This is a genomic window from Bacillus paranthracis (genome assembly GCF_001883995.1).
Taxonomy (GTDB): Bacteria; Bacillota; Bacilli; order Bacillales; family Bacillaceae_G; genus Bacillus_A; species Bacillus_A paranthracis.
In genome coordinates, this window is record NZ_MACE01000022.1 from 57,672 (window position 1) to 104,315 (window position 46,644).

The 46,644-nt window shown below is 36.0% G+C and carries 42 protein-coding genes, 1 tRNA gene and 3 riboswitches (1 of these 46 cut by a window edge); of the genes, 12 read left to right on the top strand and 31 right to left on the bottom strand.

Annotated features, from left to right (window positions below):
- The 3 genes from BAQ46_RS11005 to BAQ46_RS11015 all read left to right on the top strand — a co-directional run.
- Positions 1–371, top strand: the 3' end of a protein-coding gene (locus tag BAQ46_RS11005; protein WP_000060176.1) for an aldo/keto reductase. Its footprint begins 463 nt before the window's first position; only the last 371 of its 834 coding nucleotides appear in the window; the start codon falls outside the window, past its left edge; it ends in the stop codon at positions 369–371.
- A gap of 151 nt (positions 372–522) precedes the next feature.
- Positions 523–629, top strand: a riboswitch (SAM riboswitch).
- A gap of 132 nt (positions 630–761) precedes the next feature.
- Positions 762–2,402, top strand: coding sequence for a peptide ABC transporter substrate-binding protein (locus tag BAQ46_RS11010; protein WP_000726476.1), 1,641 nt, complete (start codon positions 762–764; stop codon positions 2,400–2,402).
- A gap of 386 nt (positions 2,403–2,788) precedes the next feature.
- Positions 2,789–4,429 carry a peptide ABC transporter substrate-binding protein gene (locus BAQ46_RS11015; RefSeq protein ID WP_071741922.1) on the top strand — a complete coding sequence of 547 codons (1,641 nt, stop codon included), beginning with the start codon at positions 2,789–2,791 and terminating at the stop codon, positions 4,427–4,429.
- A gap of 44 nt (positions 4,430–4,473) precedes the next feature.
- Here the strand turns inward: BAQ46_RS11015 and BAQ46_RS11020 are convergent, their stop codons facing one another.
- The 4 genes from BAQ46_RS11020 to BAQ46_RS11035 form a co-directional block, all read right to left on the bottom strand.
- Positions 4,474–5,616, bottom strand: coding sequence for a YhgE/Pip domain-containing protein (locus BAQ46_RS11020; protein WP_071741923.1), 1,143 nt, complete (start codon positions 5,614–5,616; stop codon positions 4,474–4,476).
- Positions 5,617–5,674: 58 nt separating this feature from the next.
- Positions 5,675–6,256 (bottom strand): TetR/AcrR family transcriptional regulator, encoded by a 582-nt coding sequence (locus BAQ46_RS11025; RefSeq protein WP_000124370.1) that lies wholly within the window; start codon positions 6,254–6,256, stop codon positions 5,675–5,677.
- Between the two features lie 65 nt (positions 6,257–6,321).
- On the bottom strand, positions 6,322–6,513 hold the full coding sequence (locus BAQ46_RS11030; RefSeq protein ID WP_000922549.1) for a hypothetical protein: 192 nt from the start codon (positions 6,511–6,513) through the stop codon (positions 6,322–6,324).
- Positions 6,514–6,529: 16 nt separating this feature from the next.
- Positions 6,530–7,429 carry a helix-turn-helix transcriptional regulator gene (locus BAQ46_RS11035; protein WP_000544197.1) on the bottom strand — a complete coding sequence of 300 codons (900 nt, stop codon included), beginning with the start codon at positions 7,427–7,429 and terminating at the stop codon, positions 6,530–6,532.
- A 173-nt stretch (positions 7,430–7,602) separates the two neighbouring features.
- Here BAQ46_RS11035 and BAQ46_RS11040 point away from each other — a divergent pair, with 173 nt between their 5' ends.
- The gene (locus BAQ46_RS11040; protein ID WP_071741924.1) at positions 7,603–8,070 is read left to right on the top strand and encodes a YusW family protein; all 468 of its coding nucleotides are present in this window, start codon (positions 7,603–7,605) and stop codon (positions 8,068–8,070) included.
- Positions 8,071–8,094: 24 nt separating this feature from the next.
- Here the strand turns inward: BAQ46_RS11040 and BAQ46_RS11045 are convergent, their stop codons facing one another.
- From BAQ46_RS11045 to BAQ46_RS11065, 5 genes are read right to left on the bottom strand one after another with little or no spacing between them, the layout of a single operon-like run.
- Positions 8,095–9,705 (bottom strand): peptide ABC transporter substrate-binding protein, encoded by a 1,611-nt coding sequence (locus BAQ46_RS11045; protein ID WP_071741925.1) that lies wholly within the window; start codon positions 9,703–9,705, stop codon positions 8,095–8,097.
- Positions 9,706–9,718: 13 nt separating this feature from the next.
- Positions 9,719–10,492 carry an ABC transporter ATP-binding protein gene (locus BAQ46_RS11050; protein WP_000205663.1) on the bottom strand — a complete coding sequence of 258 codons (774 nt, stop codon included), beginning with the start codon at positions 10,490–10,492 and terminating at the stop codon, positions 9,719–9,721.
- A complete protein-coding gene (locus BAQ46_RS11055) occupies positions 10,489–11,499 on the bottom strand; it encodes an ABC transporter ATP-binding protein (protein ID WP_000531257.1) in 1,011 nt (336 codons plus the stop codon). The genes BAQ46_RS11050 and BAQ46_RS11055 overlap by 4 nt, the downstream gene beginning before the upstream one ends.
- Positions 11,456–12,460 (bottom strand): ABC transporter permease, encoded by a 1,005-nt coding sequence (locus BAQ46_RS11060; protein WP_000501526.1) that lies wholly within the window; start codon positions 12,458–12,460, stop codon positions 11,456–11,458. Before BAQ46_RS11060 ends, BAQ46_RS11055 begins: the two co-directional genes overlap by 44 nt.
- A gap of 16 nt (positions 12,461–12,476) precedes the next feature.
- On the bottom strand, positions 12,477–13,394 hold the full coding sequence (locus BAQ46_RS11065) for an ABC transporter permease (protein ID WP_000289310.1): 918 nt from the start codon (positions 13,392–13,394) through the stop codon (positions 12,477–12,479).
- Between the two features lie 136 nt (positions 13,395–13,530).
- Positions 13,531–13,636: riboswitch (SAM riboswitch) on the bottom strand.
- 172 nt (positions 13,637–13,808) lie between these two features.
- Between BAQ46_RS11065 and BAQ46_RS11070 the strand changes: the two genes are divergently transcribed.
- A complete protein-coding gene (locus BAQ46_RS11070) occupies positions 13,809–14,024 on the top strand; it encodes a DUF3951 domain-containing protein (protein WP_000371392.1) in 216 nt (71 codons plus the stop codon).
- 16 nt (positions 14,025–14,040) lie between these two features.
- Here BAQ46_RS11070 and BAQ46_RS11075 read toward each other — a convergent pair whose 3' ends face one another.
- The 6 genes from BAQ46_RS11075 to BAQ46_RS11100 all read right to left on the bottom strand — a co-directional run bounded on the left by BAQ46_RS11075 (position 14,041) and on the right by BAQ46_RS11100 (position 20,826).
- Entirely contained in the window at positions 14,041–14,544 is a 504-nt protein-coding gene (locus tag BAQ46_RS11075; protein WP_000756528.1) for a hypothetical protein, read from the bottom strand.
- Positions 14,545–14,806: 262 nt separating this feature from the next.
- Positions 14,807–16,018 carry a multidrug effflux MFS transporter gene (locus tag BAQ46_RS11080; protein WP_116777230.1) on the bottom strand — a complete coding sequence of 404 codons (1,212 nt, stop codon included), beginning with the start codon at positions 16,016–16,018 and terminating at the stop codon, positions 14,807–14,809.
- 165 nt (positions 16,019–16,183) lie between these two features.
- Entirely contained in the window at positions 16,184–17,905 is a 1,722-nt protein-coding gene (locus BAQ46_RS11085; RefSeq protein ID WP_071741926.1) for a DUF3981 domain-containing protein, read from the bottom strand.
- A 78-nt stretch (positions 17,906–17,983) separates the two neighbouring features.
- Positions 17,984–18,517, bottom strand: a complete 534-nt coding sequence (locus BAQ46_RS11090; RefSeq protein ID WP_000222369.1) for an MFS transporter — start codon at positions 18,515–18,517, stop codon at positions 17,984–17,986.
- Entirely contained in the window at positions 18,514–19,950 is a 1,437-nt protein-coding gene (locus BAQ46_RS11095; protein ID WP_071741927.1) for an FAD-binding oxidoreductase, read from the bottom strand. The genes BAQ46_RS11090 and BAQ46_RS11095 overlap by 4 nt, the downstream gene beginning before the upstream one ends.
- Before the next feature lie 111 nt (positions 19,951–20,061).
- Positions 20,062–20,826 carry a DUF6612 family protein gene (locus tag BAQ46_RS11100; protein WP_000720045.1) on the bottom strand — a complete coding sequence of 255 codons (765 nt, stop codon included), beginning with the start codon at positions 20,824–20,826 and terminating at the stop codon, positions 20,062–20,064.
- Positions 20,827–20,971: 145 nt separating this feature from the next.
- Here BAQ46_RS11100 and BAQ46_RS11105 point away from each other — a divergent pair, with 145 nt between their 5' ends.
- The 4 genes from BAQ46_RS11105 (at position 20,972) to BAQ46_RS11120 (ending at position 24,670) form a co-directional block, all read left to right on the top strand.
- Positions 20,972–21,880 (top strand): NAD(P)-dependent alcohol dehydrogenase, encoded by a 909-nt coding sequence (locus BAQ46_RS11105; RefSeq protein WP_000643888.1) that lies wholly within the window; start codon positions 20,972–20,974, stop codon positions 21,878–21,880.
- Positions 21,881–21,961: 81 nt separating this feature from the next.
- A riboswitch (SAM riboswitch) is annotated at positions 21,962–22,076 on the top strand.
- Between the two features lie 85 nt (positions 22,077–22,161).
- Entirely contained in the window at positions 22,162–22,974 is an 813-nt protein-coding gene (locus tag BAQ46_RS11110; protein WP_000757002.1) for a MetQ/NlpA family ABC transporter substrate-binding protein, read from the top strand.
- A gap of 12 nt (positions 22,975–22,986) precedes the next feature.
- Positions 22,987–24,027: a methionine ABC transporter ATP-binding protein gene (locus BAQ46_RS11115; RefSeq protein ID WP_000571351.1), complete on the top strand. Its 1,041-nt coding sequence runs from the start codon at positions 22,987–22,989 to the stop codon at positions 24,025–24,027.
- Entirely contained in the window at positions 24,002–24,670 is a 669-nt protein-coding gene (locus BAQ46_RS11120; protein WP_000428874.1) for a methionine ABC transporter permease, read from the top strand. Before BAQ46_RS11115 ends, BAQ46_RS11120 begins: the two co-directional genes overlap by 26 nt.
- A 37-nt stretch (positions 24,671–24,707) precedes the next feature.
- On the opposite strand, the gene BAQ46_RS11125 is transcribed toward BAQ46_RS11120, so the two are convergent.
- Positions 24,708–25,484, bottom strand: a complete 777-nt coding sequence (locus BAQ46_RS11125; protein WP_002170348.1) for an SDR family oxidoreductase — start codon at positions 25,482–25,484, stop codon at positions 24,708–24,710.
- A 391-nt stretch (positions 25,485–25,875) separates the two neighbouring features.
- Here BAQ46_RS11125 and BAQ46_RS11130 point away from each other — a divergent pair, with 391 nt between their 5' ends.
- The 3 genes from BAQ46_RS11130 (at position 25,876) to BAQ46_RS11140 (ending at position 28,028) form a co-directional block, all read left to right on the top strand.
- Positions 25,876–26,367, top strand: a complete 492-nt coding sequence (locus BAQ46_RS11130) for an RNA polymerase sigma factor (protein ID WP_071741928.1) — start codon at positions 25,876–25,878, stop codon at positions 26,365–26,367.
- The gene (locus tag BAQ46_RS11135; RefSeq protein WP_071741929.1) at positions 26,367–27,281 is read left to right on the top strand and encodes a sigma factor regulator N-terminal domain-containing protein; all 915 of its coding nucleotides are present in this window, start codon (positions 26,367–26,369) and stop codon (positions 27,279–27,281) included. The genes BAQ46_RS11130 and BAQ46_RS11135 overlap by 1 nt, the downstream gene beginning before the upstream one ends.
- Before the next feature lie 240 nt (positions 27,282–27,521).
- Positions 27,522–28,028 (top strand): DoxX family membrane protein, encoded by a 507-nt coding sequence (locus BAQ46_RS11140; protein ID WP_061130846.1) that lies wholly within the window; start codon positions 27,522–27,524, stop codon positions 28,026–28,028.
- Between the two features lie 71 nt (positions 28,029–28,099).
- On the opposite strand, the gene BAQ46_RS11145 is transcribed toward BAQ46_RS11140, so the two are convergent.
- The 15 genes from BAQ46_RS11145 to BAQ46_RS11215 form a co-directional block, all read right to left on the bottom strand.
- Positions 28,100–28,666 (bottom strand): DUF4256 domain-containing protein, encoded by a 567-nt coding sequence (locus BAQ46_RS11145; RefSeq protein WP_071741930.1) that lies wholly within the window; start codon positions 28,664–28,666, stop codon positions 28,100–28,102.
- Positions 28,667–28,784: 118 nt separating this feature from the next.
- Complete coding sequence (locus tag BAQ46_RS11150; protein WP_071741931.1) at positions 28,785–30,749, bottom strand: S9 family peptidase; 1,965 nt, start codon at positions 30,747–30,749, stop codon at positions 28,785–28,787.
- Positions 30,750–31,062: 313 nt separating this feature from the next.
- Complete coding sequence (gene gndA / locus BAQ46_RS11155; RefSeq protein WP_000413557.1) at positions 31,063–32,472, bottom strand: NADP-dependent phosphogluconate dehydrogenase; 1,410 nt, start codon at positions 32,470–32,472, stop codon at positions 31,063–31,065.
- A 264-nt stretch (positions 32,473–32,736) separates the two neighbouring features.
- On the bottom strand, positions 32,737–34,083 hold the full coding sequence (gntP, locus tag BAQ46_RS11160) for a gluconate permease GntP (protein ID WP_001131723.1): 1,347 nt from the start codon (positions 34,081–34,083) through the stop codon (positions 32,737–32,739).
- Positions 34,084–34,202: 119 nt separating this feature from the next.
- Positions 34,203–35,738, bottom strand: a complete 1,536-nt coding sequence (gene gntK, locus BAQ46_RS11165) for a gluconokinase (RefSeq protein ID WP_071741932.1) — start codon at positions 35,736–35,738, stop codon at positions 34,203–34,205.
- Positions 35,731–36,462: a gluconate operon transcriptional repressor GntR gene (gene gntR / locus BAQ46_RS11170; protein WP_000167471.1), complete on the bottom strand. Its 732-nt coding sequence runs from the start codon at positions 36,460–36,462 to the stop codon at positions 35,731–35,733. Before gntR ends, gntK begins: the two co-directional genes overlap by 8 nt.
- Before the next feature lie 407 nt (positions 36,463–36,869).
- Entirely contained in the window at positions 36,870–37,679 is an 810-nt protein-coding gene (locus tag BAQ46_RS11175) for an alpha/beta fold hydrolase (protein ID WP_061130842.1), read from the bottom strand.
- Positions 37,680–38,036: 357 nt separating this feature from the next.
- Positions 38,037–39,839: a glutamine--fructose-6-phosphate transaminase (isomerizing) gene (glmS, locus tag BAQ46_RS11180; RefSeq protein ID WP_000334168.1), complete on the bottom strand. Its 1,803-nt coding sequence runs from the start codon at positions 39,837–39,839 to the stop codon at positions 38,037–38,039.
- 12 nt (positions 39,840–39,851) lie between these two features.
- Positions 39,852–40,037 carry a hypothetical protein gene (locus BAQ46_RS11185; RefSeq protein ID WP_001208183.1) on the bottom strand — a complete coding sequence of 62 codons (186 nt, stop codon included), beginning with the start codon at positions 40,035–40,037 and terminating at the stop codon, positions 39,852–39,854.
- Between the two features lie 286 nt (positions 40,038–40,323).
- Positions 40,324–41,670 (bottom strand): phosphoglucosamine mutase, encoded by a 1,347-nt coding sequence (gene glmM / locus BAQ46_RS11190; RefSeq protein ID WP_000521474.1) that lies wholly within the window; start codon positions 41,668–41,670, stop codon positions 40,324–40,326.
- A complete protein-coding gene (locus BAQ46_RS11195; RefSeq protein ID WP_071741933.1) occupies positions 41,663–43,144 on the bottom strand; it encodes a CdaR family protein in 1,482 nt (493 codons plus the stop codon). Before BAQ46_RS11195 ends, glmM begins: the two co-directional genes overlap by 8 nt.
- Complete coding sequence (gene cdaA, locus BAQ46_RS11200) at positions 43,137–43,958, bottom strand: diadenylate cyclase CdaA (protein ID WP_001115701.1); 822 nt, start codon at positions 43,956–43,958, stop codon at positions 43,137–43,139. Before cdaA ends, BAQ46_RS11195 begins: the two co-directional genes overlap by 8 nt.
- 248 nt (positions 43,959–44,206) lie before the next feature.
- A complete protein-coding gene (gene rocF, locus BAQ46_RS11205) occupies positions 44,207–45,100 on the bottom strand; it encodes an arginase (RefSeq protein ID WP_071741934.1) in 894 nt (297 codons plus the stop codon).
- Between the two features lie 209 nt (positions 45,101–45,309).
- Positions 45,310–46,455, bottom strand: coding sequence for a glycerate kinase (locus BAQ46_RS11210; RefSeq protein WP_061130838.1), 1,146 nt, complete (start codon positions 46,453–46,455; stop codon positions 45,310–45,312).
- A gap of 117 nt (positions 46,456–46,572) precedes the next feature.
- Positions 46,573–46,644 (bottom strand) — tRNA-Ala (locus tag BAQ46_RS11215).

Here is a 46,644-nt window from a genome sequence, read left to right on the forward strand (position 1 = left end):
TTGCTGAAATTAAGCCAATGGTCAATCAAGTGGAATACCACCCACGTCTAGCACAAGAAGAGTTGCACGCTTTCTGTAAAGAACATAATATCCAGCTTGAAGCTTGGTCACCGTTAATGCAAGGACAACTACTAGATAATCCAACGTTGCAAGAAATTGCGACAAAATATAATAAATCAACTGCGCAAATTATTTTACGCTGGGATTTACAAAACGAAGTTGTAACAATTCCTAAATCAATTAAAGAACATCGTATTATTGAAAATGCAAACATCTTCGACTTTGAATTAAGTGCTGATGATATGAAAGCAATTCAAGCTTTAAATGAAGATCGTCGCGTTGGTCCAGATCCAGATAACTTTAACTTCTAGTAGAAAAACCACTGCCATATGCAGTGGTTTTTCGTTAAATAAAACTGAAAATTTAAACTATATTTCATTCAGTTGACACTTCATCATCCAAGGTGTAAGATTTTGAATTATCAAAGAAACACAAAAATTAATAAAGTTTATTCGTTTACTCATTGTATCAAGAGAGGTGGAGGGACTGGCCCTTTGAAACCTCGGCAGCAGGTTCATTTTTGAATACTGTGCCACTTCCTGCAAGCTTTATAGCTTGAAAGATAGAATGAGGGACTTCGTTTATATACGGGTGCATAACTTGTACGTAAAAATCCCTCTTTCTCAATACGAAAAGAGGGATTTTTTATTTTTCATTTCCCTCATCATCATCCAAACTTAATTATTTAGGAGGAAAATCAAATGAAAAAGAAGTTTGTACCCGGTATTGCATCAGTTGTAGGAGTAAGTATTTTATTAACTGGTTGCGGTAGTTATAAAAACGAAGCAAGCGGAGCAAATGCAAAAGACGAGGCACCTAGTAAACAGGTTTTAAACTTATCTTCACCTACTGAAATACGAACAATGGATACAGCTCGTGCTACAGATACTGATTCTGGTCAAGTAATGAGAAACGTATTTGAAGGTTTGTATAACCTTGGTGAAGGTAATAAACCTGTCCCTGGTGTTGCAAAATCTCATGAAGTAAGTGGCGATAAAACGAAATACACATTCCACCTGCGAGATTCAAAATGGTCAAACGGTACTCCTGTTACAGCGAAAGATTTTGTCTTCGCTTGGCAAAGAGCTGTCGATCCAGCAACAGCCTCTGAATATGCATTTCTATTCTTTGATATTAAAAATGCAACAAAAATTAACAACAAAGAACTTCCAGCCGACCAACTTGGTGTAAAAGCAGTTGATGACCATACGTTTGAGGTAGAATTAGAGCGTCCTGTTCCTTATTTTATTAGCTTAACAGCGTTCCCAACATTTCTACCAATTAACGAGGAATTCTTTAAAAAACAAGGTGATAAGTACGCTTTAGAAGACAACACAATCTTGTACAACGGCGCTTTTACACTAAGCGATTGGAAGCATGAACAAAGCTTTAAATTCAAGAAAAACCCTACCTATTGGGATAAAGATACTGTCAAACTAGAAGAAATCAATTTTAACGTTGTAAAAGAAAAATCAACAGAAGTAAACTTATTCGAATCAAAACAATTAGACCGTATAAAATTAACATCTGATTTCGTTGATAAATATAAAAAGGATGCAAACTTTAAAGAACGCCCGAACGTAGGCGTACAATTTTTACGTATGAATCAACAAAACAAAGTACTGCAAAACGTTTCTGCACGCCAAGCAATTGATCAAACAATTGATCGAAAATCCTTTGTAAATACGTTATTAAATGATGGCTCTACACCAACCTTTGGTCTCGTTCCAAAAAACTTTGCAAAAGGGCCTGATGGAAAGGACTTCCGTACTATAAATGGAGATTTAACTAAAGTTGATACAAAATCTGCACAAGAGTTATGGAAAAAGGCAAAACAAGAGCTTGGTTCTGAAAAGATTACATTAGAATTATTAACAAGTGATGCTGACCTTGATAAGAAAACAGGTGAGTTCTTAAAAGGACAACTAGAAAAGAATTTAGATGGATTAACAGTAAATGTGAAACCACAACCACGTAAACAACAAGTTTCACTTTTATTAAAAGGTGACTATGAAATCGGTATTGATGGCTGGAGCCCTGACTTTGCTGACCCAATTACATTCCTTGAATTGTTTACAACGAATAACCCTTACAACTTAGATCATTACTCTAATAAGGAATTCGATGAAACAATTGAAAAAGTTAAAACGACTTTAGCTGGTGATGAAAAAGCTCGCTGGGAAGCATTACTAGCATCTGAAAAAATATTATTTAAAGACTCTGTTATCGCTCCCCTTTACCAAAAAGGCGAATCTTATTTAGAACGTTCTTATGTGAAAGGAATTGTGCAAGTAGACTTTGCAGGTCAATTAAACTTCAAATGGGCACAAATTGAAAAATAAAAGGCAAGCTGAATCGATGTTTTTCTATCTACAGTAATTATTTTATTGAAAAAATGTATTAAAAGCGGATTCTCAATAAGAGGAAATCCGCTTTTTTAATATATTATTTTAAAAAATTAATGCTCAACTTTTTATTATTGACATATAGTTCTCTCCAGTGTTAATATTCTAAATAATCAAAGAAACGAAATATTTCACCATCATAATATAACGTCTACTACGTCGAAGCATATAATGATAAATTATAGTTCAACATGTATATACATATAGAACACCTGATTACCTACATGTACATATTTATAATAGGTTTTCTCTTCTTCTATAGATACACTTCAAAACATGGACATTATGACGTTACGAACAACACATTTAGGGAGGAACGAACAATGAAGAAAAAAGTTGTACCTGTTGTTGCATCTGTTTTAGGGGCAAGTCTATTACTAACTGCTTGCGGGGGAAATAAAGATAACGCAAGCGGAGCGAAGGCAAATGATAAAGCACCTGATAAACAGGCAATTAACTTATCATTTGCTTCAGAAATTCCAACAATGGATGTTGCAAAAGCAACGGATGGGGAATCCATGAACGTAATGCGTAATGTTTTTGAAGGGTTATATGCAATGGGAGAAGATAATAAACCGATTCCTGGTGTCGCTGAGTCGGTTGACGTTAGTCCCGATAAAACGAAATATACATTCCATCTGCGTGATTCAAAATGGTCAAACGGGACTCCTGTTACAGCAAAAGACTTTGTCTTCGCTTGGCAACGTGCCGTAAACCCTGATACAGCAGCTGAATATGCATTCTTATTCTTCGATATAAAGAATGCGAAACAAATAAACCAAAAACAATTGCCGATTGATCAACTAGGGGTCAAAGCTATTGATGACAAAACATTAGAAGTACAACTAGATCGTCCTGTTCCCTACTTCTTAAGTTTAACGACATTCTCAACATTCTTACCAATTAATGAAGAGTACTTAAAGTCTCAAGGCGATAAATACGGTTTAGAAACAAATCATTTAATTTACAACGGTGCCTTCACATTAGATAACTGGAAACACGAGCAAAGCTTCCAACTGAAGAAGAATCCTAACTATTGGGATGCTAAAACGGTGAAATTAGAAGAAATCAACTTCAATGTCGTTAAAGATAAGTCTACAGAAGTTAATTTATATGATTCAGGACAAATTGATCGCGTTGCTTTAACTGCGGAGTTTGTTGATAAATATAAGGGCGATCCAAACTTCAAAGAACGCGCTGAAGTTGGCATTCAATTTTTACGACTCAATCAAAAAAATGAAACATTAAAAAATCAACATGCACGCCTTGCTATTAACGGAGCAATGAATAAGAAAGCATACGTAGAAACAATTTTAAATAACGGCGCTGTTGCAGCTGAAGGAATGGTTCCTGCGAAATTCGCAAAAAGTCCTGATGGCAACGACTTCCGTAAAGAAAATGGAAATCTAGTGAAAGATAATGTCAAAACAGCGAAAGAAAACTGGAAAAAAGCGAAGCAAGAACTTGGTACTGACAAAGTAACAATTGAACTCCTAACAAGTGATAATGCTTTAGCTAAAAAGACTGGTGAATATTTAAAAGGTGAACTAGAAAAGAACTTAGATGGATTAACAGTGAATTTAAAACCACAACCACGTAAACAACAGTTAAAACTACTGTTAAGTGGTGACTATGAAATCGGTATTGATGGCTGGGGCCCTGACTTCGCTGATCCAATTACATTCTTAGATTTATTTACAACAGATAGTGCTTACAACTTCGATAAATACTCTAACAAAGAGTACGATGAGCTAATTCATAAAGTAAAAACAGATTTAGCTGGTGATGAAAAAGCTCGCTGGGAAGCAATGAAGCAAGCTGAAAAAATTCTATTACAAGACGGTGCTGTCGCTCCTTTATACCAACAAGGTCGTTCTTACTTACAACGCGGATTTATTAAAGGACTTGTAACAACTGACTTCGGTGGTGAGTTTAACTACAAGTGGACAGAAGTTGCAAAATAATAAGTGCTAATAAAAAGGTATCCCACCGAGGATACCTTTTTATTTTATGCTTCTTTAACTACAGAGCTTCTTCTTCCCTTTACCATTCCTTTTATAGCTAAAGTCATCACTGCTACTGATTGTGTAACCAATACAATAACTAATAATGAAATAATATTTCTCTCTAAACTAACTCCTCCAAATATTATTGTATAATAGCCATTCGCTGCATATGTTGCAGGAAATAATCCGCCGATTGTTTGATATGTTTTAGAAAGCATCTCATGTGGGACAATTACACCGGAACTTACAAGTTGTAACGATAGTGAGATAATATTAAAAATCATACCTGCGTTTCCAAACACAGTTAGAAACATTTGTGTTAATGAAAGAAATGCGAAGAAGACTATTGCTTGAAACACCCATATACTCCATACCGTTTCGTGCATCTCAATTTGGAAGCCTTTCATCAAACCAATTGTAATACATGCAAGTAAAATCGATACTGTACCGTTTATAATTTGTCTTGATAAGAAATTACTCCAACTGCCCTTTACTTCTTTTGCAACTTTTGATAATTCCATACTCATTATCATTGCTCCTACAAATGAAGCTAATACGATCATTAGCGGTACCATATTCACTGAAAATCCTTTTGCATCATTTACTTTATGAACTGTAAAACCAATTGAATCTTCAGTTAACCCTTTTATCACTTCTACATTCTCATGTCCTACAGCTTGTAGCTTTCCGACAATCACTTGTTTCTTATAACTTGCTACCTCTTTATTTACATTATCTCGAATTTGTTTTGCAGCTCCTTCCATCATTTGCTTTGCCATCATGGCATTCGCTTGATTAATGTGGAAGTTTAAATTTGATTTTCCTGTTTCATTTATATCTTTTGAAAAAGAAGCAGGAATTTCAATAATCATATCGTACACATGGTCATTCATTTCTTTGTTTGCTTTTTCCACAGAATGTTCTGCCTTCACTTGAAATGGTAAATTTCTCTGTAAGCCTTCTGCTATTTTATTCCCTATATTTGCATCCTCATTCACAATAGCAATACGCATTTGATCTGCTCGTTCATTCACTCCATCATATGCCGTTAACCACACGCAAAAGAAAATAAGTTGGAATGATAGCGCTACGATCATTCCTACATACGTACCTGGTCTTTTCAAAAACTGTTTTAATGTATCCATCTTCCCGCTCTCCCACTCAGCAAGCAAGTACATGCTTGCATTTTATTTTAAATAAATACTAGGGTCTTAATGCCCTAGCATATAAAACAATATTATTTTCAATAAATTTCTCATCATCAACTTCTGTCAGGCGATCGGCAAAACGTAATTTAGATAAGAAATATCCAAAATTAATCCAGATAAAGTTCATTACTTGCGCTTCAATATTTGTATCAATAATGTTTCCTTTTTCCTGCATTTTTGCAAAATAGATACTTAATTCTTCTTTTAGTCCTTGTGGTATTTTAGCAATTTCCCCGTCTAATTCAGGAAATTCTCCAGCCTCACGTATACCAATAGCAATAATATCTTTTACCCCATCTAAAAAATTATGATAATGCCTTGCTAAGTTCTTTAAATCCGTTTCTAATTCCCACACAATTTCTGTTTGTAAAAACTGCTTTAAATGCGGTACATATGAAAATTCAGCAACCGCAGCTTCAATAACACCCTTCTTACTTTTAAAATTGCGGAATATCGTTACTTCATTAACACCAGCACGCATTGCAATTTCTTTCGTTGTCGCTGCTGTATATCCTTTTTCTTTCACTAATTCAATCGCTGCTTGAATAATTCTTTCTGCTGTCTTTGAACGCGCCATAAAACCCTCTCTTCCTCATGCAAGTGATCACTTACATTTAGATTATATAACTTTTCTAATAATTGTCAATAATCCTTTCTCCCTTCTTTTTGCACGGAACCAAAACTCATCATAAATATAAACACAAACATCAAATATGTTCTCCACGTCAAAGAAGGTATATGCCCTGACCAAAGATAGCTAACTAAATAATTAATTCCCATAATACAAGACGATATTACTAAACTAATACTTATTAGTTTTACATATTTGAGCATATCTTTTCTCCTTTTTTTATTTTTCTAATTCTTCAAATTGTAGATTCACTGGTTCTTCTAAGAGTGTTTCATAAAAGTTCTCTGCCAAATCTGTTGTAGGAATTTTTTCATCTACTTCATCAAATCGAATACTATCTAGCCACACATAACCTTCTCCTGATAATAAAACACCAAATGCAATACCAAGCGCTCCTTCTTTTATATCTAATACAACCGAGTACGATTGCCAATTATTCGTATTTTTAATGGGACGATTTTGCATATTATCCATAGCAAGCGGTTCTGTCTCTTTTCCATCTACTCGCATCCACAATCCTGCCCAATCTCTTACATTTTCACTCTTAACAAATGCTGTAAAACGTAATCTCTTCCCTACATATTTATCTGCTCGGAACATTTGCATTAATGTTGAAAATCCTCCGTGCGTAACATTCTCTTTTGCTTTTATGTATGCAGATACTTTCCCTTGATGGACAACTTCATAATCTAAACCCATCTCATATTCAGCAGGATGACTTCCACTTAAGATCCATCCTTTCGGTATACCTTTTTGCATTGAAACACCCTCTCTTTCTATATAAAATGACTGGAAGTACTTTCGATATTTCTTTGGTGGCAATTGAAACATTCTTTTAAAAGCTCTCGTAAATGCCTCTTGTGAGGAAAAACCATATTGCATTGCAATATCAATAACTGCTCTTTCAGTCGATACTAAAGTCTGCGCAGCATGAGTTAACCTTCTCTTTCGAATATAATCCGTTACACTCATCCCAACATATCTTTGAAAGATACGATGAAAATGGTACATCGATACTGCACTGTGAGATGCCACTCTTTCTGTTGTAAGCTCCTCATGTAAGTGATTCTCTATATATTCAATTGATTTTTTTATTATCTCTTTATACTCTTCATGCATTTTAGTCCCTCCCTCACAACTTCAATTTACCATATACATACAAATCGTTTTTGATTTAAATTGCGGATTAGCCCTTATGACTACAGAATAATAATTTATTTTCAACACATACATAATTACATGTTTTTGGGAAAAACTTGTATAGAACGAATTTACATAAGGAGGAATTTATAATGAGAACTCTACTATCAGTTTTATTAGCTCTTATGCTAGTACCTGCATTAACAGGATGTAAAGCTCCTGCAAAAGAAGATACAACTTCTAATAAAAAGACGACTGAAGAAGCAAAAAACGAGGCTCCTGCAGATTTAAAACTAAACTTCAATGAATTCGATTTAAAGGCAGACTACCAAGATACAAAGAAAGACTACGAAGCAGACTATAAAAATGTAGCAGCTGATAAGAAAATGGAAGCAAAAATTGAAGATCATAAAGCAGATATAAAATTAACAGGAGACGAGGCTATCACAAAATTAAGCCCACTTCTACAAGAATTAAAATTTGATAAAGATACTGCTGACCAAGAAGTAATCGATCAAGTAGTGAACGTGTTCAAACTTGATAAAGACTATCAAAAATTTGATTTAGAAGTTGTCTTCTCTGATGGAACGAAAAAAGAATATAAAAGAGAAATAAAATAAAGAAGTAGGCAGTTGCCTACTTCTTTATTTTTTAATTTTTGCGTATCTTAATTCTGGACTAGAACCAATAATGAATTGGACACCGGATACTGATGGTTTTTGTAAATAGGAAGCACTTGGGAAAATAATTGGGATTAATGGTGAATCTGTAAACATAATATCTTCCGCTTTATGCAATAAGTCAAAACGCTTATCTTCATTTTGTTCAACTTCTGCTTCCTTCACTAAAGCGTCAAATTCTTTATTATGCCATTTTGCATAATTGTTTGGACCATCACCTGCATATAAATCTAGTTTAGTAATTGGATCTAATAAAGAGCCGCCCCATCCCATATAAGCTAATTGGAAATCACTTTGCTTGTATGTGTCGATGTAACTCTTCCACTCTTTATTTTCTAATTTAATATCTACGCCAAGATTTTTCTTAAACATTTCTTGCATTGCTTCTGCTACTTTTTTATGTTGTGTATCTGTAGTGAATTTTAATGTTACTTCAGGTAATGTAGACCAGCCTTGTTCTTTCATGCCTTCTTCTAATAACTTTTTCGCTTCTGCTGGATCAAATTTAACGTAATCACCTTTTTCTTTACGGAAATCACGGCCACTTTGTGTTTTTGCTCCTTCTGGAACGAATGCATATGCTTCTTGCGCATTATTTTTATACAATTTTTCAACGATAAATTTACGATCAACCGCTAATGAAAATGCTTTACGTACCTTTGCATTTGTAAACGGCTCTTTTTCTACGTTAAACGAATAAATATAAGAAGAGAACCCTGCAACACGCTTATATTCTTTATTTCCTTTTTCTTTTTCGATCATCTCTTGTGGTAAACCACTTAGTAAATCTAATTCTTTGGATTTAAATAATTGATACGCTGTTTTAGAGTCTGGAATAATACGAAACTCAATTTCTTTTAATGTTACCTTTTTATCATAGAATTCTTTATTTTTTTGTACTGTAATAGCCTGGTTATGCTTCCACTCTTTTAACGTGAATGGCCCATTCGTAATTAACTCTTTTGGATCTGTTTTTAATTTATTATTATCATCAATCGACTTTTTAGCTAATGGAATAAATAGTGAGCTTGCTAGTTTTTGTTTAATAGAAGCAACTGGGTGTTCAAGGGTTACCTTTAATGTTTGAGGATCAACAACTTGAATACCAACTTGTCCTTCTTCACCTTTTCCAGTATTATACGCCTCTGCCCCTTTAATAAAATACATTTCTGTCGCATTCATAGAACCCGTTTTCGGATTTAATAATCGCTTCCATGCAAATTCAAAATCATTTGCTGTAATAGGAGAACCATCTGACCATTTAATATCTTTCTTCAAATGGATTGTATATTCAGTTCCATCAGCATTTACTTCTTCTTTCTCCGCTAATTCATTTTGATATTTCCCATTACTATCTTGCGTATATAAACTTGAAAACAACTGCCCAATTATATAACCTGACGTGCTATCTGTTGCAATAGCAGAATCAAGTGTATATGGATCACTACTAATATTCGTTACTAATCGATCGCCTTCTCCCTTACCAGCACTCGCCTTTTGCGTTTCTTTCTTACCGCAAGCAACAGAAGTAATTGCTAATACGGTCATAATGACAAACAGTAAAAACTTCTTCATCCTACATTCTCCTTTAACCTGAAATTTTTGGTGTAGATGCTAATAATGTTTTTGTATAAGAATGTTGTGGATTACGGAATACTTCGTCCGTATTTCCAAATTCAACAAGTTCTCCTTTGTATAAGACAGCTACTTTTTCACATAAATAGTGAACCATCGGTAAATCGTGCGCGATAAATAAATATGTATAACCTTGTTCTTTTTGGATTTTTTGCAGCAGATGTACAATTTGAATTTGCAATGAAACATCTAATGCCGAAATTGGTTCATCAAGAATCAATACTTCCGGCTCACACAATAACGCTCTTGCAATAGCAATTCGTTGACGTTGTCCTCCGCTAAATTCGTGCGGATAGCGATCAATATATCGTCTATCTAACCCCACACGCTCTAGCGCATCACCTGCTACTTTATCCTTTAATCCTTTATCACCTAAACCAAATGAAATATAGCCTTCCGTTACGCTATCGCGTACTTTCCAGCGCGGATTTAATGCAGCTGTGGAATCTTGAAAAATAAACTGTACTTTCTGTAAGAAATCACGTTTATGAGCTGCCTTCAACTTGTGAACGACTTGACCGTTATAATCAATTTCACCAGACGTTGGGCTCTCAATCCCAGCTATGAGCTTACCAAGTGTTGTTTTTCCTGAACCACTTTCTCCAATAATGCCAAGCGTTGTTCCTTTCGGGATCGCAAGTGATATGTCTTTTAACGCTGCGATTTCTTTATTTTTACTTCCATACGTTTTCGTTACTTGCTTTACAGTAATTAAATCTGTCGTCATGAGGCATTCACCTTCTCTTTTGATTTCGCTTTATTATGCTCCAGAACATGTTGCCAGCAATGTGAACTATGCTCCCCAGAATATGTTGTTCTCTCTGGGAAACGATGAATACATTCTTTTATCGCTACTGGACAACGATTTACAAAAGGACAACCAAAGCTATTTAACGTCTCAATGGAAGGTGTCGTCCCTTCTATTGCACGTAATACTTTTTCGGAATCGTCCATATTGGGAATTGCTTGTAATAAGCTTTTTGTGTATGGATGTTTAGGAGAACCTATCACTTCCTCTATCGTTCCTTTTTCAACAACACGTCCTCCATACATCACAACTACTCGATCCGCTACTTCACGTACAAGTGCTAAATCGTGCGTAATTAGTAAAATACTCGTATTTTGCTTTTCCTTTCTTTCCTTTAATAACTCCATAATTTGCTTTTGAATTGTTACATCTAATGCTGTCGTAGGTTCATCCGCAATAACGAGTTTTGGGTGGCAGGCAAATGCGATCGCTAAACAAATACGTTGCCTCATGCCTCCGCTTAATTGATGTGGGTACTGTTCATAGCGTTTCTCTGCTTCATGTATTCCTAAATCATTTAATAAGTTAATTGCAATTTCTTTTGCCTCTTTTTTCGATTTCTTTTCGTGCTGCAAAATCACCTCTGTAATTTGCCTTCCCACCTTCATCGTCGGATTTAAAGATGAAAGTGGATCTTGAAAGATAAAAGAAATATCTTTCCCACGAATTTGATTCCATTCTGATTCTTGTAGATTCGTTAATGCCTTTGATTCAAAAGATATATTTCCATCATCAATTTGAATTGATTCTTGATTTAAGCCGATAATAGATTGTGCTGTAACACTTTTCCCTGAGCCACTTTCTCCTACAAGTGCAACTATTTCACCTTTGCTAACAGAAAAGGAAACATGCTTCACAATTGCTTGTTTACTATTCTCTTTTTCAACGGCTAACGTTACGTTTTCTAAAGATAAGAGCTGTCCCATGTTTTTTCTCCTTTCGATTCTGTTTTACGATTTTTGGATCAATTGCATCTTGTAAACCATCACCAATCGCATTAAATGCGAACATAATAAGCGCAATCATGATTGCTGGGAAGAATAGCTGCCACCATTCCCCGCTTAGTAATGTCCCAAGTGCATCATTCGTCATCGTCCCCCAGCTTGCTGCCGGTGATTGCACTCCTAGTCCGATAAAGCTTAAAAATGATTCTGAGAAAATAGCTGCTGGAATTGTAAATGATAAATTTACGATAATAATGCCTGTTAAGTTCGGAATTAAGTGCCCGTATATAATTTTCATATGTGATGTACCTAATCGCTCCGCTGCAATAACAAACTCTCTTTGTTTTAAAGATAAGACTTGCGCCCTAACGAGACGTGCCATACCAATCCATCCTGTTAATGCAAGGGCGATGATAATGGTAAAAAGACCTGGTTTCATAACAATTAATAGTAAAATAACAATTAATAAATACGGGATACCGTATAATACTTCGATTCCTCGTATAATCCACTCATCAATTAATGTCCCAAGGCGATTGCGCCCTCTCACATATCCACTAAATCCTCCAATTAGCACACCAAGTCCTATATCAAGAGCAGCTGCCACTAATCCAACTGTTAATGAAATTTTCCCGCCAGCCCAAGTACGTGCCCATATATCTCTTCCCAAATCATCTGTTCCGAACCAATGCTCACTACTAGGTGGTAAGTTTGTCGCCTCTTTTACTTGTTCACTCGCAGTAAATTGCGTTAAACTTTCACCAACAAGTGAAAAAACAATAATGAGTAATAACGTCACTGATCCTAAAACTGCGATTGGATTCGATACAAACTTACGAAACACTTCTTTCTTTCGGCTAATCTTTTGCTGATCTTTATTTATTGTTAATTCTTTTTTCTCTTCATTTGTTAATAACTGGTCATTAATTTCATAAGCCCCCATCTAAACATCTCCCTCCTTACGTAATAGAACGAATACGTGGATCAACAATACGATGAATAATATCTGTAATAAAAATACATACAATTAAAAGTGCACTATAAAAAATGGTTGTTCCCATAATCACTGGATAATCTCGATTAAAAATACTATCTACAAAATATTTTCCGAGACCAGGAATTGAAAAAATCTTTTCAATAACGAAAGTACCTGTTAAAAGTCCCGCCATTAACGGTCCAACAAATGTAAGTACCGGAACAATTGCATTTCGAAGAGCATGTCTTATAATAATTTTCTTAATCGGTATACCTTTTGCTCTCGCTAACTTAATATAATCACTCTGCAAAACTTCAATCATATTAGAGCGAACAAATCTTGTAATCACTGCGATTGGTCCTAACGCTAATGCAAAGGATGGCAATACCGTATGTTCAAATGTACCCCAAGAGGCTACTGGTAAGAGCTCGAATTGAATAGCGAATACTTGTATAAATAGTGGTGCTAAAATAAAGCTCGGAATAGAAATACCGAGGATGGCAAGTAAACTTACACCGTAATCAATTACCTTCCCATGATAGAGAGCCGCAAATGTACCTGCAGCAATTCCGACTAGCAATGAAATAATAAGTGCTTGTAAACCAATAATTGCTGATGGACCAAAACCAGTTGTTATAATTTCTGATACACCTTGCCCGGTTGATTGAACAGATTCACCAAAATCAAAATGAACTACGCCGTCTAAATAAGCAACATATTGATTCCATAACGGTTCATCAAGGTGATACTTCGCTCTCATGTTTTGGATCACTTCTTCAGGAAAGATTTTTGCATCTGATGAAAATGGATCCCCCGGAATAATATGCATAATTAGAAATGTCACCGTCGTAATAACCCATAGCGTGAACACCATAACTGATAATTTTTTAATTACATACACTTCATTAACCCCCTAAACACATATATTTACTTAGTTTTATGAACGTACTTTTTCCATTACTCCCTTTTCTCTTTTTAGAATACAAAAAGCCTTGATCTTAAAAAATAAGATCAAGGCTTAATAAACAAAGGCCTATCACTTATCTTTCAAGACTTGCTTGCTGGAATTAGCACGGTGTTCCTATTACAGAACCCGCTGCTGAGGTGTCATAGGGCCAGTCCCTCTACCTCTCTGGATAAGTAAATTGCTATTTTATTATTTGGTTCAAATTGTATATTTCGAATTATAATTCTGAAAAAATGAAAAGTCAATCAAATTGGATATATTTAGAAAAATCAGTTTTTAATAGTGTGTTTATCTAAATTACAGTTTTTCGCCTATAATAAAAAAAAACGATATGAAAGGAGTTATATGATGGATCCCTTACTTCTAGCAACTATAGGATTACCATTAACAATCGTTATACTTGTTATCATTGGATTTTATAAACTTTTCATTAAAAAGAAAAGCATTACCTCTTTTTACACCCCCTTTGATAATATTACCGGGCAAACTATTTCCGAATTTCACGAAGAACAGAAGGTATTAGTATCCGAGGATGAAGACGGCGATCGTAAGAAGAAAAAATAACCTTGCACAGGCAAGGTTATTTTTTCGTTTCTGCTTGAAAACGTTTATAGTATGTCGATGCTGTTGCAAAATTAATTTCTATATCACGAATCAACGATGAATCTTCTTCTTTAGCTAACTTCTGTAATTTTTTCATTGCTTGTTCCGATTCATTCAAGAAACCGACATATACCTCATGTTCTTGCTCTTTCGACTTCGGAACACGAATTTCTTTTCGTATATGATCAATATCTTCTAACATGCTCGTTGTTACCTTTTGCACATCTTCTTTATATGTAGCAGTCGTTATTTCCTTACCGCCCTTTTCTTTTGCCACTTCAAATAACTGCAGTGCGTTATTAATTTCTTTATTCATTTTCAAATCGTATTTTTCATGTACTGCACGGTATTCTTTCATTTCTTCTGTTTGTTCTGTAGATTGCTCTACCTTTTCTTTCGGTTCTTTCGTATCCTTATTTCCATTACATCCTGCTAGAAGGATCATACTTCCCATTACAGCAATACCCAAAACCTTCTTCATCTCTTCTTCTCCTTTTATCTACAGCTACTACTCATTATAGTTTCTTTTATCTCCACTTGTTATTATACCGAGAACATCCTACTTTTTACACTTAAGACGACATCGTAATATATATACCAACATGTTTGTCACAGTATCGTCACTTTATACAAATAACTTTTGCACTGCTTTACTACAGCACCTTATAAAACTATATGAGGTATTTCAAAGAAATGAAAAAAAGAACTGATTCAAATATTCCCTTTGAATCAGTTCTTTTTTGTTAAGCCTCTAAATTTTGTCTTGCTTGCAGTTCAAACTGCTTTTCACTTCTTCTAGCCATAAATAAATAGCATAGTACCGCACCAATTTCACAAAGAGCTATTACAACACCCATCGGTAATGCGGTATTACTTCCACCAATACCTACTAGCGGTGCAACAAGCGCTCCTGAAATGAACTGTAATAAGCCTAATAAAGCTGATGCTGTTCCTGCAGCTTGTTTTTGATTTCTCATCGCTAATGAGAACCCAGTTGTTGAGACAACCCCAACACTTGATACGACAAGGAATAACGAGCATAAAACACCAATTAACCCTATTCCTAATAAGATTGTTAGTAGTAAAGATAAACCACCAACAGCTGCAATAACAATACCAGAGACAAATAATGTCTTCTCATTCACTTTCCCTGCTAAACGACCCGTAACCTGACTCGCAATAATAATACCGATACCGTTGATTGCAAAGAATAAACTAAATTGCTGTGGTGATGCTCCGTATATGTTCTGCAACACAAATGGTGATCCCGAAATGTATGCAAACATTGCCGCCGTTACTAATCCTTGTGACAATGCATATCCCATAAACAAACGGTCCTTTAACAATTTTCCGTACGTCGCTAACGTCCCTGACAAACCGCCTGTTTCTCTTTCTTCAGGAGGTAATGTTTCACGCAATACGAAAGTAGCTGATATTAACATGAATACACTTATTGCTCCGAGAACGATAAAGACACCGCGCCACGTTGTAAACTGTAATAATTGTCCCCCAATAATCGGTGCCAAAATAGGTGCTGCTCCGTTTACTAACATAAGCAGTGAGAAGAATTTCGTCATTTCAGAACCTGAATACATGTCACGTACCATTGCACGTGATATAACAATACCGGCTGACCCTGAAGCTCCTTGTAGAAAGCGTAATAACACTAAAGTCCAAATAGATGGCGCAACAGCACAAAGTAAAGAAGAAGCAACATAAATAATAAGAGCAATAATAAGAGGTTTGCGTCTTCCGTAAATATCACTAATTGAGCCAACAAATAATTGTCCTACTGAAAGCCCAAGCAAACAAGCTGTTAATGTAAGCTGTGCTAGAGATGCACCTGTTTGCAAGTCATCCGTTAATTTCGGTAACGAAGGCAAATACATATCAATAGATAATGGTCCAATCGCCGTAAGTGTTCCTAATACAAGAATCATCCATAACCTGTTCATCTTTACAGGCTTATATATTTCCTGATTAACTTCATTCACTTTTTTCGTTCACCCTTTCCTATACATACTAAATCGTAACAATTATAGTTACAACATAAACATACGTCAAGTATAGCGCATTTTCCTGTTTAATTTTGTAAAAAAAGCGATAGAATCTCTATCGCTTTACTTGTTCAAATTACTATTTGTAAATTTAGATACGGAAGACATCGCCTCTCCTGTATCTAAATATGTGATTTGAATTGGATCTCCCACTTCTGTAAACATAGCATATGGGAACTTTTTCGCAGGTATCATAAACACTTTTTGTTCGTTCTCCAACAGTACATAAACAATTGTATTTTCACCTGATTTTTCTTTATATACACGTTGTACAACGCCTTCTTTTTGCGCCTCTTTTCCATTTGAAGTCGGTCTAAATGAATCTCCGCTTCCACTCAGCGCATTTTTATAATTCTCAAGCGCTTCTTTTTGCGTCGAACCTGTTGCAAATATTTTCGCATTAGAAGCATAGATAACCGTATGGGCACGCACTAACCCTCCATCATCAATAACAGGTACAATCCAAGAAGGTTTACCGTACACGTTATAAATAACCGGCATCGTTCCATGCCATTTCTCTCTCTTAAAGGAATTATCCACGACTTCCGAAGCAGCCGAACCATCCATAATTCCCTTTACTTCTTTTCCGTTATAGTAATACAACTTACCTGTACGCGCATCGATAAGTGAATAACCTAGTGCAGAATCTACTCCCTCTTTCGGAGAGGTGAAATCAGTAAAGTAATATAACGTTCCATCCTTACCGAAGATTGGTGTAACTCCTTCTTTCGTTCCCCACTCAGTCGGAATCTTCATGTCCGTTTGCGAGAATTTTGTATTCCAAAATCCGTGAATGTACTTACCGAAATACGTATTTAATGTAGATGCGGTCTCGTGATTTAATACACCATCAACAAATTTAGGTGCCTTTCCTTTATCGTATCTTTTCACTTCACCTGTTTGTGCGTCTACTACTACAACGCCCTCTACCTCAAATCCAGATCTTCCTGAAATAAATTCACCGTACGTCATTGTATAATACGGTTTCCCTTTATCATCCACTTCAAATTTAGGTTTTCCTTTAAAGATTAAATTTGGTTCTGCTTTCCTTACCACACGCTCTAAATTATTTCCGAAAAACATGCTTGGCACGTATTTCATTTTATAACCAAGGTGCAGCTTTGCTTCTGCATCAGGATTCGTACCTGACATCGTGACGTACCCTGGAATTGTCTCAGCTTTACGTGCTTTAAAAAATCCTGAAACTTCAATCGGTGCTACATATAAAGCCTCGCCATTTACCATTTGTGGCGTTAATTCTCCTAGCTCAAAATAAGCTACTTTCGGAATATCCCCAAATACTTTTTTCATCTTATTCTCCGCTGTCTTTGGCGGCACTGTAAATGGCTGATCATTTTCAGTAAATGGCTCTGAAATATCTTTCTCTACCTTTACAACAGAATCATATTTCTTTTGCGAGATTACTATATCGTGCAAATAACCAAAGTAGCCGTAACTTGCAAGTAAAACAAACATTAGAAGTCCTTTTAACGTGCCTTCTAATTTACCTATTTGATCTTGGGAAAATAAAACAAGCCCAATTAAAATCGCTACTGCAACAGAATAATGAGTAAGAATTGAATCTGCTCGATCATCAATTAGCCAAAAATATTCATAGATTGCAATACCTATCCAAAATAAAACTGGAATAACTAAAATAGATGATTTCTTACCCTTTACACCCTTCTCATCCCCTTTCTTATCCACTGCTCGAAGTTTACTACCGCTTCTTCTTGTCCATGGAATCAAAAACAAAGTGAGAATAGCTAAAATTAAAAATTTCATCAAAGGCAATGTCCCCTTTTCTTTTGTCTTCCCCTTTAGTATAACAAATAAAGGTTATTCAGGTAAAAATGGGAATTATTATATTTTTTTACTACTTAGTACAACTCCGCTCACTACATATAAGATAGATGCAATATAAAAAATCGTGCCGATCGTAAAGAAATCTACTAAATATCCTGTTGCAATAATTGCTACTGCTCCTCCAATCGATGTCCACACATGATATTTTCCAATCTCATAACCAGCATTTTCTTGTACAACTTTTCGTGCTAACGAAGTCTTCTCCGTATTACGCTGCACAGCCCCTAAAATACCCATTAAAATTTGAAGAATGTATACATGCCATACTTCTGTTGCAATAGGAAAACAAAGCATTAATATTGCCATAGACCAGGCGTATATAATTAGTAACTTTCTATCACCTACTCTATCAGATATTCTTCCAACTAACGGATATACTAGAGCTGAAGTTAAGGCAAATAAGCCATATGCCCAGCCAAACTGTGAGAAGCTATTTCCAACATTCCGAAGCAATAGAATGTAAAAAGGAAATACCATACTTCCTGCCATCATAATGATGCTTTGTGAAGCTACAAATCTTCTATATGTCATTTCGTATACTCCCTATAAAATAAATTCACAAATCTCTCTTTTGGATCCGCTTCTTTTTTCTTCTGAAGAAATTCTTCTATACGAGGATATGCTCTCTTTAACTGCTCTTTCGTTGGATAAGAATAATACGGTAAATAATAACTACCGTTATGCTTTAACGTAACATCAATCATCTTCTGAATAACATCCTCTGTTTTCTTTATCTCATTTTCAGAACGCCCTTGATTAATTAAAAGAACCAGTGCAAACATATCACCTTTCGCATAGGATAAAACTGCATTTTCATTCTTTTCCACGTAACGAATCGTAATATTGAGCAAATTAAACTCTTCTTCATTTAATACGTTACGTAAATTATCTATGTATTCCGTGAAAGAATCTATAGGCACAAAATATTCTTGTAACACCTCTGTCCTATTCGGATTTTCATATTCCATAAAGGCACTATCTGACCTCATAACATTATTTCGCGTCTCATACTTTCCATCTGTACGTTCGAAATAACTTCTTTGTATATCCCAAAACGTATTCTTTCCCCAATCACTATAGCGTGATAATCCAAGTAAAAATTTCGGCGCTGCTATAATAGTTTCTTCTTTTAGTTCACTATACTCTTCCCTCATATTTTGATTTTGTGCCAATGTATAATCTGTCACATACATTTCTCTTAAGAATGAATTTGGAGCAACAGAAATACGAGCTAAGTGCATACGAACATTAGCATCTTTTTTCACTTTTTCTTTGAAATAAGACGTGTATTCTTTATAATCTAGCATTTTCGTATGCGTTTCATATAATTCATCATTTGTTAACTTTAAAGTCACATCTAAAATGACACCAAATAACCCATAACCGCCAATGACGTAAGGAAATAAATCCGCATTCTCTTCTCTACTTACATTACGTACAGTGCCATCTGCCATTAGTAATCGAAATGATTCGACTGTATCAATCAATGCCTCATGACGAATATCACGACCATGTACATTTACACTTAATGAACCACCAACCGTAAAAATATTTTGCGATTGCATCACCTGAACAGCAAGACCATATGGATTTATTTTCTTCTGAATATCATTCCACGTGACACCACTTTGAACTGTAATGCGCTTCTTCTCTGGATCAAATTCTAATATTTTATTATACCCTTTCATATCAAGCATCGTACCATGTGGATAATACGTCTGCCCGCCCTGACTATGTTGCATACCAGCAATAGAAATCTTCTCTCCAGAAACATTCGCATCTTGCACTAATTTTATTAACGATTGCTCATCAGTAGCACTTTCAACACGTTTTATTTTTGTCGGAAGCAATTTACCTACATCACTCATAATAGGATGATCGAGTTGTTTTTTATATGTATGTACAGATGTTGCAAACAAAACAGTATATGCTACAATGACCACCGCTATCTTTCCTTTTTTCAAATGACACTCTCCTCTTCTACATCTTTGCCTCTTTATATTGTACCTATTTTCCTATGAAGAAAGAATACAAAAAAGAGGGACCTTATTTTAGGTCCCTCCTCATCAAAACTGTTACTTTGCTGCTGGCAATTGTATTGGGTCAAACTTTTCATACGACGTATATTTTGCGTTCGTAATAATGTGTGCTTTATCCTTTCCATTACTACTCATAATCATGTCTATCTTTGCTGATTCATATTTAAAATCTTTTGTAATGATATATTCTGCATCCACTTCTTCTATCTTCGCATTTTGTGCTTGTAACATTTTCTTCTGCGTTTCATCCATGCTAGTTAACATACTTTCTGTTTCTTGCCCTTTTAATGTAAATTTCAGTTTATATTTATCTCCGCTTTTCTCCAGCTTCATTTTATCTAAAACTACTTCCGGTACTTCTAATTTATCTATAATATCTTGAGTCGCTTTCATTCCACCAGCGTTTAATTGCTCCTCTGGTACGGTTATAACTTCTCCTGTATTAGGGTTTTTTACCTCACCAGCAACTTTACCATCCACAGTATACACTACAACATCTGTACCGGAAATATTCATTTCAGAACGAGAATTCTTTGTCTTTGGCTCTAATTGCATCTTAGCCTTTAATATATCCATCTCTGTTCCCTCAGCTTTTACCCCTACACCATATGTCATCGTTACATGTTCTTCATTTTTAAAAGCTTCATTCGTTTTCTTGAAAACATCTTTCGCCGTTAATTCCTTTTCTTTTTGAACGGATTCTTTTTTCGGCTCATCCGTCTTTGCTGTTTTCTCATTACTACATCCTACCCCTAGACTGATTGCAAGCACTAAACTTGAAATAAAAATAATTTTTTTCATAATTCCGCCCCCCTTTCCCAAAATAATATCATCTCTTTTCCTATGAATCTATATAAATTTCAATCTATATTCGCTATATAGCGACATGTTTAATGAAGAGTTTAAATATGATGTAAATAACGACAACTCATTTCAGGAGGTCATTATGAAGGCGATCATTTGCACACAGTATGGACCACCTAACGTTCTTCAGCTTCAAAATATAGAGAAACCTATACCTAAAAAGAACGAAGTATTAGTCAAGATTCACGCAACGAGTGTAACGACTGGAGATTGTAGAATACGTGGGTTTAATAGCCCTCTCTTATTTTGGATTCCTATGCGAATCATATTAGGTTTTAGAAAACCGAGAAAGCCTATACTCGGTGTAGAGTTATCCGGCGAAATCGAAGAAATAGGAACAGATGTAACTCAATTTAAAAAAGGAGATCAAATTTTTGCATTAACAGAGCTTAATGTCGGTGGTTATGCAGAATATACATGTGTACATGAAAGTGGATTAGTAGCATTAAAACCTACCAATGTAACGTATGAGGAAGCAGCAGTTATTCCCTTTGGCGCAACTTCGGCACTACACTTCCTAAGAAAGGCCCGTATAAAAAGGGGGCAACAAGTACTAATATATGGCGCATCTGGATCAGTAGGAACAGCTGCCGTACAACTTGCTAAATATTTCGGCGCAACCGTTACAGCTGTTTGTAGTCATTCAAATTTTGAACTCGTGCAATCTTTAGGGGCCGACAAAGTAATCGATTATACGAAAGAAGATTTTACTAAGCAGGGGGAATACTATGATGTTATATTTGATGCAGTTGGAAAATATAAAAAATCCCTTTGTAAACAAGTATTAACACCTAATGGAATATATGTATCTGTTAATGGAATGATGGCAAAGGTAAGTAAAGAAGATATGTTTCTACTAAAAAAACTAACTGAAACAGAAAATTTAAAGCCTGTTATTGATAGAACTTACCGATTAGAAGAAATTGCTGAAGCTCATATATATGTAGAAAAAGGGCATAAAAAGGGGAACGTTTCGATTACCTTAAAATAAAATATATTCAGAAAATAACGTTGACAATTCTTTTTGTAAGATTTACTATTAGTACCATATTAAAAAAACTACATACACATACTCTTATCAAGAGTGGCGGAGGGACTGGCCCGATGATGCCCGGCAACCGAGCTTATAACGTATAAGCTAAGGTGCTAATTCCTGCAAAACGAGTTCTCGTTTTGGAAGATAAGAGAGGAATCTATTTTGTCTATTCGGCACCTCTCTTATTTTTGAGAGGTGCTTTTATTTTGGAACGTATATTTAAGGGGGAATTATAGATGAAGAAAGTACTATTAAGCATTGTAAGTGGGGCTGTATTATTATTAAGCGCATGTAGCGGGAGTTCAGATAAAGAAGTAAAAGCGTTAGATGAGAAAAAGATTACTGTCGGTGTAACAGGAGGGCCACATGAACAAATTTTTGAAAAGGTAAAAGAAGTAGCAGCGAAAGACGGTCTCGAAATTGATATAAAAGTATTTAATGATTATGTAGCACCGAACGTATCCCTCGATGAAAAAAGCCTTGATGTAAATAGCTATCAAACAAAATCATATTTAGACGTATTTAAAGCTGAACGTAATATGAAATTAACTGAAGTATTTTCAACAGTAACATTCCCTATGGGCGTATATTCAAAAAGCTTAAAGGATGTAAAAGAATTAAAAGAGGGCGATGCAATTGCTGTACCAAATGATCCAACGAATGAACTTCGAGCTTTAAAACTATTTGAAAAAGCAGGGGTTTTAAAAGTGGATCCAAAAGCGACAGAAAAAGCGACTGCAAAAGATGTAATTGAAAATCCAAAAAATTTAAAGATCGTTGAATTAGAGGCATCTCAATTACCAACACAACTAAGTGAAGTGAAAGCAGCTGCCATTAATACAAACTTTGCATTAGGCGCAAAATTAAGCCCTGCGAAAGATTCTATCTTCCGCGAAGGAAAAGATTCACCCTATGTGAACTGGGTCGTTGTTCGTACTGAAAATAAAGATGATGCTGTTTTAAATAAATTAAAGAAAGCTTATCAATCTAAAGAAGTAAAAGAATTTATCGATAAAAAATTTGATGGTTCTGTTTTACCGTCTTGGTAGGAGCTGACGATAATGATTGAATTAAAAAATGTATCCAAAGTATTTACAACAAAAAAGGGGAATGTGGAAGCTCTTAAGTCTACTTCCCTCCAAGTAAAAAAGGGCGAAGTATTTGGAATCATTGGATATAGCGGCGCTGGCAAAAGTACATTAATTCGCTGTGTAAATTTATTAGAAAAACCAACAACAGGAAATATTATTGTAAACGAGCAAGATTTAACAACACTGTCTACAAAAGAACTAGCAAAAGCGAGACAAAAAATCGGGATGATTTTTCAAGGGTTCAATTTACTTAAAACCGTTACCGTCTATGAAAATATCGCACTACCTTTACGCCTTGCTGGCATTCCAAAAGTAGAAATTGAAAAAAGGGTAGAAAAGTATTTACGTATTGTCGATCTCTTTAATCGAAAAGACGCCTATCCAAGTGAACTTTCTGGTGGCCAGAAACAACGTGTAGCCATCGCGCGTGCACTATCACATGAACCGGAAGTGTTATTAAGTGATGAAGCAACGAGCGCTTTAGATCCAGAAACAACTGATTCTATTCTTGACCTATTATTAAAGATTAATGAGGAAATCGGGATTACAATTTTATTAATTACACATGAAATGAATGTCATCCAGCGTATATGCGACCGAGTTGCTGTTATGGAACATGGAGCAGTAGTTGAAAGCGGGACTGTGAAAGATATTTTTACAAACCCACAACATGTAACAACGAAGAAATTTGTAAATAGCGCATTTGCAGCGAAAATTCCAGAAGAGGTACAAAAAGAACTTCAAACTACTGGTGAAATTGTAACTCTTTCTTTTATAGGAAATTCTTCAGGAGAACCAGCATTAGCTGTCGCTACAAAACGATTCCAAGTATATCCGAATATTTTATCCGGTAATATTACTCAATTAAAACATGAAGCATACGGGAAACTTATCATCCATATGCAAGGGGAACAAAATGAAATCAACCGTGCTTTATCATTTTTACAAGAACAGGGAATCATCGTAGAAGGAGGTAGAACAGACCATGGAAAACAAGTCCTTTTTGGATGAATGGGGTAAAGTTATATGGGAGGCGACCATACAAACTTTTCAAATGACATCTATTTCATTACTCATCTCGATCCTTATTGCACTGCCACTTGGTGTCACACTTGTTTTAACGAGACCTGGTGGACAGCGAGAAAACAAAATCATTTATCCAATTCTTAATACAATTATTAATATCATTCGCTCTCTTCCATTTATCATCCTATTATTCTTCATTCTACCTTTTACAAAATTTCTAATGGGAACATCCATTGGTGTACAAGGTGTTATCGTACCGCTTGTCGTCTTCACTGCTCCCTATATCGCAAGATTGATGGAGACCGCATTATTAGAAGTCGATCGTGGTGTGATTGAAGCTTACCAAGCGATGGGCGTTTCTACTATAAAAATTATTTGGCACGTCATGGTGAAAGAAGCTCGTCCCTCCCTTGTACTTGGATTAACAATTGCAACGATTGGCTTAATCGGCGCAACAGCAATGGCTGGTCTTGTAGGCGCTGGTGGGCTAGGGGATTTAGCATATCGATTCGGACATTTACGCTATGAACCTGAAGTAATGTATGCAACTGTCTTTATTTTAATTATCCTCGTTCAAGGATTACAGTCTTTAGGGAATGGTATTGCGCGAAGATTGAAGAAAGATTAAAAAAGAAGGTATCTCACCAGGGTGAGATACCTTCTTTTTACCTTTTGAATCCACCTTCTGAATGAATAACTTGTCCAGTAATCCATTCCGCTTCTTCACTTACTAAAAACTTAATAAGTCTTGCTGCATCCTTTGGTTCACCAATTCTACCAAATGGAAACATCGGTTTTAATCCTCGCTTTATCTCTTCAGTCATCCAGCCTGTATCAGTTGGACCTGGGTTAATTGCATTCACTGTTATTCCTAAATGAGCTACCTCGGCTGACAACGAACTAGTAAGAGCATCAATAGCCCCCTTCGTTGTTGCATACGCTAGTTCTCCAACCATAGGCCCTTGAAATTGTCCCGAAGTCATATTCACAATTCTACCACCAGATTTCTTATCAAACCCTCGGGCAAATTGACTACTTAATAATGTAGTCGCACGAATATTGACCATGTAGTGCTTATCTAATTCTTCAGCAGTCAAATTAGAGAAATCATTATTCGTAGAATACGCTGCATTATTAATTAATATATGAGGGTAGCCTAGTTGTTCAGTAACTTTATTTATAAGCTCTTTCGGTGCATCATTCTGAGTTAAATCTAACTCCATACTCGATACTTTCACACCGTTTTTTAGTAACTCTTCTTGTAATTGTATTTGTTCACTTTGATCAACGCCCCAAGGCATCTCTTTATCATACTCTGTCCAATACGTAAAAAATATATCGTATCCTGCTTCAGCTAATTCTTTACAAATTGCTGCGCCTATACCATCTAAACGACTTACACCTGTAACAACTGCTACTTTATGTTTTAATTGATTCATCATATACTCCTCCAATTTTAAAGGACGCATATTTTATATAAGAGATATGAATTTCCCCACATACGTATCTATCCTTACAAAGGGGATGCACAAGCCAAATATGCAGTCCTTGCATGATTTACAGATAGCTAAATACCCCCTCACTTATGAGAGAAAAATTCATCTATCTAATTTCGAATCATTACAAGTTCATCCACATATTGAGTCCTTGTCTCCTTTCCATATATCTCTAAATTTCATTTTAACATTAAAGATTTAATATTTCAAAAAACGAAATAATTACTCCTATTCATGAAGTATCATGTACTATAAACCGTAGTTAATAACAAATTTGCATTTAAGTGTATACATTTACTATTACCTATTCGTTGTATAAGTGTAGGGAGGAAAAATGATGGGAAAAGAAAATATATTAACCTCCTATCTTATCAATTTAGGAGAGGAAGTGTTCAAACTATTATTAGCGAAAGGGGCTATAAAAGAAGATGCGGAAGACATCATCCAAAATACCTTCTATAAAGTATACACATTGCTAGATAGCTTAACCGAGGATAACATACGTCCATGGTTTTTCAGAGTCGCATTAAATGAATACATTGACTTAAAGAGAAAAAAAGAGCAACAGAACATCTATTTAACTGAAGAGATTTATTCAAAATTACAATATACAGACCGGGAATTGGATACTGTTTTAAATAAAGATGAGATTTTCTATCTATTAAAAGATATAAAACTTGAATACAAAGAAGCCTTCTTTTTAAAGTATTATTATGATTTTACATATGAAGAAATCGCACTAATACTAGATATTCGAGTAAACAGCGTCAAACAAAAGTTACATCGCGCACGTAAAACAATTCATTCTACAGTAGGAGGAAAACCTTAATGGATACTTCTTTAAAAGATGCATTAAAAAAAGCTAAAAGGAAACAGTTACTTAAAATCATCATTACTTCTATTATCGTTGTCATCATACTTATCCCTATCATTTATAAAGTGGGTAATTACTTCGCAGCGAAAGGCTCTATGAGGCTTCACGAACAACTCTTTTTATATAATTCAATTGCAGAACCGAATGTACAAATTGATTCTCAAGTAACGAGTAGCTCCTCTATGTTTGGCGGCAATATTACATCAAATCGTTCTAAAAATATTAATGGTTACGTAGTGAAATGGAATACACTGACAAGCCCTTACGATTGGTTTCGCTCTAACATCGATTACAATGAGGTAATACCAGCAACTCATTGGGGGAGGTCTAATACAGAGTCTTATAATTACGATAAACAAACGAAAAATAAAGTTGCCACATTTTATAATCCAGCTATCAAGGAATATTACGATGGAGTCAAAAATGAATTAAGTGCAGTTTCCAAAATGGAAAACTATGTTGCGGAAGTCGCTATCTCTTTCGATCAACCTTATACATTAAAAGAAATTCAAACAAAAATACCAGACAACTTAAATATCGTATGGCTATATATGGTCTCACCTATTAGAGATGAAAGCGGAGGTCCTGCCGGTATGCCAGTTTATGGATTTGAGCCAGGAACCCCTCTCGAAGAATCGTACAAAGGGTTCTTTGATTCCCTTAAACAATATAATGATAGGTATGACAAGGACATTCAAAAGTTTTTAAAATCAAATGAAAACAAACCATTTGATCAAGTGAAGATTTTAGGTGTTATGCTAACAGGAAAAACGGAAAACTTTAAGGCATTAGAAAACCAAAACTTTATTCGTGGTGCTTCTGTAGGGGTTACTGCACAAATTGTTCCTTATATAAAACCAGAGAAATAATAAGGAACGCCCAGATGAACTTAAAGAACACACATAAACCTGTTTACTACGGGAGCTATCCGCTACAATAGATAGCTCCCATCTCTCATTTATTGCTTAATTTTCAAAAATAAACTTCATAATATTTTAGGTGCAATTTTATAAATAAAAAATCATATATTTGTTCACATTATATCTATTGTGATTTTTTTCACAATGGATATATAATAAACTTGTAAATACAATATTGGAGGGATTTCAATGGTTATCAATTTTTTAAGAACTGATAAACGTGCTGCTTTCATATTATTATTTTTACGACTTTACATAGGATATACATGGCTCGCTGCTGGAATCGGCAAAGTCTTTGGACAATCTTTTGATGCAAGTGGTTTTCTAAAGGGCGCTATTGCTCAAGCATCAGGTGACCACCCTGCCGTACAAAGTTGGTGGGCAGATTTCCTTCAACACTTTGTTCTTCCAAATGCAGACCTATTTAGCTTTTTAGTTCAATGGGGAGAAATTTTAGTAGGTCTAGGTTTAATTTTAGGCGGATTAACAAAAACAGCTGCATTTTTCGGAATCATAATGAATCTTGCATTTTTATTAAGCGGAACTGTTAGTGTAAACCCAAACCTGCTTATTTTAACTATGTTCATTTTAGTTGCAGGACAGAATGCTGGACGCATTGGATTAGATGGCTATGTTTTCCCAAAACTTTTCCGTAAAAACAACCACGGAACATATAAATTAAGTAAAACTGCGTAGTAACGGTTTACTCTTAAAATATAAATAAGAAAAAGAGCCTGCGTATAGGCTCTTTTTTATTTACTCCAAATTTAAACTCTTAACGAGCCACGAAAACCTCTGGCAGCATAATAAGAGTCTGCTCCATTGTGGTACACGAAAACATGTCCGAAGCGATAATCGCAAAATAACGCACCACCGAGTTCTCTAATATCTGAAGGTGTTTGTACCCAGCTTGATGATTTCATATCAAAATCTCCAAGTTGTTGTAACTCTCGATATTGTTCTTCAGTTAATAGTTCAATACCCATAGCGGCTGCCACATCAATAGCGTTATTTTCTGGTTTATGCTTCTTTCTTGATTCTAACGCTTCAAGATCATAACAAAGGCTTCTACGACCTTTAGGACTCTCCTTTGAACAATCATAGAAAGTATACTCGTCCTTCTCTTTGTCATATCCAACAACATCCGGCTCACCGCCTGTTACTTCCATTTCATTAAGTGACCATAATTTTTCAGCATTAGCTTCTATCTTCGCTTCAACTTTAGCCCATTCAAGACCTTCATGGCGGTTCATGTTTTTCTCAAAACGGGCTTGTAATACTTTTATTAGTTCTTCACGTTGTTCTACAGATAACTCATTTTTATTCTCTGTCATATTCGTCCTCCGAATTAAGCTTCCTTATAACCACTTAAATCTTCTCAATAATGGTTTACTTGCAGTTTACAACAATCTGGCCCAGTTGCACAACGAATAATCCCTGTGCGGATATCCATTATATAGTACTAAAATCCTCCATACTTTCTCCAAGAATATAATGTGAAAACCACATCAAGTTCTGCTTCATAATAGCCACATGAACTCCTGGTTGGTCAGAACTATATGCCATTTCTTTAAATATAATTAGTTCTGTATCAACTTCCATATCTCTTAATCCTTCATATAACTCATATGCATTTGTAACTGGAATTCTTGCATCCTTTTCGCCATGTTGAATTAACGTAGGCGTACAAGCTGATTTAATATACGTCATTGGTGATGTTTTCGTATATATATCTGGATCATTCCATGGAGTATTTCCTAAATGCATCCTAATGAAGTAAGGGATATCTGTATTTACGTAATGAGTAATCCAGTTCGTAATTCCGCCCCCAACTGAAATCGCCTTAAATCTGCTACTAAATGTAGCACAGAAAGCTGATATATATCCTCCGTTACTCCATCCCATAACTCCTACTCTATCTTTATCTACCATCCCTTGATCAACTAGCTTATCCACCCCTGATATAACATCATCGTAATCAGCAAGTCCTTGTTTTCTGTAGTTCGCTTTTAAAAATTCATTGCCATAACCAGAACTTTCTCTATAGTTTGGCTCTAAAACGATAAAGCCTTTTTCAACAAACTGTTCAATCGGATATTTCTCATTGAAGCAGTCTGAAAATATCGGAAAAGATGCCCAAGCCGGACCTCCGTGAATTACTACTAATAAAGGATATTTTTTATTTGAGTCAAACTCTACTGGTCTTGATAAAACACCCTCTATTGTAAGACCATCACTACTTTGCCATGAGATGATTTCCCTGTTGCTTTTAAGCTTCCCTTCGAAAAAGCTATTTTCATTCGTTATTTTTTTATCGTCCAAATAGATTTCAAAGGTCTCATTTGTTATAGCTTTACTATAGGTTATATGATTTCCATCCTTTGTTATAGAAGCATCCATTATAAAACCATCTACGTTGTCACTTAATACTTCCATAGTGCCCTCTTCAGCTAGTAATCCAATACGATAATTCGTTTTATCCTGCCATCTAATTAAAATCCCTTTAGCTGTCCACTGTAATGGCATAACCGTACTATCAAAGTTTGTTAAGGGCTGAAGTACCTCTCCAGTATTCATATCATATATCTCTAATGTACTCTCTTGTATATGGTTTCTATAATACTCCTTCTCTCTTATGCTTGCTGAGTAACATATTTTGTTGCCCTCAGGAGAAAAGCAAACGCTCCCGCCCAACAACCTATCTACATTCATCTTTTGTAGTTCCTCAGCTTCAACATCTAATATGTATAGATCGCCATTCATATAATCGTTTAGGCTTGGTGTAGCCATACATACAACTTTTTTCCCATCATTTGAAATATCAAAGTCATGGATATAAAAATCCTTACCATCAGTTAATTGATAAACACCGTTAATCTCTCGTTCCTCTTTATCATTTTGTATCACTTTTTCTATTTCAACGTAGCATAAACAATTATTTTGATGTTCCTTACCTACATGTTGAAAATCTCCATATAGCTCCTTACGTTTCTTTATTTCCTCACATTCTTTTGACTGTGTAATATAATAAAAACCTTTACCGGTAGGATCCCATTTAAAATTACTGATTCCCTCTTTCTCATCAGTAATTTTAACCTTACTATAGTCGTCTAGTGACTTAACAAAGATCTGATTTTTCATATCCCCGTCACCACCTGAGCTAAGGTAAGCAATGCTCTTAGAATCTGGAGACCATAATGGATGTATACTATCTATATCTCCAGTTGTCAGTGGATAACTCTTCCCTTTACCTTTTTCATATATCCATACATAATTTCTATATGTATTGTCTTTCCAATTAGCTGTCCTCTTAACAAATGCTACATTTTTGCCATCGTCGCTTATATTAGTACTTGATAAGGTTGGTAATGAAATAACCTCTTCTATACTTAAATATGTTTTTTCACTCACTTTCATCCATATGCCCCCTTGCAATGTCCATAAATCTCTCTTCCCTTTTTGTCATAATAAAGGAAATTGTTCACGGCTACTTAAAATAGTAACGGAAAATTCAGATAAGTAAAAGTGAAGTTGATAAAGTAAAACTTTAATCTATAGAGTTCTATCCACTCAAATTAAAGATTATGTGGTTTTCATCTAAATGGGAAAAATAAACGCATTTTGATTCATACATTCGTTTAAAGTGAACTTCCATCAGTGGGAGCCTTATAGCCTACGAATTGTGGAATAAAAAATGGACTAAGAATTTAATCTTAGTCCATTTTTTATTTTATATCCATTTTGTATGGAATGTACCTTCTTTATCTACTCGTTTATACGTATGCGCTCCAAAATAATCGCGTTGCGCTTGCAACAAGTTTGCAGGTAGTTTGGCAGTACGATAGCTGTCATAATAAGAAATTGCTGCTGAAAATGCAGGTATCGGAATGCCCTGTTGCACCGCCATTGAGATAATTTGGCGTAATCCACCTTGATATGACTCTACAATTTCTTTAAAGTATGGATCAAGTAAAAGGTTCGGTAGGTCAGTGTTAGTCTCATAAGCCTCTTTAATGTTCTGTAAAAAGGCAGCACGGATAATACACCCGCCTCTCCAAAGCATAGAAATGCTGCCAAAATCAAGGTTCCAATCATATTCCTCAGAAGCTGCCTTCAATTGCGTGAATCCTTGTGCATAAGAACAAATTTTACTCATATATAAAGCTTGGCGCACCGCTTCAATTAATTCGGCTTTTTCAACTCCAATTGCCGTTTTATCTTTAGGTCCAGATAAAACTTTGCTTGCGTTCACACGCTCTTCTTTTAAAGCAGAAATGCAACGTGCAAATACAGATTCCGTGATAATAGGCAGAGAGATACCTAAATCAAGTGCGCTTTGGCTTGTCCATTTCCCTGTACCCTTTTGTCCTGCAGTATCAAGAATAACATCCACTAATGGCTTACCAGTTTCTTCATCTTTCTTCTTGAAAATATCGGCTGTAATCTCAATTAGATAGCTGTTCAGTTCACCTTTATTCCATTCAGCAAATATTTCATGGAACTCTTCTGCAGTCAAATCTAGTGTTTGTTTCAAGAAGAAATATGCTTCACAAATTAATTGCATATCTCCATACTCAATACCATTATGAACCATCTTTACATAGTGTCCTGCCCCATTAGGTCCGATATAAGAACAGCAAGGCTCGTTATTCACTTTTGCAGAGATGTTTTCAAGCATATCCTTTACTTTTTCGTATGCATCCTTCTGTCCGCCTGGCATAATAGATGGTCCCTTCAATGCACCCTCTTCGCCGCCTGACACACCTGCCCCGATGAAATTGATTCCTTCTTCGGCAAGACGTTTGTTTCGGCGAATTGTATCGACAAAGTATGTATTACCACCGTCAATTAAAATATCACCTTTATCGAGGTGAGGGACTAGAGAATCAATCGCTTTATCTGTAATTTCCCCCGCATTAACCATTAATAAAATCTTTCTAGGCGATTCAAGTGAGTTAACAAACTCTTCAACTATATGAGTACCAACTAAGTTTTTACCACGGTTTTCCTCAATGGTTTCATCAACTTTTTCCTTTGAAATATCATATAGGGCAACAGAATACCCTTTGCTCTCAAAGTTAAGTGCGAGGCTTTTTCCCATAACGCCCACACCAACAACTCCAATTTGTAACTTTTCCATATTCTATCGTTCCTTTCCATGTATGTTACTCTGTATTATAGTATATATACCTAAAATAACACTTTAATCAAATAATCCAACTTTTTCATTTCAATAGGCTCTGCCAGTATTCGTGCAAAAGGTTAAAGGGACACGGCACATCACTATCAAGTTAAAAAATAAAGAGAAATTTTCATCCTTATTAATCAATCATGAAAAATAACTGGTTAATTATGAAAAATCACATTAAACAGCTTCCGTATCCCTTTTACTGTTTAGAAAGATCTATACAAATAAACTTAATAATAAAGTAAACCCTAATCCGGCTACAGAAACGATAGTCTCAAGTAAAGTCCATGTTGCAAATGTTTCTTTCATGCTTAAACCAAAGTACTCTTTGAACATCCAGAAACCAGCATCGTTCACGTGTGAAGCAATTAAACTACCAGCCCCTGTTGCAAGGACAACTAAAGCAAGGTTAACATCAGATTGGCCTAACATCGGAATCACTAAACCGACAGTTGTTAATGCAGCAACCGTAGCAGATCCCAATGAAATACGTAAGATGGCAGCGATAATCCATGCGAGCAAGATCGGTGATAAGGAAGTTCCTTTGAATAATTCGGCTACATAGTTACCAACGCCGCCATCAATTAATACTTGTTTGAAAGCGCCGCCTCCACCAATAATTAAGAGCATCATCCCAATATTCGAGATCGCTGTTGTACAAGATTCCATCACGTTTTTGATTGGAATATTTCTTGCCAATCCCATTGTATAGATCGCAACTAGTAAGGATATCAACATGGCAGTATCCGCATTCCCAATAAACTCGATCGTTGCTAGTAAACTATTATCTTTGAATCCCATTGTTTTTTGCAACAAAGTAATAATTGTAGCGACTGCCATTAAAAGAACAGGCAGTAAAGCGGTAAAAACACTGATTCCAAAACCAGGAGTTTCTTCAAGTTTAAATACTTTCTGCTCACCCAATGATTGTATATTACCGGTTTTTGTGAACGCCTCAGGTACTAGTTTTTTTGCAAGTTTAGTAAATACAGGTCCAGCTAACACAACCGTTGGAACCGCTATCATAAAACCGTAAAGTAATACTTCACCGATGTTTGCATGCAATTCACCAGCGATAGCAGTTGGTCCTGGGTGTGGTGGTAAAAATCCGTGTGTTACAGATAAAGCAGCTGCCATCGAAATACCGAGATATAAGATAGAAACTTTTAATTCTCTTGAAATTGCAAATACAATCGGAATTAATAATACTAATCCTACTTCAAAAAATAATGCAATCCCGATAATAAATGAGGCAGTCACAACAGCCCATTGAATGTTCTTTTCACCAAATTTTTTCACAAGGGTCATGGCAATGCGTTGTGCACCCCCAGAATCTGAAAGCAACTTACCTAACATCGCACCAAGTCCAAAAACGAGCGCTAAGTGCCCAAGTGTTCCGCCTAATCCCGCTTCAATGGTTTTAAAAATCTTTTCTGGTGGCATTCCAAGTGCTAACGCAACCCCGACGGATACAATGATTAATGAAATAAAGGTATTTAATTTAAAGCGCATAATCAGTAAAAGTAATGCTAAAATCCCAATTGCTACAATGACTAATGGCATCGTAGTTCCCCCCTAATCTTAGCTGTATTTGTATTTATCCCGCTATTCGTGGGCAGTAAGGCCCCCACCACCTCGAGATTTAGATAGAAGCGAGGCGTGGGAGATTACTGATGAAAGTTTTACTTTATTAAATTTCTTTGATAATTTGCAATTCGTGTATAATCATCTTCTAACGCCCTTGATAGGTTAATAAATATAGGCAGTAATTGTCTGTATTCTTTTGTTGCTTCTTCTTTCGGTGTATGTTTGTAGGTACTACCAACCATTTCGGAAACGATTTCAAAAGAATCAATTTTTCCTGTGGCATAGAGACCTAATATACATGCACCTAGACAAGAGCTTTCGTAGCTCTTTGGAACAACGACTTCAGATGCAAAAATATCGGACATCATCTGTCGCCAAACGTCAGACCTTGCGAAACCGCCTGTTGCTTGAATACGAGTTACAGGACCATCCATACATTCTGTTAATGCTAAAAATACAGTGTATAAATTATATATAACACCTTCTAAAGCTGCACGAATCATATGTTCCTTCTTATGTGACATCGTTAAACCGAAGAAGGAGCCACGTACATCTGGATTCCATAATGGTGCACGTTCCCCTGCGAGGTACGGATGGAATAATAATCCGTCTGCACCAGGTCTCACGCGTTCTGCTATTTTAGTTAATACATCGTATGGATCAATTCCTAGTCTTTTCGCAGTTTCTACTTCTGATGAAGCAAGTTCATCACGAATCCAGCGAAGGACCATCCCTCCATTGTTTACTGGTCCACCAATTACCCAATGCTTTTCTGTTAAGGCATAACAAAATATTCTTCCTTTTGTATCTGTTTGTGGTTTATCAATGATGGTCCGAATAGCACCACTTGTTCCAATTGTGACAGCAATCTCCCCTTTCCGAATTGCATTCACACCTAGATTAGAAAGCACCCCATCACTAGCACCAATGACAAACGATGTTTGGGAATCGATACCAATCTTTTGGGCTAAATCTGGATTGCAGTTGCTGAATATTTTGGTGGTTGGTACGAGTTTAGATAATTGAGCTGATGTTATACCAGCAATTTTTAAAGCTTCCTCATCCCAATCTAGCGTTTTTAAGTTCATCATACCCATGCACGAGGCGATGGAATGATCAACAACATATTGATCAAAGAATTTTTTGAAGATATATTCTTTAATTCCAATATATTTTTTCGTTCTAATCGCAATTTCCGGATGGGCATTCACAATCCATGTAATTTTACTTAATGGTGACATTGGGTGAATAGGTGTTCCTGTTCGTCTATAAACTGCATGGCCATTCAATTCATCTTTGATTTTATGTGCCCATGCCTCACTACGATTATCTGCCCAAGTGATACAAGGTGTCAGCGGCTGATCATTTTCATCCATAGCAATGACACTATGCATAGCACTGCTAAATGAAATAAACGATGGTTTTTTATCTGAATGCTGTTTCGTTATATTTGATATCGCTTGTAAAACAGCTTGGAAAATCTCTTCTGGATCTTGTTCCGCTGTGGATATATCCGGTGTGCGAAGTGGATAACCAATATTCTCGGTTTGAATGACTTCGCCTTTTTCAGTAAATAAAACTGCTTTCGTACTTGTTGTACCGATATCTATACCTAACATATAGCTACTCATGTCCTTGCTCAACTCCTTTAGATAACATTTGTTGTGACATCCAGAGGTCTTCGACTTTCCCTTGAACATCATCAAAGTTTTGATGTAAGGCCTTAATCATGAGGGCTCGATCTTTTGATTCGATTGCTTTTATATAAAGCTCATGATTTTTAATAATCCGTTCAAAATCTTCGTACTTTTCCTTGAAACGAGTACGCATTGATAAAAGGATTAAGCTTTCCATAACGGGCTTTAAATTATTCCAAATCATCAGGATGTAGGAATGCTCAATGGTTCGAATAATCGTTTCATGGAATAAGAGATCTTGATAAGAAAATTCATCAGAATCATGATACTTAATGGCGATTTTCATCATTTCCATTATTTTATTTAGTTCTCTTACTAAATCATTTGTGTCCATCTTTCCAAGTCGCTCAAAGATAAACGTTTCTATAAGTAAACGAACATCATATATTTCTTCAATTTCTTTCTCGGTTAAACCAATGACAACTGCGCCCATTCTTTCTAAGCGAATAATATTTTCAGAAGCTAGTAATTTTAATGCTTCACGAACGGGTGACCGACTTACAGAAAAATCGGCAGCTATTTTATTTTCTGACAGGATGGTACCGCTTTCAATCGCACCTGCAATAATGCGCATTCTCAATTCGCTCGCAACACGATCACCTGTAGAAGCTTTTGAAAGCCATTTTTCAGGATAAAGAAATTCCATTGATTTCGTCATAAATCCACCTCGTGTTAATCAAGTATACTTGTATACAAGTATTATAACTCGGATTTTTAATTATGCAAGCGCTTTTATTGTTCGCGTTGGTTCTATTAGAGGAAAGCACATAATTATTAAGCTAACAAATCAAGTCACCCCAAAACTATTATTGTTGATAAAGAAGATTTAGGAAATGGAAAACTAAACAAGTGGTATGAAAGACAAATAATTATAGAATCTATGTAAAAAGAAGCAGCTACCTTTAAATGGAGAGGTAGCTGCTTTTTTAGTTGTTCATATTCTGCTGATGCTTTGAAATTAATTTAGACATATAGACAAAACCCTAAATTACGTATTGTCTTGTAACTCCATGAATATCTATTCGCGCTATTGTGTTTATACACTGCTCATTGATAGTTTCCCGATTAATTCTCAATAACATCATGTAACCTCTCAGCAAACTCTTTATGATGCACTGTGTTATAACCCACATGATGTCCTGGAAACTCTGCGAATTCTGTTCCGAGGTGTTCTGCTAAGTTGAATGCGCAATGATAAGGAAAAGTTTCTCTTGAAATACTTCCACCAGCTGGACGTACCTGTATCGATGCAGGTTTTAATAGGGACTTTAACGCATCGATATTTAAAGTATAGCTGAGAATTCCCGGGATTTCATACTCAGTGAAATACATCGAATTGCCAAGTAGTCGCTCTGTTAGCATATCCTTCGATGGTTCGGAATTACTATCATCAATATTTGACAATAACTTCATGACCTCACTTTGATGATTCCCTTTAAGGTCTTCCATGAAATTTATAGCCTGCTTCAACTCATTTTCAGATAAAAGTTGTAATAAAACCGGTTCGTGTGGAATTAGTAACTGTACCTGCTCAGGATGACGTATGCACAAATCAAGTCCGATAACAGCACCAGAACTACTTCCGAATACATAAGCCGGTTCTTTGGTCAGATTAGCTAGCAACCGATGAGCATCTTCGCTATGCGTGTGCACATGGTAATCCTCATTTTTATTGACGAGATTGCTACGGGAATGACCACGACGATCGTAAGTAACAACGGTATACCATTTAGCAAGATGGTCGGCGACATTATGGAACTTGTCGGCATCACCACCCCCACCATGAATCAAAAGAAGAATTGGACCCGAGCCACGCACCTCATAATAGATGCTTGCTCCAATTACTTGCAATGTTCCGTTTTTTACTATACTCATTTGTACATTCTTCCTTTCTTTTGTCATCTCCCTTAACATTACATGATTGGTGAATGATATAAAATGCAGGAAATAACTAAGAAACAAATTCACCATAAGAAAAAGCAATGTGTAGCTTTAAAATAAAGTTTGATTAAAAATACTGTGTTAAACCGTATTCTATGATGAATAAAAAGAAACCATTTTGAAAGAGTCTAATCAAAATGGTTTCTTATCCAACAGGTTTATGTTTTATAAAAAGGTTTGATCATAGCTTATTTACAATTCTTTGATTAAAGAGATAAAGCATCGCACCTTTTTTATAAACGTCTTAACTTTATTTCAAAACTACAATATATTTACTAACCTACTAATCTCCTACTCAACCGTAACAGACTTAGCTAAGTTACGTGGCTTATCAACGTCACACTCGCGGTGAAGTGCTGCGTAGTATGAGATAAGTTGTAATGGAATAACTGCTACTAGCGGTGCTAGTGCTTCGTGTACAGCTGGTAATACGAAGCTGTCACCTTCCATTTCTAAGCCTTTCATTGAGATGATACATGGGTTAGCTCCGCGTGCTACTACTTCTTTCACGTTACCACGAATTCCAAGGTTTACGTGTTCTTGTGTAGCAAGTGCGATAACTGGTGTACCGTTTTCGATTAAAGCGATTGTACCGTGTTTTAATTCTCCTCCAGCAAATCCTTCTGCTTGGATGTAAGAGATTTCTTTTAGCTTTAACGCTCCTTCTAATCCTACGTAGAAGTCTACGCTACGTCCGATGAAGAAACAGTTACGAGTTGTTGCTAAAAATTGTTTTGCTAATGCGTCCATTTCTTCTTTTTGATCACAAAGTTGTACCATTGCATTTGCTACAAGTCCTAGTTCGTGTGTTAAGTCAAAACCAAGAACTTCACCTTTTGCTTTAGCAATATCTGCAGCTAAAATTGAAAGTACTGCAAGCTGTGCTGTGTAAGCTTTCGTTGATGCAACGGCAATTTCTGGTCCCGCGTATAACGGAAGTGTATAATCCGCTTCACGAGAAAGTGTAGAACCAGGTACGTTTGTAATTGTTAATGCTTTATGACCCATTTCATTTGTTTGTACAAGTACTGCACGGCTATCAGCTGTTTCACCACTTTGTGAAATGTAAATGAAGAATGGTCTTTCTGTTAATAATGGCATGTTATAAGAGAATTCACTTGCTACATGCACTTCAACTGGCATTTTTGCAAACTTCTCGATAAATTGTTTTCCAACAAGACCTGCATGATAACTTGTTCCACATGCAATGATGTAAATACGATCGCTATCTAAAATCGCATTGCGGATGTCTTGATCTAATTCAATCTCGCCATTTTCATCTTGGTACTTTTGAATTATATTACGGATAACAAGTGGTTGCTCATCGATTTCTTTAAGCATGAAATGAGGGTATGTTCCTTTTTCAATATCACTTGCGTCTAATTCCGCTGTAAACGGTGCACGTTCAATCGTTTCACCTTGTAAGTTTTTAATTGTAATACTTTCTTTCGTTACAATTACAATTTCTTTATCCATTAATTCAATAAATTGATCTGTAACTTGTAACATCGCCATAGCGTCGCTCGCCACAACATTAAAGTTGTCACCAACACCTACTAATAGCGGGCTTTTGTTTTTAGCAACATAAATCATGTTTGGATTTTCAGCATCAAGTAATCCGATTGCATAAGAGCCATGTAAAAGAGATAGCGTATTACGGAACGCTTCTTCTACACTTAGTCCTGTGCTCACTTGTTGTTCCATAAGCTGTACGATAACCTCTGTATCCGTTTCACTTACGAACGTGACATCTTGTAAATATTCCTTCTTCACTAACTCATAGTTTTCAATTACACCGTTATGAACTAGTGTAAAACGCTTTGATGTACTTTGATGCGGATGCGCGTTTACTTTGCTCGGAACACCATGTGTAGCCCAGCGTGTGTGACCGATCCCCACGCTTGTTGCTACGTTCTCATCTACGATTTCGCGAAGTTTTGCAATACGGCCTTTTTCTTTGTATACAACAACACCGTTCTCTGCTTGTACTGCAATACCTGCTGAATCATATCCACGATATTCTAGCTTTTCTAAACCTTTTAATAAAATTTCCTTTGCATCTTGCTCTCCAATAAATCCTACGATTCCACACATGTTTAGTCGCCGTTACAAATGCTTACACTGCTCTGCGAACATGTAACGACATAGTCCGATACCATTTTTATTTATACTAAAAAACGGATTACATATTGCTAGCCCTGTAAGCTTGTAACGGCTTTCACCTTCCTCTCGATTGGGTTTAAGTCCGTATATACTTATACAGCTAGTTTGTATCCGTTCCTTTTCTCTCATCACACTTTCACCTTTGTCCACTAAGTCACCTTAATGATTTAAGTAAAAGCTTGCGGTTGTGATGAACAACCGGGAGCCATCCGCCGAAATCTCGATAAACCCCACCTCGTCAACTACACTACTTGTAGTTCTGGCGCTTCTATAATTTACAATATTTCCTTTGAGAAAAAGAACAAGACCATCTTATAACAAACATGGATAAACCGTCAATGAAAATTTTTTCACCATCTATAAAACATATGAAAAAGGAGCACTTATTGTGCTCCTTTTCAATAAATTTATTAAATTATTCAGCGCCAACTTCCGCTTTCACAACTTCTACAATGCGATGTACATATGCATCACAAACTTCTTGTGTTGGTGCTTCTGCCATTACACGAATAAGTGGTTCTGTTCCAGATGGACGAACAAGAATGCGGCCATCACCATTCATTTCTTCCTCTACAACACGAATAATTTCTTTAATTTTTTCGTTTTCTAGTGCTAGTTTTTTATCTGTTACACGAACGTTTACTAGCAATTGCGGGAATTTTGTCATTTCTCCTGCAAGCTCAGATAATGGTTTTTTCGTCATTTTCATAATGTTTACAAGTTGAAGTGCACTTAACATTCCATCACCAGTTGTAATGTAATCAAGTAAGATAATATGGCCTGATTGTTCTCCACCTAAGTTGTAACCTCCGCGCTTCATTTCTTCCATTACGTAGCGGTCACCAACTGCTGTTTTATCACTTGTAATACCGTTAGCTTCAAGTGCTTTGTAGAAACCTAAGTTACTCATAACTGTTGAAACAACTGTATTATGCTTTAGTTGACCAGTTTCTTTCATGTACTTTGCACAAATAAACATAATTTGATCGCCATCAACAATGTTTCCTTTTTCATCTACAGCGATTAAACGGTCACCATCACCATCGAAAGCAAGACCAATATCAGCACCTTTTTCTTTTACTAATTCAGCTAATACTTCTGGATGCGTAGAACCTACTCCATCGTTAATGTTCATACCGTTTGGTGAAGTTCCCATTGTTGAAATATCAGCTTCTAAATCAGCAAATAAGTACGGAGCTAAAGAAGACGTAGCACCATGCGCACAATCTAAAGCGATATGTAAACCTGAGAAATCTTCCTCTACAGTTTGTTTAATGTATTGTAAATACTTTTGTCCACCTTCAAAATAATCACTCACTTGCCCAAGGTTCGTACCTGTTGGACGTGGTAATTCATCCACTTCTTTGTCTAATAAAGCTTCAATTTCTGCTTCTTGCTCATCTGTTAATTTAAAACCGTCTGAACCGAAGAATTTAATTCCGTTATCTTGTACTGGATTATGAGATGCAGAAATCATAACACCAGCTTGTGCATCTAACGCTTTCGTTAAATAAGCAACACCTGGTGTAGAAATAACACCAAGACGCATTACTTCTGCTCCAGTTGATAATAGACCTGCTACTAAAGCTCCTTCTAACATATGTCCTGATATACGTGTATCACGGCCGATAATTACTTTTGGACGGTCTGTATCTTTTGTTAATACATAACCACCAAAACGTCCAATTTTGAACGCTAATTCAGGTGTTAACTCCTTATTCGCAACCCCGCGTACTCCATCTGTACCAAAATATTTACCCATTATGATTCGCTCCTTTTTCTGGCTCTTTTTGATTATCTACTGTTGGCTCTTGGCTAGTTTCTTTATCTTCATTTTGTTCCGATTCCTTCTCCTTTTCCTTTTCTGGATCAGGCTTAGGTTCAGGTTCAGGATTTTTTGGTTTTTCAGTTTGATTATCTTTATTATTATTTGAATTTGGTTGCTCACCGTTACCCTGTACTTCTTTATCGGGATTTTCTTTCTTCACAATTGTAACTTTAGCACTTTTTTGTTTTGGCTCTATTGAAATATTACCAGGGCCACTCACTTGAATAGCAACATCCTTCGTCCCAGGAGACACATTTTGTAGATTAATCACTGCTGTTATTTGAGCAGCTGTTATTTTATCTACTATACTTGTTTCTCCTGAAATATCAACGCTTATCTTCCCATCTTGCGGCGAAAGTAACTGGGCCGTAACGTCTTTAGAAAGTCCATTTTTTTGAATTGATATACCATCAATCGTTCTTGTTTTCGTTTGTTTTGTTTTTTGTACGCCTACTGAAACCTTTACTTGATTTGGCTTCGCACTTGTTACACCCTTTGGTAATAAAACAGAGGTATCGAATGTTGTAGACTCTGTCAATTGACTAAGATCTACTTCGACCCCCTCTATCGATTGTATATTATCCAATATATCTTTTGGACCTGCTATCGTTACTTCTCTCGGCTCAACGCTAATATTTGTAACGGCCAATCCTTCCGGTAAACTCCCCTTTTTCGTATATGTTATAGGAACAGTTTTTTCAGTATTATTGGCCGTAGCTTGCGTCGCCACATTCAACGTTACACTAATTTTAGATGGACTTGTTCTTACATTTAAACGTTTTCCTTCTTTATTGTATAATGTAACTTCGGCTGTTTTTGTAACAGTTTTATTAACACCTTTTAAATCAACATACGCCTTAGCAGATGAAATACTTTCAATTTCTTCTTTCGTCCCAACTACCTCAACCGTATCAGGTTTAATGTTTGATTTTTCGAGAGTAGCACCAGCTGGCATTTGATCCTCATTTGATAATTTCAAGTCTACATGAACATATTTTCTCGCTTTTTCATGAAGAGTAATTTTAATTGTTGATGGCTGAACTGTTCCTTTCACATCATCTGGAAGTCCATTCGTTTTCAAAGAAACTTCATACGTTCCTTTTTCGCTACCTCTCAAATCAACTGGTATATCAAATTGTTTTTTCGCTTTTGCCGTAGCAACTGCTGCTTTTGGACCCTCTAACTTCACCTTAACGCCCTCTGCCGGAATACCACTTACAATATATTTCTCTTCATCATACTTAACGTTAATAGCATAATTAGTTAATGTTTCTTTCGCATCATTTGCAAAAGGTAGTATCCCCGATGTCGTATTTTTTTCAGTTAAAGTCGCTGACATAAAAAGCATACACGCCAATAGTAATGAGATCCCCTTTAAAAACCAATGATTCTCCATTAACTTATCCATGACGCTTTCTCCTCCAATTCCATAAAGACGAAGAAGTCGTTTTTTCGTTCGCACTAAATTCAGATAACAACATATCTTTCAGTTGTTCTGTCTTCAAATCACGATGCAACTTACCATTTTTCGTTAAAGAAATTTGGCCTGTTTCTTCCGACACAACTACTGTAATACTATCAGTAACTTCACTAACTCCCATTGCAGCGCGATGCCTAGTTCCTAACTCTTTAGAAATAAATGGACTTTCCGATAACGGAAGATAGCAAGCTGCTGCTTTAATGGTACTTCCTTGCATAATTACTGCTCCATCGTGAAGAGGTGTGTTTGGAATGAAAATATTAATGAGTAATTCCGATGATACGTTTGCATTTAGCGGAATACCCGTTTCTACATAATCACCCATACCGGTCTCTTTTGACAAGGTAATTAATGCACCAATTCTACGTTTCCCCATATATTCCGTTGCTTTCGCTATCGCTGTTGCAACCATTTCAGGCTCATCATCCTCATGAGTTCCAGTACGCGAAAATAAACTCCCGCGTCCTAGCTGCTCAAGCGCTCTTCGCAATTCTGGCTGGAAAATAATAATAACGGCTAAAAATCCCCACGTTAATACTTGTTCAGTTAGCCAATATAGCGTTCGCAATTCAAGAAAAATACTGATCATCCGAACGACAATAATAACTGTAATCCCTTTTAAAAGTTGAACAGCTTTCGTCCCTCGGATTATGAGAATTAGCTTATATATAATAAACCATACAACGGCAATATCTAATGCCGTACTAAGATATTTCAAAATGGTCGTATCTTCAAAAGGCATGCTAACCCTTCCTCCTACTTACGAGCAATTCTATCCATATATTGAAATATTGTTTTATGCTCTATCTGTATGTATTTCCAACAACTAGTTAATTATACCATACATGAAACAAACGACAATTACAAACAACCCCCTTTAGTCTAAATTGGTAAGATGTCAAACATTCTTATCGTACAGTATAATATAAATCATTATTATACGCCTATTTTCAAATAAAAAAAGCAACTTCTCAGTTGCTTTTCTTACATTTATTTTAGTTTTTCACCGAATAAAGAACCCATTAAAGCAACCGCTGTTGTTGCCGTTCTATTTCGCTCATCTAAAATCGTATTTACCTCAACAAACTCGGCAGATGTAACAATATCAGCTTCCGCTAACATCTCCATTGCTAAATGACTTTCACGATAAGATAAGCCACCAATTACAGGTGTTCCAACTCCTGGTGCATCGTGAGGATCAAGACCATCTAAATCTAATGATAAATGCACACCATCAGTATGAGATAAATACGCGATTGTTTCTTCCATAACAGCCGTCATACCCATACGATCAATCTCGTGCATTGAAAATACTTTAATACCTTCATTTCGAATAAAGTCTTTTTCTCCTTCATCTAATGCACGTGCACCGATAATTACGACATTCTCTTTTTTCACCTTTGGATATGCCCCGTATAAATCTACAAGCGTGGGATGTCCATACCCTAAACTTGCTGCAAGTGACATACCGTGAATATTTCCAGATGGTGAAGTTTCTTCTGTATTTAAATCACCATGTGCATCATACCAAATAACACCTAGGTTTTTATAATGTTTCGCAACACCAGCTAATGTACCAATAGCGATACTATGATCGCCACCTAATACAAGTGGAAAACGCCCTTCTTCTATAATATGATCCACCTTACTTGCTAATTCGTTACATACAGTTGCAACTTGTGTAAGGTTTCTTAAGCTTGTATTTACATCTACTTCTTTTTCTCTCTCTATACATATATCTCCCATATCTTTAACGTCATATCCAATTCCTTCAATTCTTTCAATTACACCTGCATAACGGATTGCGCTCGGTCCCATATCAACGCCACGACGCATCTGGCCTAAATCCATTGGAACTCCAATAACTGAAATTTCTTTTTTCATAGATAGTATCCCCCTTTTGTGCCTTCACTAAATATTTTAAATCTTTTATATACTCTGACTCAACTCGACATTTTTCTGTATGGATATACAAATTATTCACTTATATTTGCTTCAAAATCAAAATGTTAAGACTATTCTATGTATAAAGTTAACATAATGAAACAACTACCATCATTATTATTAGATAATAATAAAAAACACTCCCGCATTTAGAAGTGTTTTTCTGATGCTATTTTCCACACTGCTGCAATATTCTTTGCTGTCATTTCGATATTCTCTTCTGCTACTTTATATGCCTCCTCTAATGTCATCGGACTTGTTGTAATACTAAATACTGCATCAATTCCTTTTTCATGAACAGCCGAATAATTCAGAGATACCGATCCCCCAATAGCAATGACAGGAATATGAAAATGCTTTGCACGCTCCGCAACACCTACTGGGGCCTTTCCATATGCTGTTTGTTCATCTATTCTCCCTTCGCCAGTTATAATTAAATCTGCACCTTCTATATGCTTATCAAAATTTGTATAATCTAATACAATTTCAATTCCTCTCCGCAAGTTTCCCTTTAGCACTGCAATAACAGCTGCTCCCATACCTCCTGCAGCTCCTGCACCAGGTATTTTAGATACGTCGCAAGATAGGTATTGTTTAAGGATATGCGCATAATGCTTTAAATTCTCATCCAGCTCTTTCATCATCTCTTCATCCGCACCCTTTTGTCGTCCAAATACGAAAGATGCTCCTCTTATTCCAACTAACGGATTATCTACATCACATGCTGCTTCTATCTTTATATGCTTTAAACGGGAATCCATTTGTGAAAAATCAATAGAGACAATCGAATGTAACGTTCCACCAGATGGCTCTATTACTTCTCCTTTTCCATTTATGAACTTGACTCCTAAAGCTGACAACATACCCGCTCCTCCATCATTTGTAGCACTTCCTCCAAGTCCTAAAATGATATGCTCAGCTCCTTCGTCTAGCGCATGTAGTATAAGTTCTCCTGTTCCTTTCGTCGTCGTAATAAGTGGGTTTCGTTTTTTAGCCGGAACATGTTGTAAGCCTGATGCTGCTGCCATTTCAATAAACGCTGTCTTTTTATCTTTAGACATACCGTAAAAAGCTTGTATACTCTCTCTAAGTGGTCCTGTCACATGAAATGATATAATCCTCCCGCTTGTGGCATCAACAAGGGAATCAACCGTTCCTTCCCCTCCATCTCCAATTGGTATTTTTACATACTCTGCTTTAGGGAAAATTGCTCCAAAACCTCTTTCAATGGCCTCACATACTTCTATAGCTTTTAAGCTTTCTTTATATGAATCAGATGCAATAACAACTTTCATAATTATCCCCCACCCTTTATTTTCACGTTTTCTCCATTTTAAATGACAAGTATGAAAGTTGTCTTTTCAAACACAAAAAAAAGCTTACATCATATGATGTAAGCTTTCTCTATTAGATGGAGCCTAGCGGGATCGAACCGCTGACCTCCTGCGTGCAAGGCAGGCGCTCTCCCAGCTGAGCTAAGGCCC

Bases quoted from the DNA above. Each gene is read 5' to 3' on its own strand.
- BAQ46_RS11010 (WP_000726476.1), top strand. From the start codon at position 762: ATGAAAAAGAAGTTTGTACCCGGTATTGCATCAGTTGTAGGAGTAAGT.
- BAQ46_RS11030 (WP_000922549.1), bottom strand. From the start codon at position 6,513: ATGCTCAAATATGTAAAACTAATAAGTATTAGTTTAGTAATATCGTCT.
- glmS (WP_000334168.1), bottom strand. From the start codon at position 39,839: ATGTGTGGAATCGTAGGATTTATTGGAGAGCAAGATGCAAAGGAAATT.
- BAQ46_RS11100 (WP_000720045.1), bottom strand. From the start codon at position 20,826: ATGAAAAAAATTATTTTTATTTCAAGTTTAGTGCTTGCAATCAGTCTA.
- BAQ46_RS11080 (WP_116777230.1), bottom strand. From the start codon at position 16,018: ATGAACAGGTTATGGATGATTCTTGTATTAGGAACACTTACGGCGATT.
- BAQ46_RS11085 (WP_071741926.1), bottom strand. From the start codon at position 17,905: ATGAAATTTTTAATTTTAGCTATTCTCACTTTGTTTTTGATTCCATGG.
- gntK (WP_071741932.1), bottom strand. From the start codon at position 35,738: ATGAGTAGCTATATGTTAGGTATAGATATCGGTACAACAAGTACGAAA.
- BAQ46_RS11055 (WP_000531257.1), bottom strand. From the start codon at position 11,499: ATGGGACAGCTCTTATCTTTAGAAAACGTAACGTTAGCCGTTGAAAAA.
- BAQ46_RS11145 (WP_071741930.1), bottom strand. From the start codon at position 28,666: ATGACAGAGAATAAAAATGAGTTATCTGTAGAACAACGTGAAGAACTA.
- BAQ46_RS11135 (WP_071741929.1), top strand. From the start codon at position 26,367: ATGGATACTTCTTTAAAAGATGCATTAAAAAAAGCTAAAAGGAAACAG.
- BAQ46_RS11195 (WP_071741933.1), bottom strand. From the start codon at position 43,144: ATGGATAAGTTAATGGAGAATCATTGGTTTTTAAAGGGGATCTCATTA.
- BAQ46_RS11185 (WP_001208183.1), bottom strand. From the start codon at position 40,037: ATGAGAGAAAAGGAACGGATACAAACTAGCTGTATAAGTATATACGGA.
- glmM (WP_000521474.1), bottom strand. From the start codon at position 41,670: ATGGGTAAATATTTTGGTACAGATGGAGTACGCGGGGTTGCGAATAAG.
- BAQ46_RS11125 (WP_002170348.1), bottom strand. From the start codon at position 25,484: ATGATGAATCAATTAAAACATAAAGTAGCAGTTGTTACAGGTGTAAGT.
- gntP (WP_001131723.1), bottom strand. From the start codon at position 34,083: ATGCCATTAGTCATTGTAGCAATTGGGATTTTAGCATTACTTTTACTG.
- BAQ46_RS11040 (WP_071741924.1), top strand. From the start codon at position 7,603: ATGAGAACTCTACTATCAGTTTTATTAGCTCTTATGCTAGTACCTGCA.
- BAQ46_RS11050 (WP_000205663.1), bottom strand. From the start codon at position 10,492: ATGACGACAGATTTAATTACTGTAAAGCAAGTAACGAAAACGTATGGA.
- BAQ46_RS11075 (WP_000756528.1), bottom strand. From the start codon at position 14,544: ATGAAGAAGGTTTTGGGTATTGCTGTAATGGGAAGTATGATCCTTCTA.
- rocF (WP_071741934.1), bottom strand. From the start codon at position 45,100: ATGAAAAAAGAAATTTCAGTTATTGGAGTTCCAATGGATTTAGGCCAG.
- BAQ46_RS11110 (WP_000757002.1), top strand. From the start codon at position 22,162: ATGAAGAAAGTACTATTAAGCATTGTAAGTGGGGCTGTATTATTATTA.
- BAQ46_RS11035 (WP_000544197.1), bottom strand. From the start codon at position 7,429: ATGCATGAAGAGTATAAAGAGATAATAAAAAAATCAATTGAATATATA.
- BAQ46_RS11175 (WP_061130842.1), bottom strand. From the start codon at position 37,679: ATGAGTATAGTAAAAAACGGAACATTGCAAGTAATTGGAGCAAGCATC.
- BAQ46_RS11015 (WP_071741922.1), top strand. From the start codon at position 2,789: ATGAAGAAAAAAGTTGTACCTGTTGTTGCATCTGTTTTAGGGGCAAGT.
- BAQ46_RS11115 (WP_000571351.1), top strand. From the start codon at position 22,987: ATGATTGAATTAAAAAATGTATCCAAAGTATTTACAACAAAAAAGGGG.
- BAQ46_RS11090 (WP_000222369.1), bottom strand. From the start codon at position 18,517: ATGACATATAGAAGATTTGTAGCTTCACAAAGCATCATTATGATGGCA.
- BAQ46_RS11020 (WP_071741923.1), bottom strand. From the start codon at position 5,616: ATGGATACATTAAAACAGTTTTTGAAAAGACCAGGTACGTATGTAGGA.
- gntR (WP_000167471.1), bottom strand. From the start codon at position 36,462: ATGACGAAATCAATGGAATTTCTTTATCCTGAAAAATGGCTTTCAAAA.
- BAQ46_RS11025 (WP_000124370.1), bottom strand. From the start codon at position 6,256: ATGGCGCGTTCAAAGACAGCAGAAAGAATTATTCAAGCAGCGATTGAA.
- BAQ46_RS11150 (WP_071741931.1), bottom strand. From the start codon at position 30,749: ATGAAAGTGAGTGAAAAAACATATTTAAGTATAGAAGAGGTTATTTCA.
- BAQ46_RS11120 (WP_000428874.1), top strand. From the start codon at position 24,002: ATGGAAAACAAGTCCTTTTTGGATGAATGGGGTAAAGTTATATGGGAG.
- BAQ46_RS11060 (WP_000501526.1), bottom strand. From the start codon at position 12,460: ATGGGGGCTTATGAAATTAATGACCAGTTATTAACAAATGAAGAGAAA.
- BAQ46_RS11105 (WP_000643888.1), top strand. From the start codon at position 20,972: ATGAAGGCGATCATTTGCACACAGTATGGACCACCTAACGTTCTTCAG.
- gndA (WP_000413557.1), bottom strand. From the start codon at position 32,472: ATGGAAAAGTTACAAATTGGAGTTGTTGGTGTGGGCGTTATGGGAAAA.
- BAQ46_RS11140 (WP_061130846.1), top strand. From the start codon at position 27,522: ATGGTTATCAATTTTTTAAGAACTGATAAACGTGCTGCTTTCATATTA.
- cdaA (WP_001115701.1), bottom strand. From the start codon at position 43,958: ATGCCTTTTGAAGATACGACCATTTTGAAATATCTTAGTACGGCATTA.
- BAQ46_RS11210 (WP_061130838.1), bottom strand. From the start codon at position 46,455: ATGAAAGTTGTTATTGCATCTGATTCATATAAAGAAAGCTTAAAAGCT.
- BAQ46_RS11130 (WP_071741928.1), top strand. From the start codon at position 25,876: ATGGGAAAAGAAAATATATTAACCTCCTATCTTATCAATTTAGGAGAG.
- BAQ46_RS11070 (WP_000371392.1), top strand. From the start codon at position 13,809: ATGGATCCCTTACTTCTAGCAACTATAGGATTACCATTAACAATCGTT.
- BAQ46_RS11045 (WP_071741925.1), bottom strand. From the start codon at position 9,705: ATGAAGAAGTTTTTACTGTTTGTCATTATGACCGTATTAGCAATTACT.